We start from the raw sequence: 57671 nt of genomic DNA, 5'->3' as shown, positions 1-57671 counted from the left end.
TTGATATTCATCAGCACAATACCCAGTCCGTGCAGCGCACCCCAGATAATAAACGGCAGACCGACGCCATGCCAGATACCGGAAATGACCATCGCAATAAAGGCGTTAATGTTCATCCGCACCGCACCTTTGCGGTTTCCGCCGAGCGGAATGTAGATATAGTCACGGATAAACACAGACAAGCTCATATGCCAGCGCGCCCAGAACTCTTTCAGGTTGGTGGCAAGATACGGCGCATTAAAGTTCACCGGCACCACAAAGCCGAGCAGCATGGCTATCCCCGTCACCAGATTGGTGTAACCGGAGAAGTTAAAATAGATATTCCACGCGTAGGCGTAAACCGCAACCAGGATCTCACCCGCGCTGTAATTGACCGGCGAGCTGAATACCGGATTGGCAAAATTCTCTGACAAATACGCGCTGAACAGAAACAGTTTTACCATCGACAAGGTGATCAGCAGTAGGGCTTTTTTGTAATTAATCACTTCCCGCGAGGTGGCCTGAATCTGCGGCATAAAGGCTTTGGCACGGTTTATCGGGCCGGCAACAATGCTCGGAAAGAAGCAGAGATACAAAACTACATTCCAGAATGACGCTTTTTCAATCTCTTTGCGACAGACAGACACCACATAGCTGACAGAATGGAAGGCATAAAACGACAGTCCAATCGGTGCAAGGATCGCCAGTGTCGGCAGCTCTGCTTCAATTCCGGCCTGTAACAGAGCACTTTGCAGTGATTCCTGTAAGAATCCGTAGTATTTGAAAACCGTAAAGCAGCCGGTAATTCCTATCCCCAGCAGGATATAAATCCGGCGGGCAGACAAGCGGCTGCTCAGAACATTTGCCAGAAGATAAATAAATAAAGTGTAACCGGCAAGAACATACGCAAAGCTTGGCTGAAACAGGAAAACAAATACATAACTCGCTGCAATTAAAAGCGTATTTTGTAAGCCGGTCTTCTTTTGACAGAGCCAGTAAATCAGAAAAAAAGCAGTAAAGGAGGCAAGAAATTCAAATGAAAAGAAATTCATATCAGACTCTGTGCAAGCGTGTGGGGAATGTCAATTATTTATACCCTTCTTCATTCAAACCGCAGGTTCGTTGGCTACGCTCAGCCCGCCGGGTCACATACTGATGTATGCTCCCCGTCTGTCTTCCCTTGCCGCCTGCCTGCATTCTGAATGACGTTGGGTATATACCTTATTCATGCAAACCGCAGGTTCGTTGGCTACGCTACGTCCGCCTGCATCCTGAATGTATCGGGTATGTATATATAGAGGGGAGTATAATATAAGTTATCAAAGGCTATTCAATAAGAATGATGAAAAGACAGAAAAAAACCCACGGAATAAGCATATTAACCGTGGGTTTTCGGGTTCAGTTCTGAGTGTTGCTCAGAAAACAGAACGATTTATGTGTTTTGGGCACCTTTTTGTGCAGTCGATATCAGTGTTTTATTACTGTCATACATCTGCTGCAGGTAGCGGTTATAGGTATCTCCTTTCTGGGAGTAACCTTCCAGCTGACGGATAAGATCCGGTGTACTCAGTGAGTCATCATCACCGAGGCGCTGTTTTGCCCGTTCTGAACGCAGTGAATTATAAGCACGATGCGTATTCAGATTTTTCATGTAAGCCGTAACACCATCCTCAATGGTGCTGTAAGCGTAGTAGCCCTGGACCTGACCGGCCTTAGCACTACAACCCCGTCCACAACGCATACCAAACAGGTTATTGTTTGATTGGGACAGTTTTGATGTTCCCCAGCCTGACTCGGTTGCCGCCTGAGTGGCAACGAAGTGGGTGGGCAGGATATCGACACGGCTTAACAGCGCTTTCCAGTTGGTGCGCTTAGGTGAGCTGCATGTCATATCATAGCTCTGGCAAAGCGTTCTGAGCTTTGCAATATCACTTGCTGACCAATGGTTATTTTTCTGGCGTTCCAGTAACCAACTGCGGTCATTCATGATTTGGCGATTAACTTTGTCAATCGTCGGGACAATGGCATTTAAAAACGCTTTCTTTCGGGGTGTACCTGAAGGGTATTTTCGCAAATCAGGCAGCGCTTTGTTGAGCTGCCTGCCGTTATGAGAATACTCTAAACTTGTCGTGGTACTGGTTGAAGCAAAGCTAAAACCGGTAAAAAATAGAAAAATCAAGAAAGCGAAGACTGCACTTGTCCTCATCGTATGAGAGGGCATTGCTTTTCCTCGTTTTGATTGTCTGAACAAATTTCGAACGAATACTAGCAAAATAGAAAAACCATAGCCAGACTTATTCTCCATCGTTAAATATTAATGGTGTATGCTTTTACAGTACAATATTCTGTTTCCTGATTTTGTCTATGTCTATTAGTAAGTTAAAACAGGCATTAAATGACAGCCGTTTTTAGCAAAAAAGGCGGAATAATCTGGAAAATTAATGTGTTTTCTTCTGCAACTTATCGCATTTTCATTTTTTTATGCGGTTTTTTATGTTGTTCTGTATCAGCGTTCATTATTAGTAATATTCGAAATTCAGGATAGCGGTGGTATTGATCCGCCCCGCACTGAGCTTTGCCGCATCGTAAACATAGTAATATGCCCAGAGATTCAACCCGTTATTCACTTCAATAAACGTATTTTTCCCCCACTCAAACAGGTAGGAATCTGACCGTGCCTGTCTGCCCGGCGGGTTGATAATAACAGCGCTGTTATTATTCATATCAGCATGACGCCCGATACGGATCCCCACCCCTTTTGCCGCACCCGGGCGCATATCGGTTAATGTTTTCATATCCTGCTGATATACCTGATTGCTGGCCAGGTAAGCTTTCACCGGGCGGCTGGTGCGGCCGTTCAACCGGTCACGGCAGGAGATATCAAGATGAAAGCGGGTCATGCCACCGGTTGTATCACGTTGCAGGCGCGCGCGATCCACCTGTGGCAATTCAACCAATAAGTCTGCGTTATCAAAGGTGCAGGTTGTTTCGCGTGGTTGATAGGTTACATCCAGTGGTTGCAGGAACAGATCTTCATTATGTTCCGGCCAGTGTCCGCTTATCAGATAGCTGATGATATCCAGTCCGAGACGGATAAAAAACTGAATTAAACCAATGCGGGATGTATCTGCCGCGATAACTGCCCCGTCAAACCGGTATTGATTGCCGGAAATAGTCACATCACTGCGGGAGCCTTGCGGCAGTACCCGTGCGCTGAGTGTGAAACGTGCCTGAACGCGGTCAGCCGGGTAGGGTCTTCTGTTGTAATCAAACTTCAGGGTATTGCCGGGCTGAAGATCAATCACTCTGAACTCAACCGGGTAGCGCCCGTTCTGAAAGCCGACAACCAGAGAGCGTTTTTGCAGATAAGAGGCGTTGACCACACTATTACTGTGAGCATTACAACTGAATTCCCCGCTGTAGCGGGTATTGAAATAGAGCGTGGTTTCCGTCTGCCGGTAAAAGGTTTCAGACAGATCCACAGACAGCGGCGGTGCCTGTTTATTACCGGCATTGGAGCATTCCGCCTGCGCATAGCCGGTCAGCAGTATCAGAAGACCGGCAAAAAAGTAACATTTTCTGAGCATCAGGGAATATCGCCTTGTTCAGTACAGAGGAGGGGATCTGTTTGCGGATCCGGTGTAAGGGTGACCCGGCAAAAGCCGCTGTCGTTATCCGTCAGCCGGACATCAATGTGGTCCGGGCGTGTTTCGCTTCTTATATATATGAGGCTGTTCTGCCCGACATAACCAATGCTGTTATTCTGCACGTCAGTCACTTCTGTTCCGAACGGCAGTGGTTTTCCGTTATGACGGACAGCACGCAGATAAAATTCCTGCCGGGCATCTGTTTTGAAATTGATGAGTGTTACCGCGCCTGCGTAAGGAACGATATCCTGCACATTTCCCATCAGTTCAGCGGAGTTCTCCGGTGCCTGAGAGGCATCCAGAATGATGGCATTTTTGCGGTAAGCTGACAGATACGGCACCAGAACCCGGCCCTGAGTGTCGGTGGTGATATTGTTGTCATTATTGACGATGGCGTTTTCTGTACCCGGTACATTGACTATCGCAAAGGTTTCTCCCGGCTGATTTGCCGTGAGTATGCCGCCGGACCAGGCAACCAGACTGCCGGTTGCACCGGCACCAAGCTGGCGGTACTGAGCGGATTCACTGTAGGACGCATTCAGTGTTACCGGCGCGGCGCGGTAAGCTGCACTGGTGCTGACGGTTGTGCCGGTAACGGGCTGATGTGCCAGGTTTATATTATAGTTCAGTGCGTTACTCTTACCTGCCGCGCCGCTCAGCCCGATGTTACTGTTCCGGTAGCGCCCCTGTTCCGTCATGCTGTTGGCGGTCAGATATACTTTGTTGCCGGACAGTGTGAACGGCACAGAGAGTGTCAGATTGACCCTGGTTTCTTCATTATTATTGCGATTATTATCTGAAACACTGTTATTGCTCTGGTTATAGCTGACTCTGGCGGCACTGATGGTGTAATTGATATCCTGCCAGTTATTGGCGTAGCCGGTTTGATACTCACGGGTGCTGCCTTGTCCGCCCCAGTAATCCCGCAGTGTTCCGGCGAGATATACAGAGCCGTAATCCCCCCCGAGACGCTGATTAATATTGACGTTAAATGTACTGCGCTGGCGGAAACTGCGATCGTCTGCCGGTAATTCACCGGTGCTGTCCTGCCGGTTGAGCTGATTCTGATATTGCACCGCATCCGGTAAACTGAAATAACCGCTGGTGGAATAACGATAAGCCGCGAGAGAGAAATTAGTATTGGTCTGATGAATAAACCGGCTGTATGCCACTTTGTAGCTCTGCCCGCGAAAACGCGGAGAAGGGGAAGAGAACCGGGCATCAGAGTGGGTGACATCCACAGACAGCGCCCCCACAGGCAGATTGAATCCGCTGCCGAGCAAAAATGCCTGATAGTTTTCAGCCGCGATCACACCACCGTAACCGGTGAGGGTATTATTGATACCATATTGCAGGTTCAGTTGCGCAAAGCCCGGGTGATAAGGATTATCTGTCAGCTGCACTTCACCGGCATTCAGTTCATATTTGAACAGACCTTCTTTTAACATATTCGGCACAGCAGAAAACGGCACTAAAAAGTGATTGATCTGTCCGTCGGCTTCATTAACTTCCACCTGTAAATCGCCCCCGGAGCCGGTCGGCAGCAGGGTATCGACCACAAAAGGTCCCGGCGGCACACTTTGCTGCCAGATCAACTGGTTATCCTGATAAATTTTGACCAGTGCATTGGTTTGTGCCACGCCACGCACAACCGGAGAGAAACCCTGCCAGGCATCGGGATACATGCGGATATCTGTTTTCAGCCCTGCGCCGCGAAAGCGGACAGATTCAAACAGTTCATTAGAGGTGTAGCTGTCGCCTGCCCGCAGATCAGATTTTATCGCGGGAAATCCCCGTTGCAGATAGCGGGTATTGGTATCCCATTGTGTGCCCCGGTCGCGGGAGTAGGTCAACGAGGATTGATCCCGAAATTGCCAGCCCGCCAGGTTCAGCCCGCTGTTGAGTGTCAGGTAGGCATTATCGTTATCGCTGCCGTCATTTTTTGTCGTCGCATGATAATAATTAGCGTTATAACTGACTATCGCGGCATTAACGCCCTGATCCCATAATGCAGGATCCACATACCCTTTAAGAACGGTATCAAGCATGGCCTGCGGAACATTCAGGGCTAACTGAAACTGACCGATATTCAGCGTATAACTGCCGGGAGGAACCAGGGTATCCAGCGCAACATTGCCGTCTTCATCCGGCTGCGGTGGTATTTCTGTCTCACGCAGCCCCAGTTTGGCGATATCATCCTGCGCAATAAAAACAGACTGTCCGCTTTGGCGCAGTATCAGCGGAAAGCGGCCTTTCCATTCACCGTTGACACTTATCTCAATGGTATATTGCCCGTCAGGAAATGTATCGTCCCGGTCAAACCGCGATAAATCGGCTTTTGCCGAGTCGCCGTAAAGGAAATTAGTATTAAACCCGGCGGTCTGTGCAGGCGTGCTGAACAGCAGAGTCACAAGAGAGATCAGGCATATCTGTGCTGATACTTTCTGAGGGGAAATATCCCGGATGATATGGCGCAGCATCAGCACAGATAATCAGTTTAGTGAGAGCGGATAGGTGTTTATGGCACCAAAATCATCGATCAGCGTCAGTGTATACCGGTTACCGGCCGGCAGATCTGTTGCCACGGAAAGAGTCAGCTGTGAATAAGGTGCTACCATACTGCCTTCTTCCGCGAGTGCGCGGCCACCGGATGTTTCTTTCAGGGCCAGTATATTAATGTAATACGGTGATTCATTTTTCAGGACATACTGCTGCCCGTCACGGAGAAAATTAAGCCGCGTGTGTGCAATGTCCGCATTCGGTGTCAGCCCGGACGGACGGTAAAACAGTTTGATGCGCGAACGAATAGCAATCTGCATCATATTTTTATCCGCGCTATTTTCCGGCAGTGGCGGAATATCCAGTAAATTCAGATAAAAAAGAGATTCCCGGTCGGAGGGTAGCTGAGCCGGTGTCATTTTTACACGCAGTTGCTGACCATTTTTTCCGTCAATTTTTACCACCGGCGGGGTCAGGATAAAGGGCACATTGGCTGTTTCCGGTGTGGAGTCAGCATTACCATCATCAATCCATGCCTGAACCAGCGCCTGTTCTGTACCGGTATTAAATAACTGAACTGATACTTCTTTACTTCCCTGCGGATAAATAACCCGTGTGGAATTAATAATAACGTTTGCACTGCTGACAAATGTCACAGTTAATAATAACAGTGTAAAAATATATTTTTTCATAATGGCTGTTTTCAAAAGTCAGACCCCTTAATTAAGAGGTCTGAAAAGCATCAGAAATAAGAGAGGTTATAAGTCAGCATAGTATTGATTTTACCCGGCTGAGCTGCTTCGCTTCCTACTTTATAATATTGAGCATAAAACTGAATAATACCACTATCTGCTGCGATTTTAGTGTCGTACTGCGTATTTAAATTAACGAGTTGACCGTCTTTTTGTGTAACTAATGCAATTCCCACATTTTTAGGATTACCTTTTTCATCCGTTTCCTGGTTGAGCAGATAATTACCGTTATTCGCAATCATATTGGTTGATGCGAAATTAATATGCAGTGTTTTACTGTCTTTATCACTTGCGTTACAGTCTGATAATTCAATAGAAAATGCCTTTTTACCCTCTTCTATCACACCGGAATTGGTAATTTGACCGACGGTGATAGGGTCTAATAATACTGACATATTTGTATTGCCATTATTAATAGTACAGGTCGCATCCGTGATAAAACCAGTGAAATTGATTGAGCCACCTGATGCTGTGGTTGCGGCAAACGCAGAGCTCGCGGCAAAAATAAAAGAAAGAGACGCGGCGAATGCGAATTTTTTATTCATTATCCTCTCCGGGAATGGAATATATAATAAATCCCTTCAAAATATTATTTTTTTCTGAGGGTTTATTTTTATTAATATACCCAACGTCATTCAAGATGCAGGCAGGCGGCAAGGGAAAACAGACGGGGAGCATACATCAGTATGTGACCCGGCTGGTTGAGCGCGGCCAACGAACCTGCAGTTTTAATGAATAAGGGTATAGCTATGTATGCCGATTTAAAAAATAAATCAGCCGGGTTTATTTAGTTAGCAGAATTAATAAGAAGAAATTCTCCCGGGGAATATTTTATTGCCCGTAAAGGAGAGATGGGTTCTTATACATCAGAATAGAAAACGTAACTAAAGCGGAACGAATTATATAGTCATGAAATGATTAATTGAAGTATTTTTCTGATTTATGGCTTAAAAGGTAATTATTGTCTGTAATATTCATATATTGATGGATTATTTTGGAGTTATATTCCAATGTTTTACGTTAAGGCGGGGCTATACGTTGATTGTTGTTAATATTTTTAAATACTTTCTAACTTAATGTTAAATTTAATAATATTTAATATTATTTTTTCTTTATAGTTATTGATGGTGATAATTAAGAATAATTATCAATACGATTTTAAAACATATGAAATCAACAACTAAGTGATTTACTGTCACTAATTATCGGCACGTTGACAGAAAACTTTACTGTTTTTCAATTTTATTTTAAGCAGGTACTTATCACCATCGGAATAGACCGATAACGAATGATACTATTGAGGAGGGGATTATTTCAGACACTACCGGATAGTCTTACTGACTATCCGGACGGAACACGCGGGGATGGTCAGTCTGTATTTTTCTTATGGAAAGTCAGGCGTTCTTCAAAATAGGCTTTGAGATGGTCTGCCAGTCCGTGAATCTTTTCATCCAGCTGATGCACCAGAAATTCATCACTGTTCATATTATCCATCCGCTGCATCGCGAGATTATCGACATACATTTTTTCTTCGGGCGTAAGATTTGTCATGGTTTTTGTCTCTCTGTATCGAAGGTCCGCCGGCAGGCTGGTTCGCCGGAGTATCAGCAATAATGATATTATAAAGGTATGTTAGCACGATTTTAACGGATAACACGCAGGAGTGATTATGGATGAGAAACAACTTTATCAGTATGCGGTGTGGCTGCTGGGGCGGCGTGAATATGCCGGTACTGAACTGTCGCGGAAACTGAAACGGAAAATTACAGAAAAACAGGAAACATCGCCGACAGATGAAACCGTTCTGCCCCGGGTGATGGCGCGCCTGACCGAATCTCAGTACCTGGATGATTCGCGCAGTATTTCACTTTTCTTTCAGGCGGGAGTCCGTAAATTGCACGGCCCGGTACGCGTTCGTCAGGAATTACGGCAAAGAGGGTTTGCCGGTGAATTGATTGACTCGGTTTTTGCAGCACAGGCAGTAGATTGGTTTGATCAGGCGCAACAGGCAAAAATGAAGAAATTCGGTGACTCCGCTCCGGCTGATTATAAAGAGAAACAAAAACAGATGCGTTATCTGCTATACCGTGGATTTACCTCGGATCAGATTTACGAATTATATTAAATGATGCCGGGTATGTAAGGAAACATAAATCCGGCTGATGTCTGAATTCAATCCGGAAATTGACGGTAAATCCCCCGCTGCTCAGAAAAAAGACATAATCGGTTACGTGTCATTACCTATAATAATGATAAATGGTGTTTTTATATTCACCCCTAATCACGCTATATGCCGGACAGGTAACTTTCCATGAAATCGTCATCATCTGAAAAATCGTTAACATTATTACAGGTCGTTGCATTGGGGATCGGGGCAATGGTCGGTGCGGGGATCTTTGCTCTGCTGGGACAAACCGCGCTTATCATGCAATCTGCCACATGGCTGGCATTTTCCTGCGGGGGTGTTATTGCCTTGTTTGCCGGATATGCTTATGCCAGGCTGGCCGCCCGTTACCCAACGCAGGGCGGAATTATTGATTTCTTTCGTTTGTCATTACCTTCCGCCCTGACTATCGCACTCTCATTATTGTATCTGGTAACGCTTATCCTGACGATCGCAATGGTTGCGCGGGCGTTCGGTGCATATGCGGTTCAACTTTTTCATCAGGGGAGCGGGCATCCTCTGTTACCGGAGATGTATACGGCCTTTGTTATTATTGCTATCGGGCTGCTCAATATTGTCAGTAGTCATGCGGTTGGCAAAATTGAAGTGCTGCTGGTGGGGATTAAGCTGACTATTATTATAGTGCTGATAATCACGGGGCTGTTTACGATGGATGCCGGCAAACTGGAAATACATACTTTTTCCGGTGATGCGCTGTTTTCTGCCGTCGGACTGACTTTTTTTGCCTATGCAGGGTTTGGCATGATGGCGAATGCATCAGACAAAGTGGCGGAGCCTGAACGGGTGATGCCGAAAGCATTTATGATAGCCATCTTATTTACTATTGTGCTCTATATCAGTTTGTCTCTGGTACTGCTCGGTAATTTGTCCCCGGCTGTTTTAGCCCGCTATGCAGATACGGCTGTGGCGCAGGTGGCTTACCCGATTTTCGGGCAGACCGGGTTTACCATTGTGGCCATCGGTGCTTTGCTGGCAACCGCCTCGGCAATTAATGCGACTTGTTTTTCTGCATTTAATATCCTCGACAGTATGAGTCGTTCCGGATTACTTCCCCATACATGGGGGAACGTGGTGTGCGGTCAGGGAACCCGCAGCAATATCCTGATGATTCTGATAACACTGGTATTTGCGCTGATGCTCAATCTCAGTGACCTGGCGAATGTTGCCAGTTTTACCTTTCTTTTATGTTATCTGATGGTTCTGGTGGTTGCATGGCGGCTAAGCCGGATTATCCGTGCCTCAAAAATCATTATTGGCTTAGGTATCATAGTGATCCTGGCAGTATTAGCCGGGTTTGTAGTGACATTGTTTAATCAGGGGATTATTGCTGTCAGTATTATTTCCGGTGCACTGATTGTCTGTCTGGCGATTGGCTATCAGCGGCGGCGGAGCCTGGCGAGTGAATAGCTCAATTATATGCAGCAGAATCTCTTCTGGTAAATATGCATGAAAATTCAACCGACAGTGCATTGGTATGAATACGGTCATTTTTTTGAGTGACAGCAGTTCTTTATCTCATTTTACGCATTAAATACGTATTCCTGTCTGTGCCGTGCCGGTTTACCGAATAGTATCACCATGGTTTATATCCCTTCGTTTTAATTGTAATGCGATATTTTGTGTTGATTAATGCCTGGTATTGCGTAATTGGCATTATAACAACAAGTGTAATGAGTAATTTTACTTAATTGTAACTATTATTTTCTTTAAACATCACACGAAAATGTTATGTAAATGTTTGTTTTTTGATTGTCTTATGATCGGATTTTTGACGTGATTTTTGTCACATTATTAGTTTATGAGTCGGCAGTGTTACGCATCATATGTGTTAAATGAACGAATTGTGCTTTTTCAGGAAATAATTGAAAAAATATTTTATGAATTTAAATTCACTACTTGTGTGTTTTTATTCGATCTCTGTGCGGGTATCTAATCCATGATTTTTATGTTTTAAAATTATTGCTGTCAGCTATTCACCACAAAATGATAATAGATTCAGTTATGTTTTTTTTGTTTCCCATCGTTTAAATCCAAATCACCTGTATTTTTTATTCGTATATTTTATTTTTACGCTATTTATGAGTAGCAAAGGGTGAGGTAGCTCCGCCATTGTTCATATATTGATGTGTGTAATATTTATAATCCCGTGGTTATTTATTTGCTTTTGGTATTTGCGTAGTGAATTTAACTTAGGATTATTCCTAAAACCTCTCTGGACATTCAAAATCTCCTCTCTATAATACGCCGCCGCATTACCCATAAGTTAAATTTTTTTTTATCCTGATAAAGGAAGGTCCGGGTGAACGTTAAATAAATTAATTAAATAACCCATTACGTTTATAGCTGTCAGTTATTCAAATGATGGCCCGTTTTTTTATGACGCATTAAATGACGTCAGGGTTTTTTGCACCTTGAATTTCCTTATTTATTCCCTTCAATATTGAGAAAGATAAAAATGAATAAAATATTTAAAGTCGTAAAAAATCAACGAACAGGGAATGTTGTTGTCGCCTCTGAATTCGCAAAAGGTGCAAAAAAAGGAAGTAAGTTAGCACTGATCCCTCTTGTGGCGCTGATGACAGGCGGGTTTGTGCTGTCTGCTCAGGCCGCAGATCCCGACGTTAATACTAATCAATGGTTAGAAACTGAGTATCTCCCTGCAAAATTTAATTCCGAAACTAAAACGTGGGTAAATAATTCAAATCAGAAAGAACAAGCCCGGGTTATTAATAATGGCGATTCAAAAAATCTCAATCTGAATAATGAAAAAACAACATTCACTAATAATCTTGATTATGATGAAACCTGGTTTTCTTTACAGGAGTTATGGGCTAAGAATACCGAAAAAGATAAAATCATTTCAATTATTCAATATAAAGACGGAAAGCCGGTTGAAGGAAATGTTTCACTGACCTCTGTTGAAGACTGGCGGGTTCCGGATAATCCGTCAGCAATGGAAGAAATCACCTGGAAAACGGAAGACGGGGAAGAGGCTTTTTTGCAGGCGTATAACACAGATAAATTCAAAGTGACGGTTAATCCGGATTTGGGTGTCTATCTGCTGGAAAAACAGCCTGCGTTATCACCGTTTTATCATCTGACCCTGGCGGAGGTGAAGAACGGTACCCTGGATATGACAGCAAAAGATAATGTTGACTGGAATATTGATTACATCAAGGACAGCTCACTGTTTGTAGCGGCGGCAGACAAGGGGAAATCCGCTACCATCAATACCACCAGTAAACTGCACGTCACTTTTGGTGAAGCGTATGGCATGAATGTCTCTTCCGGTACTGCTGACTACAGGTTCCAGCCGCAGAATCAGTTAGTTTCCGAAGTGTCCGCACCGAAAGGACTGGATGATTTTACAGCGTCAAACGGCATTACCTATCATACCGGTGATGCTATTGCTATCGGTGATGCGCAGGGACTGGCCGCATATAATGAATTATTAATCGAAGCCGTAAAAGATAACAAATTAACCGGTCAGGAATATAAAAATCTGATAGAAGCAACGGTTATCCCAAGCCCGCAGAATAAGGATTATTTCGATGTCAGCATCGACCTGAAAAGCCTGGAAGATAAAAATATCAAACTGAATGAGGCAGTTACCGCAGGTATTGGTAAACGCTCTGTCTTTGAGGCTGCCGGAGAAGGCAGTGTACTGAATATTAATGACGGCGCGGATATCCGTGGTGAAACAACATCAGATTCAGGCAGATTCCGTGCCTATCATATCTATGCGCATGATGGCGCGAAAGTGTTCCATGATGCCATAACATCTGTACCGAATTACAAAGGACAGAATGCGTTAATTGATAATGCAGAATTTACCAACAGCGGCACGCTACTGCTGGGTGATGGTACAACCCGTATCTACGGCGACCAGGTGATCGGGGAAAATGCACAGTATATCAACCTCGGTACAATCGCTGTTGAGGCATTTAATCTTGCCAACAATGACCGGGGCGATCCGGATATTATTGCAAATACGGGTGTGACTGCCACCAATGGCGCACTTGTGACTAACTCAAAGGATGCTTCTCTGCTTCTGGGCCAGAAAGGTATTGGTGCCGGTGAGGGGATTGTTACCGGCGTTGAGGTGCGGGGCGCATCGTTTGTGAATGATGGCACTATCCTGATGGGTAAAGATGGTGTGCTGTTGTCAGGTGGTCGTAAGGATGATACCTGGGATATGAGGGTGGTATCGAATGCTGTGGCGGCACTGCTGGATGAAAATATTGTAGCCGGTGGAAAATATACCATTGAAAATAATGGTAAAATTGATATCAATAAAGGTGTCAGTAATGCCGTCGGAATTAATGTGGCATCAACGATAAAGCGCAGCGCAGACACGCAGTTGACGGCCGTCAACAATAGCGAGATTGATGCCGCGGGCAGTTACACTGTCGGCATGCGGGTATCTGGTGAGAAGCGGGAAAATGATGTTATCGAAAACCGCGGAACCATTAATGTGTCCGGAGAAGGTTCTATCGGTTTGTTTGCGCTGGGGAACTCAACGATTACCCATACCGGTAAGATTATTGCAACTAACAGCGGCAAAACTGTCGGTGGTAAAAAACCGGCCCGTACAACAGGTATCCGTGCGGATGATGCCAGAGTTAACATTCAGGGCGGGACGATTGAGCTGAAAGGCGATAACACGGTCGGCGTATTTGCCCGTGCCGGCGGTAAAATTGACCTTAATAAAGGGCTGGTTATCTTTGATAAAGCCGCAGTAAATCAGCTGGGTTACTGGATCGCCGGGCGTAAAGGCAGCGATGAAGCAGACAGTTCTGCAATCAACTTTGGCGGCGGTGATGTGAAGCTGGTGTTGGATAATAACGATTCCACCCTGTTCCGCGTCGACCAAAAAGCACAATTCCTGGCATCCGGTGATGGAAATACGAGCTACCATTTTGATATTAATGGTGAAAAAAGCCGGGGATTTTATATTGCGGATATCGGAACAAAAGTTGAAACCGGCAATATGGAACTGAATGTTAATGGTACTGAAGCAACCGGACTCTATCTGGCAAATGGTGCAGGGGCGGATGGACAGGTTGTTCTGGATAAAAACACAATCATTAATGTGAGTGGCGAAAAGGCCACAATCGCGGTTATTGACGGAAATTATTATGATATTAACGGCAATGGCATTACAAAAGGATCTGACAAAACCAAGCTGACATCTTATGCAAATCTGTTGTCCGGCGGTTCGGATGGCAATATTGCGAAAGATGCTATCGGATACAAATTGATTAATGGCGGCGTGCTCGATCACGTAGGTAATATTGATTTCAGCAGTGCGGATAATGCCACCGGGATCCGCGTCGAAACCGGCACAGTGAATAACAAAACGGATATCAGGGTTAACGGCACCGGGGTTGATATTTACGGGAAAAACTCACTGGTGAATAACACCGGTAAAATCATTGCCAATAACGGAATTGCGGCTGTTCGTCTGAACCGTGATGCCACTATGACGATCGGCGGCAGCGGCAGCATACTGGGTGAAAATTCCGCAGATGCAGTGCGGGTGCACTCCGGCTCCACCGTAAAACTGAATAATGCCAATATTGCAGTTACCGGCAGCGGCAGCGGTCTGCATCTTCTGAATGTGGATGATAATACCGGTGCGTTTAAATTATCCGGCAGCGGAACTATCACTGTCAGTGGTAATAATGCATCCGGCCTGAAACTGGAGGCCGATGATGGTAAAGGCGGTACAGAGATGGCGAAAAGTAATCTCGATACCTCCGATGCAAAAGGCACAACCATTAATGTGCTGAATAAGGGCGGTAACGGGATCGTTACCAATACTTCCGGTGATGTCATCAGCGGGATGAATGTCAATATTCAGTCAGCCGAAGGCGAAGCGGCGCTGATTGTTCTGGGGCAAACAAAAAAAATCGCGCAGAGTGGTAATCTGACCTCAGATTCGGCACACAGTGTGGTTGACCTGACTGCCCTGAATAATGATTTTTCTTTCACTAACAGCGGAAAAATTACAGCAGCATCAGGAAGTGGTGTCGCGGTTGATGCGCATCAGAACGTCAATATTAACTTTACCAACAGTGGTTCGGTTAGTGGTAATTCATTGTTAGGAAACGGTAATAATACAATTTCCCTGAGCGGCACCACCAGCGGATTAATTACCGGCAATGGTAAAAACACGGCTGTTATGAGCGGTAAAGCTCAGACCGGGAAACTGGTTGCAGGCAATGGCGACAACACCATTGAAATGAAAGACACCGCACATACTGATGTTCTGACAGCCGGTAACGGCAACAACACCATCACGCTGAACGGTGGAACCTCGCTGGTAAACGGTACTGTCGGCACCGGTAAAAATAATGTGATTGTGCAGAATGTCACAGAGGCACAAAGCGATTTATTATTCGGTAATCTGACCGCGGGTAGCGGCGGGCAGGATGCACTGACGCTGAAAGGTAAAGCCAGCCACTATGTTTTACAGGATAACAGTAAACTCAGCGGGTTTGAGCTGCTGAATATTGAAGAAGGCCGCTTTGAGCTGCGCAATACGGACATTGTCCTGAATGAGCAGAATGCAGATGACGGCATTATTGTGAAGCAGGGCGGTGAGCTGTTTATCAATCAGAACAACGGCCACACCTTTGCACATCAGTTGCAGGGCAGCGGCCTGGTTACCACGGCAACCAACGGGCAGGCATTTGCGTTTGATAACAACAGTGCAGCTTTTGCCGGGGATAATTTCACCGGGACATTGCGCCTGACGGAAGGGACATTTGATATTGCCGGAGATAACACCCGCGCACTGCAAAAATCGCTGCTGGATATCAGTACCGGGGCTATCGCGACTGTCCGGGAAGGTGTCGGTACACAATCTTTTGATCGTCTGGCAATGAGTGGCGGTACGCTGGCTTTTAAAGACAATATCACCGGCAGCAAAAAGATTGACGATAACATCAGCGTAAACTCTCTGGCGTTGGATAACGCCAAAGGTATCGTTCAGGTGAAAGCAGACGGTTTTGATAATCTGCCGGCACCGTCAGTGAATAACAAAGTACCTCTGTTGGAGCAGGATGAAGGGGATTCTGTGGCTCAGTTGGTGAATGCAGGGAAAGCCTCGGATTACACCGGCGGGCTGTCACTACAACTGACAGATAAAGACGGCAATATCATCGCATCAAATACACGGACAGCGCAGGATCTGCGCCAGGACGGTACTGTGGTGGCTAAAGGCACTTATGATTATGGCTTACAAACCGCGTCGCAGGCGGGCGGTAAAGCCGATGGCCTTTATGTCTCTTACCAACTGACAGAAGTGGATTTGCAGGGTAAAGATAATAATGCGCTGGTGCTGGCTGCCGCAGCCGGTAAAACCGGCTCTGCCGCAAACCTCGGTGCAAAAATTACCGGGCAGGGCGACCTGGCTGTCGATACAGACAGTGAATATGTCACGCTGTCTAATAACAGCAATGATTACACCGGCAGCACGTTTGTCCGTCACGGAAAATTACGGGCAGAAGCAGACAATGTGTTAGGAAACACGCAGTTGCTGGATCTGGCATCGGGTACAGCGGTTGAGCTGACCAGTACCACAGGTGCGGGGACTGAGCAGACAGCCGGTAAAGTGATGTCTGCGGTTAACAGCCTGATTGCACTGGGCAACGGAAAGCTGACGGTGAAAAACGGGGGAGAGATCAACGGACATCTTAGCGGAACACGCGATGGTCACCTGCAGGTAAATAATGACACACTGTCAGTGCAGGGTGCGAATAACACAATGCATGCGGATGTCACTATTGATGCACCGGCGCAGATTACCGTTAATCATATCGCCGGGCTGGGTGACAGCCTGATTGAAGTAGCAGGAACCCTGCGTACCGAAGGCGCACAGGGGCAGTTACTCAATCAACTGACCGGAACCGGTCTTACTGAGATTGCACAGAAATCTGATGTTGGCCTTGTGGCAGATAACAGCGGATTCAGCGGACGCTTTACCACTGATACCGGCAGTACATTACGTGCTGCACACGCTGCAAATCTCGGAACCGCAGCGGTTGAAAATGCCGGAACCCTGGTGCTCACGCATAACAACGGCCAACAGCCGTGGGAGCTGACGAACAGTGTTACCGGAGCCGGAACCCTGGTGAAACAGGGCGCGGGACGTATAACCCTGAATGATAATTCAGCGCAATACACCGGCACCACGGAGATCCAGAACGGCACATTGCAGGCCGGCAGCTATGACTCTGCACTGGTGATGAACAGCAAACAGGTGAATATTGGTTCACAGGGTATGTTTGCCGGTCAGGGAACATTAAAAGGCAGTGTAAATAATGCCGGTCATTTCTATGTCGGTGAGCTTAATAAGAAAGAATCTGACCACGCAACAGCGTATCGCGTTAACGGTAATTTCGTGAATGATGGCGGTCATATCTGGCTTGCCAGTCAGAAGGAGACGGAAAGCCGTCTGAATATCGGCGGGGATTTCACAGCGAACGGCGGTGCGATCACATTGAATACTGTGCTGAATAAAGGTCATGAAGAAACAATGACTGACCAGCTGGTTGTTGACGGCAATGTGAAACGCGGTGCAAACGGTGCAACCACGCTGAACATTAATAACGTCGGTGGTAAAGGCGCAGATACGCTGAAACAGCCGGATGCGATTAAGGTTGTCAGTGTCGGGGGAACATCCGATAAGGATGCCTTTAAACTGGGCGGGCCGGTTGCTATTGGTGTTTATGAATATCAGTTACATAAAGGATATAAAGATGACAGCTGGTATTTAGATTCTTACGATACCAATGTTTATCCGCCGGATGAAAAGGATGACAAACCGGAGCCTAACGTGAACCCGGAAGTCGGGGCGCATATGGCAAACCGCAGCGCAGCACTCGGTATGTTTTCAATGACATTGCATGACCGTCTGGGTGAACCGCATTACGCTGACAGTTTTAAAGGTGATGAGAATGCATCATCTGTCTGGCTGCGTATCGTCGGGGATCGCCAACGGCAGGATGCAGTCAGCCGCTCAATGCGTCTTCAGGGGGATACTTATACCACGCAACTGGGTGGTGATATTATCAACTGGAATAATGATAATCAGGATACCACTGTCCGTGCCGGGGTAATGGGCGGGATTGGTAAGTCCGATTACACCAGCCGTGCAAAACGGACCGGAACGAAATCTGATGCGAAAATTGACCGCGCTTACAGTGTGGGTTTATACGGCACCTGGTATCAGAACCGGGAAGATGAAAACAATGCGTATGTGGATGTCTGGGCGCAGTACGCCTGGTTTGATAACAAAGTATCCATGGCGGGTAACTCATCAGATTATAAGAGTAATTTAGTCAGTGCATCGGTTGAAGCGGGTTACAGTATGGCAATGTATAAACCAAATGCAGAAAAGCAGTGGGTATTAACACCACAGGCGCAGGCTGTCTTTAATTCTTATGATTCAGATGACAGCAGCAGCGGTACGGGTCTGATAATGAAAGGTGAGCGCAGTAACAGTGTGGATACCCGCCTGGGTGCCCGTGTAACTTACGCAAATCAGAAGCAGTCAGATAAATCGGCGCAGCCGTTTGTTGAAGTAAACTGGTTACACAGTAATGCGAAAAATGACATGACCTTTAATCAGCATTACACCTTCAGCGATGATCGTCCGGCAAACCGGTTTGAAATCAAAGCAGGTATCGAAGGTCAGTTATCTCCCGACTGGACTCTCTGGGGCAATGTATCTCATCAGATGGGATCAGATGATTACTCAGGTGATCGCGCCATGATCGGCGTGAAATACCAGTGGAAATAATCTGAACAGCAGTAACCGGATCCCTCTGCGCCAGCGCAGGGGGATTTTTTTATCCCGCAAACAACGCAATAAAAACCCCCGGAACCAGTCCGGGGGTTTGCGTATTTTCCTGATGTCAGCACATAAGTGCTAAAAAAGTACAGAGTGAAATTAGTTTGCCGCAGCAGATTTCTTGTCTGTTTTTTCGTCCGACAGTATTTTCTGGCGGTTACGTTCCAGCTCCAGCGCACCGAAGTGAGAGAGAACACAGAAGATGATACAGCAGACGATCCCGCCCAGCAGAAGGTAGAACCCGCCGTGCCAGCCCATACGATCAACAATGAAACCGAACAGTGTGGTACCCAGGGTAGCACCCAGAATGTAGCTCATGAAACCACGCAGACCAACCGCAGAACCTACCGCAAAGCTTGGTACGATTTCCATTGTCTGAACTGATGCCAGGAACTGAGGAACATAAATCAGGCAACCAACAATGGCAGCGAAGAAGGTGACCATCGCCAGTGACTGGCTCTGCCAGTAACCAATCAGACAGAAGAAGATCAGTGTCATACAGACGATAGCCAGCGGCATTCTGCGGCCTTTGAACAGTTTGTCTGTCAGCCAGCCCGCCAGCAGTGTTGACGGAATTGCTGCCCATTCGAAGAACAGGAACGCGACACCCATCTGATCTTTGGTAAAGTTTTTCTCAGTCAGCAGATAAATCGGCAGCCAGCTGATGATCCCGAAACGAACCATGTAAACGAAGACGTCAACAAAAGAGACATACCAGGCATTTTTGTTTTTCAGTACATAAGTACAGAAAATCTGGAATGCGGTCATGTTTTCCGGAGACTGCTCTTTCTGAGAAGCGGTTAAAATAACTTTCTCTTCCGGCATCATCTCAGCAAGAGACGGCAGACCTTCCTGTGCCGGTGATCCTTTACCCAGGAACAGAACGATAACCGCAAAAACAACTGCGATAACAGCCGGAACCGCATAGCTCGCAGCCTGCCAGTGCTCTGTGCCGAGGACGGCAAAAGCGGCACCTACGATAGGGGCGACAATACCACCGCCGACGTTATGGGAGATATTCCAGAACGCCCCGATGCGACCACGCTCACGACGCGGGAACCAGTTGGCAATAGTAATAAAAGAAGGACCAACACCCATCCCCTGGAATAAACCGTTCAGCGCAACAAAGCCGACAAATAACCAGAAGGCGCTGCTGAAACCCATACCGAGGTTAACAACGGCGCAGAGAATAAGGCCAAAGGCCATAAAGGCTTTCGGGCTGGCTTTATCGGCCAGGGTACTCATAATCCCTTTACTGATGCCGTAAGTGATCAGCATACAGCTGGTTAATAACCCGATCTGTGTTGTGGTCAGATCCAGGTTTTCTTTCAGATACGGTGTGGAGAGCGTAAAGTTATTACGGACAATATAATAAGCTAAATAGCCAAGAAATACGCTGAGCAGTGCCTGAACACGATAACGTTTGTAGGTTTCAGGTACTTTCTCAGGCGCGATTTTATTTTTTGCCATAGCAGGCTTTAAAAATGACAGCATAATTTCACCTGTATAAATGTATTTTTTAAAATAGAATTACTGTGTGTTGTCGTCGTTTTTTTTCTGACAGCGTTATCATGTTCCGCCTGAATAAATATCTCAATACGGTGAAATTGAGTCACTTTTGACGCAATAACAAAAACAAATGACATAAATTGACACAAACAAGTTTGTTTGCATGACGTATGTGTATCATCATGAAATTTAAGAAAAATAATTAATGTATATTGATGGGTTAAAATATATAAATAGCTTTTATATTGAACTGTAAGGCTTTTATACTTATTTTGTCGTCCGGGATATTTATTGCTATTATTACTTCCTGCAATGTTATCGTCTATTTCCGGTGACGCTCTGGTTTTTTACATACATATCCATTCCCTTTTGTTATTTCCCGGAATACCAATGGTGCGGATGCCGGTAAACAAACGGGTAAAATTTGCCCCAAACGGGCTTTTACGACAAACTGAAGAAAATATCATTTTTTTGATGTGAGTCACATCCGGTGAACAATTACAGAAGCCTGCTTATGCCACGAATCCGAATCTGCCGTTTAGCGGCATCTCTTATTACTGTAATCGCTGCGCTGGTACTGAGTCTGCCGGTTGCGGCAAAACAGGATGAACTGGTGATTGCCACCACACTTTCCCCGGAAGCAACTGCCCATATTATCAGCAGTTGGCAGCAGCAGCCGGGGGCGGTTCGTGTCCGGACAATCAACCGCACCAGTGCGGCACTTGAGCGTCTGCTGGATACACCGGCACTGGAAAATGTCGATTTGGTAGTGACCTCGTCGCCGATGCTGTTACAGCACTTACAGGAGCATGATCGCCTGGCGGAGTTGCCGGGACTGCCGGATGTTTCTCTGAGACTGGTGCCGTTGCGTCTGAGAGACAATGTGGCGGCGGTGGCATTTTCCGGTTATGGCGTGCTGGTTAACAAACGGCGGATGGCAGATAACAACCTGCCGCTTCCGCTATCCTGGGATGCGCTGGCAGACAGTCGCTATCAGGGATTACTGCTGATGAGCAGCCCGTCGCGCTCTGATACTTATCATCTGATGGTTGAATCACTGTTACAGCAGCGGGGCTGGGATGAAGGCTGGCGTCTGTTGCTGAATATCTCGGGTAATTTTGCCACTATTTCCTCGCGCAGCTTCGGGGTGGCGGATAAAATCAAAGCCGGATTAGGTGGCGCGGCACCAATCATTGATAACTATGCTTATTTATTGCTGAGCGACCCGGAACTGGCATTTAATTATTTACCGGACTCTGCAACCTCCCCGACCTTCGTGGCTGTTATCAGCCACAGCCTGAATAAAGAGAATGCCCGTGCATTTATCCGTTTCCTGCTCAGTGAACAGGGGCAGCTGGTTCTGGCGGACAGTAATACCGGAAAATACCCGGTCACACCTCTGCCGGCAGGTAATCCCAGGGAGCCGGAGCAGCGCCGTTTGCTCAATTCCCCGCAGCCGATGGATGAAAACCTGGTGCTGAAACGCCAGCGTATGGTGCAGCAACTCTTTGATACCGCGATTACCTTCCGCTTAACGGAATCAAAAGATGCCTGGCGTGCGCTTTATACGGCAGAAGCCCGCGTTAAGCGCCCGCTGCCGCATGTCCGTGCATTACTCACCGCAATGCCGGTTTCCGCACAGGAAAGTGTGGATCCGGTGTATTACACGCGTTTTGAAGACAACCGCAAAGCAGAAGAAGAGTATATCCGCTGGCAGCGTTTTTTTCAGGAGCAGCAGCGTAAAGCCATTGCTGAGCTGGAAAAAGTCCGATGAAACAACGAATTGCTCATTATATCGGCCGTTTCAGTATCAGCGGAATACTGCGCGCCGCCTTTGTTGTCGGGACATTGATGACGCTGATCGTCAGTTGTGTCAGTCTCTACGCCTGGCAGGCACAAAACAGGCAGATCCGTTATGCGCTGGGGGATTACTTTCCGCGTATTCAGGCTTCATTTCTGATTGAAGGTCAGCTGAACGGGATCGTGGATGAACTGAACGAGTTCCTGAAAGCACCGGATACCGTGGCTCGTTTGCAGCTGCGCAACCGGATAACCACACATCTGGCGCAGATTGACACTATTAACCAGAAGCTGACCGGGCAGGATCAGGCGCAGATAACCGCGATTGTGCAGCAAGGTCAGGTATTGTTGCAACGCCTTGATAATTCACTTTATACCTTGTTTTTGGCACGTGAAAATGTCAATACCCTGTCTGCGCGGATAGCCTGGCTGCATGATGACTTCAATACTGAACTGAGTTCGCTCTCACAGGATATCAGCTGGCAACAGGGATCACTGTTGGATCAGATAGAGCAGGATCCGTCGCGGCGCCCGCGTTACAGGGCAGCCTGCGTAAAGTTCAGGGGGAATTACAGCTTATCTACACCCTGGCGCGTCTGGAAGGGCAGATAATGGATGACCTGACCGGGCGGCTGCGTGATGAACAAAACGACAGCAGCAGAAGCAACAGCAATCATGATCCGAGCAGCTATGTCCGTTATCTCAATTATCTGAAGTCCGGCGTACAGGCGAATGAAACGGCGCAGGATATGTACCCGAGTACTGTCACATTGCGCCAGACTATTGATGAATTACTGGATATCGGTTTGTCTGACAGCAAAATGCCTGGCGTTCTGAATAATTACCGGGCGGCACGGGCAGAACTGGCGGCAGCCACGACAGAAAAAGATCGCATCCTTGAACGGTTTCGCACTCAGCTGGATGTCCAGCTTGATAACAGCCACAGTCAGTTGCAGACACTGAATCATCATCTGTCCAATATCATGAGCTACAGCGGAACCATCATCATTATTACGGCTCTGCTGGCATTATTACTGGCGGTGCTGTTTAACCATTATTTTATCCGTTCACGGCTGGTAAAGCGTTTTACCGCACTGAATAAGGCGGTTGCGCGGATCGGACAGGGTGATTTGACGGCAGAGATCCCTGTTGACGGGCGGGATGAAATTGCCCGCGCCGGTACACTGTTACGTCAGACCATCAATCAGATTAACCGGCAAAAAATTCAGCTGGAACAAGAGATCACTGACAGAAAAGCCATTGAGGATAATCTGCGCGCGACACAAAATGAGCTGATTCAGACGGCAAAACTTGCGGTTGTCGGGCAGACAATGACCACACTGGCGCATGAAATCAATCAGCCGCTGAATGCGCTGTCGATGCACCTTTATATGGCAAAACGGGCGCTGGCAGCAGACAACAGTAATACAACGGCCGTCAATGCACTGAGCAAATCCACTCAACTTGTTACCCGGATAGACGGGATAATCCGCTCTCTGCGTCAGTTTGCCCGGCGGAGGGATGACGGCGCTCAGCTTCAGCCGATTGATTTACATCAGAGTATTCAGGACGCCTGGGATATTCTGGCATTACAGAATAAGATGCGCGATGTGACACTGCATCAGCCGGACAAATTGCCGCAGGTGCAGGGGGATGCTATCGGTATCCAGCAGGTTTTGGTGAATCTGCTGGCGAATGCGCTGGATGCTTCACCGGCGGCGGCAGACATCACTATTGATTACACGGAGTCCGGTGACGATATCACCCTCTTTATCAGTGATAACGGTTGCGGCTGGCCTCTGGCGCTGGCTGATTCACTGATGAAACCCTTCACCACCAGTAAAGAAATCGGTCTGGGGATCGGGCTGTCTGTCAGCAGCTCCATCATGCAGCAATTAGGGGGCCGGTTGCACATTGCCTCCACGCTGACCCGCAACGGATGTGTGATTCTGAGTTTTAAAAAGGTAACTGAATATGCTTGATGACCACTACGATGTTTTATTAATTGATGATGACACGGATGTCCTGGAAGCGTATTGCCTGCTGTTGGATCAGGCCGGGTATCGGGTGTATGCCTGCCATGATCCGCTGGTGGCTAAAGATCTGGTTCACCGCGACTGGTGTGGCATCGTACTGAGTGATGTGTGTATGCCGGGCTGCTCGGGAATGGATCTGATGGCACTGTTCCTGGAAAAAGATAAATATCTGCCAGTTCTGCTGATAACCGGTCACGGTGATGTGCCGATGGCAGTTGAAGCTGTGAAGCAGGGCGCCTGGGATTTTTTACAAAAACCGGTGGACCCGGAGCATCTGCTTGATCTGGTGGACAAAGCACTGGCTGCACGTAAACAGCGGGTCATTCAGCGACGCTGGAGCAGTGAACAGCTAACACTGAATTTTGTCGGACAAAGCGAATGGACTGAGCATGTGCGCCGGCAGCTTCAGGGATTATCAGAAACACATGCCGGTGTCTTCCTGCACGGAGAACTGGGCAGCGGGCGTACTTACCTTGCCCGTTACCTGCATCAGATAAGTAATAACAAACGCTCGCCGCTGGTTATCAAAACGCTGTTTAATGATGAAGAGGACATTCCGCTGGCTGCCTGGCTGGATGAAGTGGCGGACGGCACACTGGTGATAAAGAACATTGACCTGATGCCGCTGAACCAGCAGCGCTGGCTGGTGCAGCATATTCGTCAGGAGCAGCGGACATTCCGTCTGGCCGGTATCTCTGATACGCCGCTTATCATGCTGACCAAACAGCAGAAAATTATTGCCGAGCTCTATTATTGTTTCTCAATGACCCAGATTGCCTGCCTGCCGCTGGCACAGCGCAAAGCGGATATCGCACCGCTGTTTCATCACTATCTGGAGCAGGCCTGTCAGCGGCTGAATCTCCCGTTACCGACGCTTGCTGAGCCTCTGATCAAAAAACTGACCCGCCGTCACTGGCCGGGCAATGTCAGCGAACTGGCAAATGCCGCAGAGCTGTACGCTGTCGGAATTATGCCGATGGGTGATACGGCAAATCCGTTGCTGCCGTCCGTTGTCCCGACTGCACTGGATCAGCGCGTGGAAAGCTATGAGCGGCAGATTATTACCGAAGCGCTGAATATTCATCAGGGCCGGATTAATGATGTTTCAGAGTATCTGCAAATTCCGCGTAAAAAGCTCTATTTACGGATGCGAAAATATGGGCTGGATAAGCATCATTACCGCATATAATATAAATAATACTTAATAGTTATTGATGGTTTTTCCGGTTTCTGACAATCTTTATATTATAAGTAAGAAACCGGTTTATTTATTTTATTATGAATTTTTTCATTAAATAATTTGAATGATTTATTCATTAAATTTAAATAAGAGTCTTTATTTTAATTAATTACCTCTATCACTATGTCGATAATGATAATTAGCTATCTGTGCGACATTCCCTGGCTGGTTTTAACTAAAAATGCTGCCGGTATGAAACTACTTATCATGTTTATCATGCAATAAATGCGTTTTTTTAACATATCTTGCTATCAGAGTGGTCCGGGGGCTGTTTAAGTATTGTAATATGCGTTATCAGGGTGAATAATCTAAAAGATTTTATATCAATAAAGTCAGAGAGTAGTGGTTAATATAATAGGAATATAAAATGAAAAAGACATTATTAGCTGTGTTAGTCCCGTTGGTTGCATTAAGTGGCGCTGCAAGCGCAGCAGAAGTTTATAACAAAGACGGCAATAAACTGGACCTGTACGGTAAAGTCGATGTTCGTCATTTATTCAGCGACAATGACAATAACGGTAATGCCGGCAGCCAGGACGGTGATGACTCCCGTTTCCGTATCGGTATCAAAGGTGAAACTCAAATCACTGACCAATTAACCGGTTTTGGTCGTTTCGAAAACGAAATTAAAACCAATGGCACCGAAGGCGAGAACGACAATAAAGTTCGTTTAGCTTACGCAGGTCTGAAATTTGCTGAGTTCGGTTCACTGGACTACGGCCGTAACTACGGTGTTATTTATGACACCAACGCATGGACCGATGTTCTGCCAATCTTTGGTAATGATACCATGACGCAGACTGACGTTTACATGACAGGTCGTGCAGCAAACCTGCTGACTTACCGTAACACTGATTTCTTCGGTTACGTTGATGGTCTGAGCTTCGCATTACAGTATCAGGGTGCGAACGACGATAACTCTATCGCAAACCGTGGTACTAATATTAATGACGTATATAGCTACGACAACACCGCAAACGGCGACGGTTTCGGTTTCTCCACAGCGTATGACATTGGCTGGGGCGTAAGCGTGGGTGGTGCATACTCAAGTTCTGCACGTCCGCAGGGTCAGAAAGATAACCTGGCAAGCGGCGCCCTGGGCGACCGTGCAGAAGCATGGAACGTCGGTGCGAAATTTGATGCTGACAACCTGTACCTGGCAGCAGTTTACGGCGAAACCCGTAACATGACTCACTATGGTAACAACGACAACGACGCAGCAAAAACGGCTAACAAAACTCAGAACATTGAGTTAGTGGCTCAGTATCAGTTCGACTTCGGTCTGCGTCCGTCCATCGCTTACCTGCAATCTAAAGGTAAGAGCCTGAACAACAATGGTTTCGGCGATGACCAGGACCTGGTTAAATATGTTGATTTAGGTGCGTACTACTACTTCAACAAAAATATGTCAGCTCTGATCGACTATAAAATTAACCTGTTAGACGAAAACGACTTCACCCGCAGTGCCGGTATCAATACCGACAACGTGGTTGGTTTAGGTTTAGTTTACCAGTTCTGATTTTATTTCAGACAGTATTCAGACAGTAAAAAAGGAGGCGAAAGCCTCCTTTTTTTATATCTTAAAAACCTGAAATAATGAATACAGAAAATAGATTATTCTACTGGGGTTATGAAGTGTGAAGAGGAGATATATATTTTCTTCAGATGGTAAAAAGGAGGCGGCTGCCTCCTTTTTGGCTTATTGCTTGTAATTTGAATCGACACAGACAAATCACCAATAAGAATTTGTTCGAACACCATTATAATAGTCTATATAGAAATAAAATATTTAACGTTTCATGTGATCTTCCGGTTTTATTTCATTTTTTTGGTGTGTAAAACTATTTTTTGTCAAAATGTAATATGACGAAGATAACTATCTCAATGAATCATCCTGCCTTCTTACACTGACATTATAAATAAAATTTATTAATGAATTATAGGGGGCGGATCAGACAGAGGCCGGAGCCGGGCAGTACGCGCCCCTCTGCTTTTTGCATGACCGTGTCTGTGCATCGGAATCACCTCTTTTGCTTGTCTGTAATTTGTGGCTAAAGAGAGTGCGGTGATTTGGTAATCCCCCCATTTTAAACAGAGGTTTTCAGTAGAATATGGTTAAGCGGGCATGCCGTTATTATAATCGTCCCTCTCATCAGCGGTGTACTGTTCCGGTGTCAGAATACGGGATTGCCATCGGTAGCATCAGGTACAGAGTTGCTTATACCCGGCATCATTCAGAATGCAGCCGGTGAATCTGCTGGTTGACCGAAGACAACACACCTGCAGTTTGAATGAATAAGGTATATGAATTCCGGAAAACTGACGGCTATGTAATACCGTGTGAGCCGGAAAACCCGTGAATTTCCTGAAAATCCGATCTTAAACGGAAATAAAACAGTTACATTTAGGCGTCATGAAATGATTAGTTTGGTTTCTTATTGTACGTGTTCGGAATGTCACTGCAGTACGATAGTGTAAATTTATTAATGACTTTGTGTTTTGTATCATATTGATAATACTGAATATTATTTCATGTTAATAAAATAAGCATAATGGTTGTATTTTTATTAATAAATATAATTGACTTTTATATTGATAATTATCTGATTTAAGGTGGGGTGTTTATCGTTTTATAACAGTCGGTTATATTATTTATTTTAAATTTTCTTGTTTTTTTTACACATCAACACATCTTCAGTTCAGTAATAATAAAATATAACCAATTGATTTTTATTAATTAAATCATACAGCCAACCCATCTGAAATAATAAATTTATTTAATGTATACTTAATTATTTGAAATATAACATATTATTTGTGTTTTTATTATGTTATTTTTTTCCCTGTATAAATCCTATGCATTTTTATGATTTATTTTGTTACATTGCTATGTTTGTGGAGTTATATTTAACAAAATGACTTTTATTCATCATATTAAATCTTAATTTATAGTCAAAATATGTTCTTATTAGTCGATTTAACTGCTATTTGGTATTTTCAGTAAAAGGGGTGTTTGTATAACTAATTGATTTATAAGAATATGGATTTTATCGTTAAGAGAGTAACAATTACAAAAAAAGACATTTACCAAAATCCGGTTAATTGACAGTTAACAGAGTCAAACCGATAATAGTTGCCATCAGGACATGAACGACAAACATTATATTACCGGGTAAACAGAATCTATTATCTTAGATAAAATGTTTCCTGCATAATATTAGAAATAATTTCAAGTTATATATCAAAGTTGTTTATTAATCGTTTAGGTTTGTATTTATATAGAACATATTTATAAAGCATATTAAATTTATTAACTCAATCCGGATGATAGTGTTATGAGACATTATTGTTTACGGAAAACTTTTATCTTAAGGTCTAATTATGAAACTCAAAAATATCTTACTCGCATCATCTGCTGCTGCTGTTATGTCTTTATCTTCATTTGCTAATGCCGGTCCGTTAAGCGACACCGCAAATATTAAATTCAGCGGCTCTTTTCAGGATGAAACCTGCGCTATTACAGTAGATGGAGAAGATGCAGAAAAAGCAACAGCGAATGTCTTATTAGGAAGCCACAAAGGTTCTGATTTAGCGGCTGTTTCTTCTGTAACACCAGCGGTTAAATTTTCTATGAATTTTGCAACATGTGGTGGTATTTCTATTGCACAGGTTAAATTTGTCGGCGGACAAAGTACTGCGGGTATCTTCGATGTAGCAGATAAGAATAAATCTGTTATTGGTATCGGATTAAGTAAAACAGCCGATGGTACCGATTATTTCCAGACCGGCGCTGTTGTTGACCGTGTAGATATTAAAGATGGTTCTGCGATAAAGGATTATTTTGCCCGTTTTGTGAAAATCTCTGATGAAAATATTGAAGATGGTAATACCAGTGCAACTATTCAGGTTGATGTGACCTACGGTTAATACACCACCTAAGATGAGGGGGCTAATCACCGTTAGCCTCATCCTTTTCTCTCATAAGGCGAAGACAATGCGTAAATTATTTCCTGTTTTACTGACGGCGATGTTCTCATTTATTTCAGTGTCATCTCACGCAGGTGTGACACTGAGCGGCACGCGTATGGTGTATGACGGTAAACAAAAAGAATCCTCTGTTACAGTGAATAACCCGGATAAAACGCCGTATCTGATTCAGTCATGGATTACGGATGCCGGTAAAGAGCAGGCAGCTACGGAATTTGTTATCACGCCGCCGTTATTTCGCCTCGATGGTGAGAAAAAAAATGCATTACGGGTTGTGTTGACGAAAGACACATTGGCACAGGATCGCGAAACACTGTATTGGTTAAATGTAAAAGCTATTCCGGCATCGGATCCTAATGCCAAAGATTCATTATTAATTTCAATTAACAGCCGTATTAAACTATTTTACCGTCCTGCGGGATTAAAAGATTCAGATGCAGAAAGCGCCTATAAAGAGGTTACATTTTCTGTTCAGGGTAATCAGTTAACAGCAAAAAACCCGACACCTTTTTATATTAATCTGGCAGAGCTGAAAATTGGAAATAAAGAGATAGAAGATGCCGGTGTTATCGCTCCTTTCAGTACTGAAAACTGGGCATTATCCGGTCATGCAAAATCAGGCACAGTAACCTGGAAAGCGATTAATGATTTTGGCGGAAAAACCGAATCAAAAAATGTAACGCTATAAATACAGTATTATTCTGTACAGATAAAAGTGTTAATCACTCCGGGACGTTATCCATTTATTCAGTCAGATTGAAATAAATAAAATGAAAAAACAATTAATGACATTGACGGAAAATAAAATCAGGATGGGTAATGTGCCGGAGAAAACACGATTTTTATTAAATCCGGTTGCCCGTTTTATTACTGTGACTATTGCAGTGCTGCTTACCACAACGCACTTTGCACAGGCAGATGATTATTTTAATCCGGCGGCATTAAATAATGTCAGTGATGAGAATGTCGCTGATCTTGTCAGCCTGGAGCAATTTTCTCAGTCAGGAACACAATTGCCCGGTGATTATTACGTCACGATTGTGGTAAATAACCAAAATATGGGCAGCGCGACAGTCCGTTTTATTCAGAATGAAAAAACGCAGGAATTAGTGCCGGTCGTGACAAAAGCGATGCTAAAAGAGTGGGGAGTGAAAACAGATGCTCTGCCCGCATTTAAAGAATTATCTGATGATGAAGAAATATCGGATACACATGCCCGCATCCCGCAGTCACAGTCACACTTCTTATTTGAGCAGCAACGCCTGAACCTGAGTATTCCGCAGGCGGCTATGAGTCAGGAAGCCCGCGGCTTTACCGATGAATCGCAGTGGGATCAGGGCTTACCGGCATTTTTGCTCAATTACACAGTTAATGGTGCGAAAACCTGGTATTCCCGTAGTAACAAATCGCAGGAAAACCAGTTTGTCAGTGCGCAAAGTGGCGTCAACCTTGGCGCATGGCGTGTCCGTAACTTCTCGACATACAGCCGTAACGGCGGAGAGAGTAACTGGTCGAATGTGAAAAACTATGTTGAGCGCAATATTCAGTCCCTGCATTCCCGTCTGACCCTGGGTGATACAGCAACGTCCGGCGATGTGTTTGAGTCTGTTCCTTTCCGCGGAATACGGATGTCATCTGATGAGTCTATGTTGCCGGCCGGTCAGCGTGGCTTTGCCCCGGTTGTCCGTGGTATCGCACAGAGCAGCGCGCAGGTCACTATCCGCCAGAATGGCTATGTTATTTATCAGACCTATGTCGCACCCGGCCCGTTTGAAATTGCTGATCTGTATCCGTCGTCATACAGCGGTAATCTGGATGTGACAATTGAAGAAGAAGATGGTCGTGAGCGCACATTTGTGGTGCCGTTCTCTTCATTAGCCATGATGCAGCGTGAGGGGAGCCTGAAATATTCCCTGAACCTCGGTGAGTACCGTACCGGTACGGAAAATACCAAAGAGCCGCTCTTTTTTGAAGGCTCTGCTGCGTACGGTATGCCACTTAATACCACATTGTACGGCGGCACGATTTATTCGTCTGACTATCAGGCGTATTCCCTGGGCGCCGGTCTGAATTTAGGTCGCTTCGGTGCATTATCGGCCGATGTGATTCACGCTGTCACCACACAGACCGCGCTCGATAAAAAAGAAAAAGGGCAGTCATACCGTTTTCAGTACTCTAAAAGCATGATGCAAACCGGCACAACACTGGCGCTGGCGGGATACCGCTACTCAACGCAAGGGTATTACGATTTTGCAGAAGCGAATGAAAATAATGGATCAAGTGCCCGTTATAACAAGCGCACCCGCATTCAGGCCGATGTCAGTCAGTCCCTTGGTGATGCTGCCGGCAGCCTGTATTTCTCGGCATATCAGCAGAATTTCTGGGGGCAGGATGGGGAAGAGCGCACGATTAACACAGGTTACAGCAATTCATTCCGTCAGATGAATTACAGCCTTGCATACACCTATACAGACACACCGGCAACAGATAAAGCTGACCATCAGTTTGCTGTGAATATCAGTATCCCGTTGGGCGGCAGCAATAATTATTCACTTATCAGCAGCATGACAACATCCCGTGATGGCGGAAGCACTGCAATGGCAGGTTTCAGCGGCAGCGCACTTGAAAATAATGCACTGAGCTATTCGGTTCAGCAGGGTTATGACTTCCGCCAGCATAATAACAGCGGAAATGCCGGGGTTTCTTATCGTGGCGAAAAGGGTTTTATGAATGCCGGTTATAACTACGGAGACAACAGTCAGCGGGTTAATTACGGTGTGCAGGGTGGCGTGGTGGTTCATCCGTACGGCGTGACACTCTCTCAGCCACTGGGTGAAACTATTGCACTGGTGCGGGCTCCGGGCGCTGCGGATGTTGCTGTTCAGAATAAAAATGGTGTTAAAACAGACTCCCGTGGCTATGCGGTTATCCCGTCAGTTACTGCCTATACAAAGAATGATATTGCATTAAATATTAACGGAATGGATGAGAACGTTGAACTGCTGAATAACAGTACAACGGTTGTCCCGACACGCGGTGCGGTTGTACTGGCAGATATGCAGACCCGTATCGGCTCACGTCTTCTGCTGAAACTGACCCGTCAGGGAAATACGTTGCCTTTCGGCGCGATAGCCTCAGATTCAGGCAGTGATAACAGCGGCATTGTGGATGAAAACGGTGTTGTTTATCTCAGCGGAATGCCTGACAGCGGCAAGGTCAGTGTGAAGTGGGGCGCGCGTCCCGATGAACAATGTAGTGCAGATTATGTATTGCCTGCCGATCAGGCGGCACAGGTTGTTAAGCAAATTTCGGCGCAGTGCCGGTAATTCTGAAACAGGAAAAACACAGATGAAAGCAATGCGCAATAACAGAATAACAACCCTGCTGCTGGCCACCACCGTTATGATGACAGGCGCGGGAACAGGGGCGTTTGCGGCAGGACAATCCGTGACACTGGATCTCGGAAACTATACATTTGAAGCAGGTGAAGTAGGTGATTTACAGAACCGTTTTCTGACCGATTGGGCAGAAGGCGGGACCGATACCACTATCTGTACGACGGACGGACAGTATCAGAAACCAATTCAGGCCCGATTTAAGCGGGCGGATAACGCGGGAACAATCGCCGATCCGGTAACCGGCAAAACACACACTATTCAGAAAACCAATATTGAAGGTATCGGGCTGATCGCCTTTACCGATGCGGCGTATGGTGCGGGTAACCGCAGCAGCCGGACGAATTCACCGGTAGGCAGCACCTGGACGGATATCGGTCGTGCACAACATGGCGCAGAAGCTAAAGAGGGCTCACTGACCCGCTGGGGTTATCGGCTGGTGACAATTCCGGGAAAAGCAAAACCCGGCACATACAGCCTGAACCGTGATATCAGCGAAGTCAGCGTTGCCTGTAACGGATCTCAGGGAACCGATACCGGTACTGTTCAGTTATCAGGCAAAGTCACTGTTCGTGCACCAACCTGCAAGTTTCCGCATATCCGGGGCGGTACAGATGTGAGAATGAAGGAAGTTAACTGGGAAGAAGTGAATAAAACAGGAGTTAACGGAACGTTTGCTTCCCGGGAGGATGTCTGGATGGTGAATTGTGATTCGGGAGTGCTGCCTAAAGTGATGTTTACGGATCAAAATAAACCGGCTAACCGAAGTAATGTTATTACCCTGACAAAACCAACCGCATCAACAACAGCGCAGGGCATAGGCTATCAGGTTACCGGCTTTGGCGGGTATCAGGCATATAACATGGGGACCTATTTTGATGTCGGAAACAAGCAAACTGAGAGCGGGGATTATGTTATGCCTCTGGTATTCCGGTATATCAAAACATCAAATCAGGTTACCCCCGGTGAAGCTAATGCCATCCTTGATATGACCGTGACTTATCGGTAAAGGGAAAACAGTATGTTAGTGATGATAAAAAAAATAAGTATTTCACTTATCTTATTAGTGACGGCAGTATGTAATATGGCCATCAGTTTTGCTGAAACAGTTGAAGTCCGGATCAACGGACGGATCACCAGTAATACCTGTGAGCTGAAAACACCGGATACTCATGTTCACCTGGGGCATTGGTTTACACACAGTCAGAGCGGGATTGGCAGCGGTATTGATTCTGTTTCGGCGGCAGTACCCTTTGCACTGGAATTCAGCTGTCCGTCCGGCGCAGGTGTGAAAGCAAAACTGGACGGAAACCGCTATTCCTCTGATAGCCAGTACTACATCGGACTGGATAAAGGTGAAAATTCAGCCAAAGGGGTGGTGATTGAAGTGCATCACGAGAAATCATCAGGAAGCTGGCAGTCAGTGCGTTATGATACATCAGTCACGCTGATCAGCAGCAGTTCTTCAGGGAAAAATAACGCTGCAATGAAAGCATTTTATCGCCAGGTTGAGCCTCAGATTACCGGCGGCAGTGGCAACTCCTCAGTCACAATGACACTGGAATACCAGTAAAATACCATCTTAAAAAAATAACATTGGTTGATATTATGATGAATAACACAACACAAAATGAACTCTATACAAATATACTGGCAGGTGAACTGCTCAGACAGTATCGCCGGACGGCTGGTTTAACCGGTTGTGAGCTGGCTGCCCGCTGTGGTATCAGTCAGCAGCAGGTTTCCCGCTATGAGCGGGGTATTACTCAAATTACGATTGAAGCTTTTTTGATGTTTTGTGCAGCACTGAAAATTGAACCGGGTTTATTTTTTCAGACATTGCAGCAACTCAGTACGACAGATAACCAACTGGTCAAATATATGGAAAAATAACAGTTCATTTAACGAACAGTTATGAATAATATTGATCGGTGGTAAAACCATAACTAACCAACATTAATCATTGTCCGGAGTTATGGTTTAGGTGGGATTTATAAAAATAAGTGAATAAATAACCGGATAGCTACTTTGTGCTTATTTATGAATAAGTCATCTTAATTGATACGGAAAATAATAAACTTGTATATTTTATCAGCAGGTCAACCACGAAGCGGATCCCATATTTGCTGAAAACGTTTTGAATTACTGGCGGTATAAATAACGGTATGTGAAATATTGCGGTGTCCTAAATAATCCTGTATTAACCGTGTATCCCGTCCTAAATCAGCTAATGAATACCCGCAGGCATGGCGCAGCATATGCGGATGAGGTTGAACGGATATATGCGCATCTTTTCCATATCTTTTTAATAATGTATGTACCTGCTGCCGGGAAATTGCCCCGCTCTTCTGTGATAAAAATACCCATTCTAAATCCTGGTTACGCCAGGTTTCTCTTTCAGCTAACCAAGCTGTTAATGCATTATATTCAATATCAATAAGTGGTTGTGTGGTCGATAATCCTCCTTTCAGACGCCTGACATAAATAAGCCGGCTATCCAGATCAATATCAGAAAGAGAAAGATTACATAATTCACTGACGCGAAAACCATGCAAATAGCACATTAAAATCATGCAGTAATTTCTTTTGGCGTGGCGGCTTTTTTTTGCTTGTTCCAGGATAGCATTAACTTCAGAACGGGTAAGAAATTTGCGTTTATCCATGATTATTCCTGTTATTGTCCAATAAAATCATAAAAGCCAGAGATATAACTATAGCAAGTAATAAATATGAATAAAGACAACGGACAGGATGATAGTGGTTACATAATGTTTACATATTGACAATATATTCATAAGGATTAATAGGGCTATTTGTCTTCCAAGCCTGATAAACTGGCGGTTTATGGTGATAATGCAGATGTTAACTCCGCCTATTTATAAAAAGACAAAATACACCAAACTGTTTTTAATTATTACTAAAGGTTTCCCCTTAGTCAAATATTGATGTATCCCTCCGGATTCGTGATCATAAGTCATTAATTTTTAAAAGAATGATATTTTATTCTGCTGATTGACCTCTCCGGGTTCGGTGACGGATAATTGTTTTAATGCAATTCAAAAACAGTGACGAGTAAAAATATGTCATTAGTCTGTTTTTAAACTAAAAAAAGAATAATTGAATAATATACGCATAACTTACAGATGTTAATTCCTGATGGAACAATTTGGTGTATTTTGTTCCGTTTTTGATTCATTTCATAACAGCGCAATATTATTCACCAAATAACAATGTCGCGGCTGTGAGTTCATATATACGGCGTACTTCCGCATTATTTTTCAATATCAAAAAATAAATTGTAATTATAGGGAATAACATGACTTTTAATAAATTAGCATTAGTTCTGGGTTTTGGTATGTCAATGGTTGCCGGTTCAGCATTCGCGGCTGATCCTGTTTCGCCGGTAAAAGATCAGGGACACGGTACTGTTAAATTTACCGGTTCAATTATTGATGCGCCTTGTTCAATTACACCTGATACCGAAAACCAGACTGTTCCGTTAGGTCAGATTTCTACTGCGGCATTAAAAGATGGCGGACGCAGTAATTCCCGTGATTTTAAAGTTTCATTAGAAAATTGCACAACTGAAACCTATAAAACAGTACAAACCACATTTGGCGGTTCTGAAGCAGCGGATATTTTAGCCGGTTCCCTGGGTATTGAAGGGATGGCAAAAAATGCAGCGGTTGTTATTACCGATGCAGGCGGTAAGCAAATCAAATTAGGCGCACCAAGTCGTGAGCAGGCACTGCGTGATGGTAACAACGACCTGAATTTTGCAGCTTATCTGCAGGGTTCTTCCGCTGAAGCTGCGGTTCCGGGTGATTTCACCGCTATCGCTACTTTCGCACTGACTTACCAGTAATCAATTCCGGCACAGATTACGGAAGACCTGTGCCGGTTTTTAATTGTGCGCGTTTAGCGGAGACGGAAATGGGTAGCAACATAATGACCCCGGGGCTACTGGTAATTGTTGTGTGTTTTTCTGCTCAGGTACCGGCGGGTGAAACCAAACAAGATGCAAAAACCAGCCTGCGGTTTGGTGCAGTTCAGATGCAGGGCTCAATTCTGGAGCCGGTTTGTACCATCTCCACAGCGAGCCGTGAACAAGTGGTGATGTTATCTGATGTCTCTGTACCGATGCTGCGTGATGAGGGACAAGGGCCTGCGGATCATTTCTGGATCAGGTTGACAGAATGCACGGTTGTACCGGTAAAAGGGCAAAAGACGGAAAGCCCCCGCTTTCTGGTGACATTTGAAGGTGCGGAACAGGACGGCCATTTTCAACTGACCGGTTCAGGTAAAGGTGCGTCTTTGGCTGTTTCCGATCGCAACGGACATGAAGCCGTTCCGGGTCACCCCTTACCACCCGCAGATATTGATCCCGATAATATGGCGCTGCGCTATCAGGCGCGTCTGGTCAAAAACAGTGATGAACTTCAGTCCGGTTATTTCCGGGCAATATTGGGTTTCAAGCTGGAATATTATTAAACCGAGCTGATTGGATCCATTATGGTAATTGCGCTGAGTACCGGCCCGCGCCGGAGACTGACAGTTTTAATTTCATTTATTCTGGCCGGATTTATGCCGGCGGCGTATTCAGATAATCAGGATATCGACTTTAATACCGATATTTTGGATGTAAATGATAAACAGAATATCGATCTTTCTGATTTTGCCCGTGCGGGTTATATCATGCCGGGGACTTATGATTTTTTTATCAGGGTAAATAACAGTGAATTACCGGATATTTATCCGGTGCCTTATATCGTTCCGCCTGACGACCCTAAAGGGAGCATTGCCTGCCTTTCACCTGCGCTGGTTGCTCAAACCGGGCTGAAACCGCAATGGACAGAACGTCTGCGCTGGTGGAATGACAATCAGTGTCTGGATACCACATCACTGCCCGGTATGTCTTTGTCACTGAAACTGAGTGACAGCGTACTTATGCTGACAATACCGCAGGCGTATCTCGAATATACAGCCGCAAACTGGGATCCGCCTTCCCGCTGGGATGAAGGGATTTCCGGTGTGATGTTTGATTACAATCTTAATGCCGGTGTTAATGATCCGGTGCAGGGTAAGCAGACACAGCAGGTTACCGGCAACGGGACACTCGGTGCAAATTTAGGTGTCTGGCGTGCCCGTGCCGACTGGCAGGGAAATTTCCGCCACAGCACCGGAACCGGTGAGCGCTCTGAGCGCAACTGGACATGGAGCCAGACCTATATTTATCGCGCCATTGCACCATTACAGGCGAAACTGACGATGGGAGAAACATTCTCCCGCTCAGATATTTTTGATAATTTCCGCTACATCGGTATCAACCTGATGACCGATGACAATATGTTGCCGCCAAATTTGCGCGGTTATGCACCGGAAGTCACCGGTGTGGCAAAAACGAATGCCAAAATTACTGTCAGTCAGCAGGGGCGGGTTATCTATGAAACCCAGGTCGCCCCGGGGCCGTTTCGTATTCAGGATATCAATGATGCGGTCAGCGGTAAGCTGGATGTCAGGATTGAAGAGCAGGATGGTTCTGTTCAGTCATTTCAGATGGATACAGCCAATATTCCGTATCTGACCCGTCCGGGCCGCGTGCAGTATAAATTGTCTGCCGGACAACCTTCAGAGATCGGGCGCCATGCAAAAGGCCCGGTATTCGGGATGGGCGAGTTTTCCCTCGGGGTCAGTAACGGCTGGTCTCTGTACGGCGGTTCTCTGGTCGCCGGTGATTACAATGCGGCTTCTCTTGGTGTGGGCCGTGATTTGATGGCCTTCGGCGCCATCTCTTTTGATGCGACACAGTCCTTTGCCCGTCTTCCCCGTGAAGATAAACAGTACCGCGGCGGTTCATACCGTCTGAGTTATTCCAAACGCTTTGAAGAGCTGGACAGCCAGGTGACATTCGCCGGTTATCGTTTTTCCGAACGCGACTTTATGAGTATGAATCAGTTCCTCGACAGGCGTTACCACGACAATAATGCGGATAACAATAAAGAGCTTTACACCATCATGCTCAGTAAACAGTTCAGGGATATCGGACTGAGCACTTATCTGAATTACAGCCATCAGACGTATTGGAATCGCCCGGATAACGACAATTACAACCTGTCACTGGCTAAATATATGGATATCGGCAGTTATAAAAACATCAATATCAGTCTGTCGGCGTACCGTAATAAATTTCAGAGCAAAAATGATGATGGTGTATATCTCAATGTCAGTATGCCGTGGGGCGATCGCGCCACCATTAGTTATAACAGTGTCATTAATCGCGGCGGAAATTCCCATAATGTCAGTTATTTCGATCGCCCGGATGATAACAACAGTTACCGCCTCGGCACGGGACTGAGCAGTAACGGCAAAGCATCTGCTGACGGATATTACATGCGCTATGCTGACAGCGCACTGGTAACTGCCAGTGCAAGTCATATTGACGGCGAATATACCTCAGCGTCCCTCTCTCTTCAGGGCGGGGTAACCATGACACCTCAGGGCGGCGCACTCCACCGGATCAATATGCCTGGCAGCGCACGGCTGCTGGTGGATACATCAGGTGTTGCCGGTGTTCCGGTAAGAAGTACCGGTGCACTCAGCTATACCAATCGCTTCGGTAAAGCGGTACTTCCGGATATGAATAATTACTTCCGGAACAGTGCCGGGATTGACATCAATAAACTGCCTGAAAATGCAGAAGCCCGCCGTTCTGTTCAGCAGTTAACTCTGACTGAGGGCGCTATTGGCTACCGTAAGTTTGATGTGCTGTCAGGGCAGAAAGCGATGGCGACTGTTCGTCTGTCGGATGGCAGTACGCCTCCGTTCGGCGCGGTAATTATGTCAGAAGATAACCGGGAACTCGGAATAGTTAATGATGGCGGACAGGTTTATCTCAGCGGTATTAACAGCGGGGATGTACTGACACTGCGCCGCGGCAGTGAACCAGCATGCAACATAACCGTCCCTGAACTTCAGCCCGGACAATCACTGTCCACACTTTTGCTGACCTGCAACATTCAATCTGCCGCCGTCGCTGAGACAGCAGTACCGCTGCCACAACCGGCGTCCCCTGGCACATCCGGCGGGAAATGGCTGAACGCCGCAGAGCAACCTGTTTTATCACCACCCACACGTAACGAAATGAGTGATTCACTATGATGTCAGTTAAACAAATCAGTATTACTGTGCTTGCCGCTGCCATGCTGACGGCAACGATACAGGTACAGGCAGCGATCGCGCTCGATCGCACCCGTATTATTTTTAACGGAGCGGAAAAATCCGTCAGCCTGAATGTCAGTAATCTGAATAAAGAGCTGCCGTATCTGGCACAGGGTTGGATTGAGGATCAGAGCGGTCAGAAAGTATCCGCCCCGCTGGTGGTATTACCGCCGGTGCAACGCATTGAGCCGGGTGATAAGAGCCAGGTAAAAATTCAGGGTATCCCGGACATAGCCGCACTACCACAGGACAGAGAAAGCGTTTTCTATTTCAATCTGCGGGAAATTCCCCCGCGCAGCAACCGGCAGAATGTCCTGCAAATCGCGCTGCAAACCCGCATTAAGCTGTTCTACCGCCCGGAGGCTATCTATGCCACACAAACAGATCTGACAAATCCGTGGCAGGAAAAAATCACACTCACCCGTAAGGGAAATAATTATGAAGTGAATAATCCCACTGCGTATTACGTGACCATCGTCGATGCCCTGACCGGGCTGAACGGCAAAAGTCTGGATGGATTTACGCCCCTGATGGTTGCACCAAAAAGTCAGGGAACACTCAACCTCAGTGCGGCAGCACTGGGAAATGTGCCGGTTTTAACATACATCAACGATTACGGCGGCCGCCCGCAGTTGCAGTTCAGCTGTCAGGGAACACAGTGCAGTGTGGCAAAAACAGCCGCCGGTAACTGAGCGGACAGGAGAGAACCATGGATAAGCGGATGAAAACAGAGCGGATCAGATGGTTTCTCTGTTCCGTATTCAGTGTCTTTCCGCTGATAGCGTCAGCGGGAGCGTTACCACAGGCAGCAGCCGGTTCGCGGGGTGTCCCCGGTATTACCTATATCACCATCCGCGGCAATGTTATTGCGCCACCGCCCTGTGTTATTAACAACGGCAATACTGTTTTAGTGGATTTCGGTGAGGTGATGAGTACGCGCATTGACGGTGTGCGTTACCGGCAGCCGGTTAATTACAGCGCGGAATGTTCAAAGATGCCGACGAATGCCATGACTCTGGCGATAACAGGGAATGCCGCCGGGTTTGATTCGGACGCGCTGCGCACTGAAATCAGCGGATTAGGCGTACGCCTTTTGTATCAGGGGCGTCAGCTTGCTCTCGGGGAAAAAGTGGCATTTACCTATCCCGCGTTCCCGGTACTGGAGGCGGTTCCCGTCCGCGATATCAGCGCAGTGCTTACCGGCGGTGACTTTGCGGCGACGGCAACGTTAGAACTGGACTATCAGTAAGGAGCCTGATGATGGCAATAAATAACCGGCGATTTTTATATCACCTGCTGGGCGGTCTTCTTTGTATCGCGGCAGGCGGTGTCAGTGCGGATACTCCGAATATGAAATTGTTCGGCACACTGCTGGTTCCGCCGCCCTGCACTATCAGTGATAACGACATGATCGACATCTATTTCGGGGACAATGTCGGGATCCACAAAGTGGACGGTATCAATTACAGTCGCCCGGTCAATTACACCCTGGTGTGTGAGGACAATATCAGCGGCTGGGATCTGGGTTTGTCAGTCATAGGACCGGTAAGCGCGTTTGATGACGCAGCATTGCAGACCAATATCACCAATTTGGCAATTCGTCTGACACAGAACGGGCAGCCTTTCACGCTGAACAAGCGCATTGCAGTTTCACCGGATAATCCGCCGGTTATTCAGGCGGTTCCTGTAAAACAACCGGGCAGCACATTGCCGGATGGTGCATTTGATGTGAGCGCAACATTACTGGCGGAATACCAGTAGGAGTCAATAAATGAAAACCGATAATTTGCGACGGGTTTTTATCAGCATCGGTTGTTTGCTGCTGACACTGACAGGTACGAAAGGGATAGCGGCAGGCGATAACCTCCATTTTCACGGCATATTAGTGGATGAACCCTGCACCATACATCCGGGGGATGAAACGGTGGAGCTGCCGTTCGGTAATATCCCCGATAAAAACCTGTATGCGTATCAGCGCACGCCGTCAAAGGCATTCCGGATACGGCTGTCAGAGTGTGATACCTCCATCGGAAAGCGGGTCACTGTGCTGTTTGCCGGTGATGAAAATCCGTTTATCAGCGGGGCACTGGCAATCAGTCCCGGCAGTCAGGCGGCAGGTATTGCGGTCGGGCTGGAAAATGCAGACGGCAGCCCGCTGGCGGTAAATCAGGAATCAGCTCAGATAGCGCTGAATGACGGACTGACCTTGCTGAATTTTCAGGCGTTTGTTCAGGGGGAACCTGACGCGCTGGCGAATAAAACCATTAAACGCGGGCCGTTCAGTGCCATTGCGACATTTCATCTTAATTATGACTGACAGGTCACCGGGGTCGTTATGAATCTGTTTTTGAAAGCATTGGTGGCGGGCACGCTGCTCTGGTCGGCATCATCAGGTGCATCAATCTTCTCTTATATTACGCAGTCTTCAGGAAGCCCGACGAATGCGGTTTATACCTACATTATTGAGCGCTGGGACCCGGAAGACAGTTCAGCTCCGAATCCCTGCTACGGATGGTCAACCTGCTGGATCAATATCAACCATAAACATGATGTGGATGGTTCGCCCGGTTCATCTGCAAAATCCATTGTTCGTGTCGAAAAATTGAGAACGCTGGCGGAGGTGCGTGAGGCTGTTTTGCAAAAAATCTCTCTGCCGTATCAGGGTACGGCAAAACATGTCGGTCCGGCACTGAATTCTAATCAGGAATGTGTGGGGCTGTTTTATGAGTCGAAGAGTGGCGGCTGGTCAAACGGTCGCCTTTTGCCGGGATCATTGTGCGGAATAGCCCCGCCACCGGTGGGTGCCTGTGAGGTGACCAGCGGCTCTGTCATTCTGGATTACGGGGATATCGATGAAGTCAGTCTGCCGGGTGCTGCCCGTAACCAGAGCATTGCCGTGACCTGCAATCTTGATATGAACATCCTGGTGATCGCATCCGGTTCAGACAGCGGGCGCGTTCCGTTACGTACAGACAACAGCCTGTATGCGGATCTCTTCCTTAATAACAATCCGGGTGAAAAAGGTGCACCAATTTTTGTTCCGAAGGATGGTTCAACACAGGTCGATGTGAAATCTGTCTTACAGACAAGAGGGCGGGTCGCCGCCGGGGCGTTTGAAGGTTCCGGCTCGATCATTTTGGTCATGCCGTAGTGCGTCTTTTTATAGTATGACTCTGCCGGAACAGGCAGAGTCATATAGCCTTATTCATTCAGACTGCAGGTTCGTTGACTGCATCTTAAATGACGTTGGGTATACATCATATTAAGGTACAAAAATATGACTACAGAATATATACAATCATCCGTTAATGAATCCATCGGATACCGGATCTTTCGTAAACGTAAAGAGCAGGGATGGTCCGGTCAGCAATTGGCTCAGTGTCTGGGCATCAGTCAGCAGCAGTTCTCGCGCTATGAGCGGGGACGCAGCCAGATTAATGTCAGTCTGCTGATTAAAGCTGCCGAAATATTGCAGACGCCTGTCGGCTGGTTTATGGCTGATTGTTCTGATGGGCTCTCATACCGGGAGGCGGTCAGAGCAAAGGCGGATATGTATACCGCAGAATCACTGCCGGAGTCCGGACTATCAGTCCCGTCCCGGTACAACAGGAGAACAAATGAAGGAAGACAAACGTAAACACCTGATGCAGTCAGAAGTAGAAAAAATGATGATTGCCGCAGAGAATGGCCCGGATCCGGAGCGCAACAGTTGTCTGCTGTGGATGTGTTTTGTCCACGGGTTCCGGGTCAGTGAATTGTGTCAGTTAAGTCTGTCTGACATGGATACTGCGTCTGATAATCTTTATATTAAGCGGCTTAAAAACGGACTCTCCACAACACATCCTCTGAGCGGGACAGAAAAAAAAACTGCTTATCCGCTGGCTGAACTACCGTAGCCGTTATCCTTCCTCAACTGAAAAGCACTGGTTGTTTTTGTCCCACAAAGGCGGGCGTTTGTCCCGTTCCCGTATTTACCGGATATTTAAAATACTGGGTGAGCAGGCGCAGTTATCTGTCGCAGTGCATCCGCATATGCTGCGACATGCTTGTGGATATGCTCTGGCAGATAAAGGGGCGGATACAAGGCTGATTCAGGATTATCTGGGGCACCGCAATATCCAGCATACTGTTTTGTACACAGCAGCGAATTCGGGGCGATTTCGCGGATTATGGGACTAAATTAATGTAACATAATAAACCAAAGTGTAGCTATATTATTCTTCGTTATTTTTTTAATCAATATTTTAATCTGTCAGAGATCAAAATAAGTTCAAAATATCAGCGCGTTGTCGCATAATCTACTTTTTGCTCATTTATTGATCGATAATGGCTCGTTTTTTGCTCTTTGCGGATATTTCTTAACGATTCGTGCTGGTGCTTTTCTGTTAAACATTTCAAACCGAAACCTCTCTTATGTAAAACGTCACTTCTTTATTTTGTTCCCATCCCGCTAAATCAATTTTTCCTGCCTGATTATTTTTTCAATTTCAGTGTGATACGCAAAATGCAACATTTTGGTTTATTTGGTTGCGTCCTGTGTCTGAAAAACAGACTGCCCTGATAGGGATTGAGCGCTGAATAAGCCGGATAACTGAGTAATTAACTTTTTACCGGTGATTCAGGAATACCGATCAGGATGAATCGGTATCTGGAACATAAAGCGTAAAAATATAGCTTACTTAATTGTTATGTAAGTCTTTTTATTTAAAACAAGTGAATTAGGAATGTTTGATATGAGTATGAAAAAAAATTGTTCTCGCACTGGCGGTTTCTTCTGTAGTGGCAATGACTGCGCAGGCTGCCAGTCAGGGTGGCGGTAAAATTAATTTCCACGGTGAAGTTATTGATGCGGCATGTTCTATCGATGCAAACAGCCTGAAGCAGACTGTTGAGCTGGGCAGCGTGGCAAAAGTTGCATTGTATAAAGGCGGGAAATCAACGCCGGTTGATTTTGCAATTCAGCTGCATAACTGCGATATCACAGATAAAACAACAACGACTGTCCAGTTTAAAGGTATCGCCGGCGAATCAGCGGAAGGTCTGGATAAGGCCTTTGCAGTGAGCGGCGCGGCTGCCGGTGCTCTGGGTGTTGTGGTAACGGACGCGGGCGGTAATGTTATTGCTCCGGGGTCTAAGTCATCTGTATTTACCTTAAATGAAGGTGATAACGAACTGAACTTTAAAGCTTATATGCAGGGTGCAGCAAATGCCTCTTCTGCAATTGCGCCGGGTGGATTCACGGCAACGGCTGATTTCCTGATGGATTATCAGTAATCGCTGAATAGTGTTTGCGCCGTACCGGTTTTCCGGTGCGGCGCTCCGGTACGGAGAGCAAAAGTGAAGGTGAACAAACTCAGTATTATTCTGTTTGGATTGTTGGCGGTCTGTCTGACAACATCGGCTGCAGAGAGTAACCGGCAGACAGGGCGGGTGAATTTGCAGGGATTTGTGATGGATTCATCCTGCACTATCAATATGCAGGATCAATATCAACGGATTGAGATACCACAGATTGCAGCAACTGAGCTATATCAGCGTGGATATAGTTCAGCATTTTCTTTTGCTATCCGCCTGGAAAATTGTCTCCTTTCTGAAGATAAAACAGAAATCGGTAACGTTGGCTCTCTGCGCATGACATTTGATGGCGCGGTGGATAGCGATGGCTTATTTGCTGTTACCGGAGAAGCCGAAGGTGTCGGTATTCAGCTTAGTCATGCCGATGGTGCGGTGATAACGCCCGGTAAACCAATGACAGTCAATTCCCCGCAAGTGAAAGATATAACACTTAATTACCGGTTACGGCTGATAGCCGATCGCGCGTCACTGAAAACAGGGGCATACCGAACGACTGTCCATTTTAATCTGGATTATCTGTGATGAAAGCCGATGCACATTTTTTGCGTGGTGGGGTAAAAGCTCCGGCTACGCGGTTAAAACCTCTGACGGTCATTATTTTGGTTTCACTGTTATCTGCCGGTGTTGTACGGGCAGAAGAGGTAACCGAATTCAATACGGAAGTATTGGATCTCAATGAACGCGGGCAGATTGATTTATCACAGTTTTCTCAGGCCGGTTATGTGATGCCCGGTGTTTATACATTAGGTCTGAAGGTAAATAGCAGTACGCTGGCTGAGCGGCAAATCCGCTTTCTGGCACCGGATAATGATCCTGCCGGCAGTATGGCCTGTATTTCACCGGATATGAGCGAAGAGCTGGGATTAACATCGTCAGCCAAAAAACAACTGACCTGGTGGCATAACGGGGAGTGTGTTGATCCCGCATCACTGCCGGGTATGACATTGCGCGGGGATTTCGGGAAAAGTACCCTGCGTGTCAGCCTGCCGCAGGCCTATCTTGAATATACCGCAGATAACTGGGATCCGCCGTCCCGCTGGGATGAAGGGATCGCCGGGTTTATCCTCGATTACAACCTGAATACGCAACTGACAAAACAGCGTGAGGCCGGAAAAAGCAACAGGCAGGATCTGAGCGGAAACGGAACCGCCGGTCTCAACGCCGGTGCCTGGCGCCTGAGAGCTGACTGGCAGGGGCGCTATGCGCGCACCAATAATGAAACGAATCAACAGTGGGACTGGAACCGTTTCTATGCCTACCGCGCGATACCGTCGCTGCGGGCAAAGCTGTCACTGGGGGAGAACTATCTGACCTCCGGTATGTTTGACAGTTTCCGCTACACCGGTCTGTCTCTGGATACGGACGATATGATGCTGCCGCCAAATTTACGTGGCTATGCACCAGAAGTCTCCGGGGTGGCGAAAACCAATGCCAGAGTCACTGTAAAACAGCAGGGACGGGTAATTTATGAAACGACTGTTGCAGCAGGACCCTTTCAGATCCGTGATTTAAGCAATGCGTTGTCCGGAAAACTGGATGTGGAAGTAACAGAGCAGGATGGCTCAGTACAGACTTTTCAGGTGGATGCGGCGAGTGTGCCTTACCTCACCCGTCCGGGCCTGGTGCGTTACAAAGTCGCACTTGGTAAGCCATCAGAATATGACCACCGGGTAAAAGGACCTGAATTTATCAGCAGTGAATTTTCCTGGGGAGTCAGTAACGGCTGGTCAGTGTATGGCGGCGGATTACTTGCCGGAAAATATACCTCACTTTCAGCAGGTATCGGACGTGATTTGCTGATGCTGGGGGCACTATCTGCGGATATAACCCAATCACGGGCAAGCTTACCGCAGGGTGAAACCAAAAAAGGCGGTTCATATCGGCTGAGTTATTCCAAGCGGTTTGATACCACCAACAGCCAGGTGACATTTGCCGGATACCGCTTCTCAGAGCGCGATTTTATGACCATGTCGCAATACCTGAGAGCCCGTTACCACAACACCGCAGCCGCCGGTAACGGTAAAGAGATGTACACCATGACATTCAGTCAGGCGCTTAGCTCACTGAATACCAATGTGTATCTGAATTTTAACCATCAGACCTATTGGGATCGCCCGGCAAGTGATAACTGGAATATTTCCACGTCTCACTATTTTGATATCGGGCAGGTGAAAAATATCAGTCTGAACCTGTCGGCTTACCGCAACCGCCATGAGAATGGCCGCGATGACGGGATGTATGTCGGATTATCTCTGCCATGGGGTGAGAGCGGCAGTATTGGTTACAGCGGGCAGTTCAGTAAAGGACAAAATAGTCACTCGGCGGATTACAGCGACCGGATTAATGATCGGAGCAATTACCGGGTTACCGCGGGTATGAGCAGCGATCACCGAACTATCGGAAACGGCTATCTCAATTACCGCGGGGATAACGCAGAAGTAACGGCTACCGCAGGTTTTGAAGGTGATCGCTACAGTTCAGCCGGTCTTTCTGTCCGTGGTGGTTTCACGGTCACTCCGGAAGGTGCTGCATTGCACCGCAGTGGTGTGATGGGCGGAACCCGGATGCTGGTGGATACCGGTGGTGTGGCAGATATTCCGGTCAGAGGCGGTGGTACAGAAACGACCACAAATTACTTCGGTAAAGCCGTTGTCAGTGATGTCAGTAACTATTATCGCAGCAGTGTAAATGTGGATCTGAATAAGCTGGGTGAAAACGCAGAAGCGACCCGTTCAGTGGTACAGGGTACGTTGACGGAAGGCGCGATAGGTTTCCGCCGGTTCGGTATTGTCTCCGGGCAGAAAGCGATGGCAGTGCTCAGCCTGAATGAAAGTGATGTTCCGCCGTTTGGTGCGGTGGTGCAGAACAAGGATCATGCGCAGACCGGGATGGTCAGTGAAGACGGGATGGTCTGGCTTTCCGGTATTAATCCGGGTGAAAAAATGCAGGTGTTGTGGAGCGGTGAAACACAATGTGAAATTAGTTTCCCGCAAGAGATACCGGCCGGAAATCTGCTGTTACCCTGCGTGCCTGTCGCCGCATCAGCAGAGAAAACACCGGTCAGTTCATCACCTGAAAAAATAGAAAAAACACCGCGCTGGCTGACAACTGCTGACGCAGAGAATACAAGAGAGAGTAATCAATGAATAACAAATCCGGCAATTTCACGTCACGCTATCTTTTTGCGCTGATGCTGACTGGTGTATTAGCGGCACCAATGGGACATGCGGCGATAGCACTGGACAGAACCCGTGTTATTTTAAACGGCAACGAAAGTGCAGAAACTGTTGAAATATCTAACCAGAATAAAGAGTTACCGTATCTTGCGCAGGCATGGATTGAAGATGCACAGGGCAATAAAATTAAAGATCCGCTGGTGGCATTGCCGCCGATCCAAAGGGTGGAAGCCGGTGAAAAAAGCCAGGTAAAAATCCAGCCAACGGCAGGTATGAATCTGCTGACCCAGGACAAAGAGAGCCTGTACTACTTCAATTTACGGGAAATTCCGCCAAAAACGGATAAACCGAACACGTTGCAAATTGCATTACAGACACGGATAAAACTGTTCTATCGTCCGGTTTCTTTAGTTGCTGAGCAGAATGCTAAGCCATGGCAGGAGAACATCACACTGACGCGTCAGAATGATAAATACACAGTGAATAATCCGACTCCTTACTATGTCACTATTTCATCTGCATCTTCTGTGCATAAAGGAAAAGATGTCAGCGGGTTCAGCGCGGTCATGATCGCACCGAAAAGCAGTGAAGCGCTCGGCGGCAGTGCATCTGAGCTGGGAAGTGCGCCGGTACTGGGTTACATCAATGACTACGGTGGTCGCCCGAAATTGGTTTTTGCCTGTCAGGGTAATAGCTGTCAGGTAAAAGAGGTCAAACCGGGCTGATGAAAAACAGCAGATCAGGAGCAAAAAATGAAGATATTGATTAAATATGCGTCTGTGCTGTGTTCCGGTCTGCTGATCTGTTCAGCGGCATACAGTACGGATGTTGAAATCAAAGGACAGTTGGTATTTGAGCCATGCACACTGTCTGCGCAGAGTGAAAATATCTCCCTGTCGTTCGGCACAATAGTAAAAAATTACTTTTATACGGCAGACAGAACACCGTCTGAGCCGTTCAGTATTGAGCTGGAAAATTGCGATACCACAATCGGTAAAGAGGCATTTGTCACCTTTCGCGGCACTGAAAGTATCGGGTTACCAGGGTTGTTAGTACCGGATAATGGCTCATTACCGGGCCTTGCTATCGGTGTTGAAACACCGGAAGGAAAGTTGCTGCCGCTGAATAAAACCAGTCCTGCCTATGCATTGAGTGATGGTTCGACCACACTGAATTTTCAGGGATATGTACAGGCAGAGCCGGATGCAATTAAAGATAAAACCCTTGTAACAGGTGATTTGTCGGCAACAGCCACATTTGAAATCACCTATCCGTAATCCGTTCTGGCGGACAGCAGACAGGATATCGTAATGAATTTAATGTATTTTTTAAACCGGTACAGTGCTCGTCAGTCTCTGTACACCTTATTGCTTGCCGGGGTGTTATGCGGCGCAGTCATTCCGGACGCATTTTCCGTTCCGCGTAAAGCCGGTGATGAAAGTCGGTTGAAAATCAATATTTCCGGCACAGTGGTTGCCAACGGCAGGTGTGTGTTCAAAAATCATGGTTCACCGGATATTGATTTTGGGGATATTCGGTTTTCCTCGGTATCCGGCGTGAATAATATTTCCGGTACTTATATAAGACCTCTTGATACTGATATGGAGTGTATCGGTGATACCGCAGGTGGCACTCGTTTTCGTTTTGATTCAAAACAGGGTGCAGAGATTAGTGACGGCAGCCATAAATTATTACCTGTGAGTGTTGGCGGGGTAGCCTCAATGAATCCGAACCTGGGAATACGCTTATTAGTCAACGGAAAACCGCAGGATATTAATACGGATTTTAATGTGGATCTTGTCAATGTTCAGAATTCACCAAAACTGGAAGTAGAGTTAGTTCAGTTACATCCTGATGATAATACGTGGGTAAACGGACAATCAATTTCTTCTAATGCGGTATTAACCATGAGTTTTGATTAGCAGGAGAAACAGTGAACAGGAAAAATATAATACGGTCTGTATTACCTGCCTTTATTTTATTAACTGCATTGTCATCACAGGCAGGGCAGGGGCAATTGGGTGATAACAAATCATTCAGCTTTACCGGAACATTAAAAGCCATGACCATTTGTACGGTAAATAATAATCAAACTATTACCGCAGATTTTAAAAATGTCGGTATTAATAAACTGGAGACAGAGGTCTACAGTCTGCCACTCAATTACACATTAGATTGTCCCGGTATTAATTCTGCCAGCACCTTACGGATGATGTTTATGACATCCCGCCCTGTGCCAACAGATACATCAGGTATTGAAAGTGATGTTGCCGGATTACAGGTCAGAGTTCTTAAAGACGGGCAACCACTTGAGTTAAATAAATTCTTTAAAATTGATAATGCCGCACAACCACCAAAACTGGAAGCGCTACTGGTAAAAGTACCGGGCACGGATTTTACCCAGTCCTCGTTCCGGGCAACCGGCACACTGGTGGCGGAATATCTGTAGGAGTATGAAATGAAATTTATAATTACGCGTGGTCTGGCGCTGTTTTTTTTTGCTGATGGTATCGCAAAGTGTCCGGGCTAAAGGATGGGCGGGGGCTGAAATGCCTTGTGCCGGAGGAGGTCAGGGATTATTTGCGGCGGGTCGCATCTGCGACTGGACAAATTTTGTCGGTGCTTATTATGGTAAAGAGCAGATCATTGCTATGAGGACAAATACCGATAATCAGGGGGATGATAAAGCTTATGTGCCGGTTTCGGGTAACTTTGAATTAAAAACTTACTGGTGTTCTCTTCCGGTCAATATGGATACCTGTAGTAAATCAAGCGGAACATTACTGTTTTCTGGTGGTATAGTCAGGTTAGAGTCAAGTATTTCATTGAGAAATCAATTGATTATTACGGGAGATAAATCAGTGAAAGCACCATCACAGGGTGGTTACTGCATCACTCTCAGTGATGTAAATACAGGCTATGAATATAAAGGGAATATGGGATATGGCCCTGACGGGCGTGGTAAATTTTGTGCTGATGCTCATGCGTTACCTGTTAACCCCCCTTTATGCACCTTTAACGGCGGCAATATTCTGGATATTCAACTGGGACAACTGGAACGCGGTGATATCGCGGTAAAATCCGGTACAACAACCCCCGCAACCAAAGATATCACCATTAATTGCACCGGAAATATAGTCTATAACGCCAATATGAAACTGGATTACACCCCGATTTCTGTCAGTAATGACAATGTCGTCAGCACCTCAACTAAAGGTTTGGGTGTGGCTGTTTTGTATAAAGGCAAAGTGATTCAGCCCGGTGATTCATTCCCGCTGAGTTATCAGCCCGGCATCAGTACCCTGACACTCGGTTTTGAAGCAGTGCGCGATCCTGCTATGGCAGTGAGCGACCTGAAAACCGGTGATTTTACAGCGAATGCTGTTTTGGTATTCACGGAACAGTAACGGATGATTTTTTCATTCCGAATGCAGGCAACGAACCTGCATCCTGAATGGATAAGGTATATACCCGATATCATTTATGACACCCCGCCCTGTACCGGCAGATATATCAGCCACTGAGAGTGATATCTCCGGATAGCAGGTAAGAATTTTCAAAGACGGGTAACCGCTTGAATTAAATAAATTGTTTGACTTGTTTGAATTGGATAATGCCGCACAACCCCCGAAACAGGGGGGTATTACTGATAAAAGTGCAGGATACGGATCTCTCTAAATTTCCGTTCCGGATAACCGGGACATTGGTAGCGGAATATTTATAGGGGCAAGAAATGACAATAATAATACTACGTGTATGGGTAATGTTTATGCTGTTGGCTGTTTTTCAGACGGGTTATGCAAAAGGCTGGGTCGGAGCCAGATTACCTTGTGCCAAAGGGGGATGGCAGGTAAGTCCGGGTGCTGATTGTGAGTGGAAAGTTGCTACAGGGGCTTATTATGGTGAGGGGCAGCGTGTTGAGATGAGACAGAATACAGTTACAGAGGGAGATGATCAGGCTTATGTGCCACTTTCCGGTCTGTTTGAATTAAAAATGTATTGGTGTCCTGTTCCGGAAAATATGGATACCTGCAGTAAAGCAAGCGGGACATTACTTATATCTGGTGGTGTTGTTAAATTAGACTCTGGCATTCCATTGAGAAAACAGTCAATTGTAGCGAACGGCGCCTATAGTAGATCACCATCAGCGGGCGGCTACTGTATTACGCTCAGTCATGTAGATACCGGTTATGAGTATAGAGGCAACCTGGGATATGGCCCTGACGGGCGAGGCATATTTTGTAGCGATGTTCACAAGCTACCTGTTGACCCTCCGAAATGCTCCTTTAACAGCGATTCTAATCTGGATATTCAATTAGGGAGACTGGATCGCAGTGATATTGCGGTAAAATCCGGTACGACAACAGCTGTCTCCAGGGATCTCACTATTAATTGTGTCGGAAATACCACCTACAACGCCAATATGAGACTGGAATACACCCCGATTTCTGTTAGTAATGACAATATCGTCAGCACCTCAACCAAAGGTTTGGGTGTGGCGGTTCTGTATAAAGGCAAAGTGATTCAGCCCGGTGATTCATTCCCGCTGAGCTATCAGTCCGGTATCAATACCCTGGCACTCGGTTTTGAAGCGGTGCGGGATCCTGCTATGGCATTGAGTGACCTGGAAACCGGTAACTTTACGGCGAATGCAGTGCTGATATTTACTGAGCAATAACGGATGACCTACTCACGCGGCTTAGTTTTTTTTTTTTTTGTTTTGGTTAACCGGCTCATTATTTTTTATTCCGAATTCCGGCGGATACGGACTGAGCCTGCCGCAGAATTGTTTTTCATGGGCAATGATGGGGGGACTGATGTTTGCAGTCAGTCTCTCTCAAATCCGAAAAAAACAGCCATGGATAATCACTCCGGCGCTGCGCTGGTTTGCCACGGGTATTGTGATACTGGCGCTGCCATTACTCTACACCCGCCCGGAATGGTTGTTCAACGGCGGATTGTATTGGGCGGGGGCCGCAGTCGGGTTGCTGTTTTATCTGAGTTGTGTGCAGTTGAAATTAAGCCGGAACGGGGTTTACGCACTCATTTTTTTATGGCTGCTGGCGTGCATGGCACACGCGTTACTTATTCTGTTACAACTGACACCGGCGGGAGAATGGATTGCCTGGCCGGTGCAGAATAACCGTCCGTATGGAGTGTTCCAGCAGGTCAATTTGCTGGCGACCTTCCTGGCGTGTGGTATCGGGCTGGCACTGTTTCTCTTTCTTGTACCGGAAAACCTGAAAAACAAACGTAAACGATTTTTTGCGGCGTTTGCCCTGTTTGTTCTTCCGTGTGTTCTGGTTATTATTCAGTCACGGATTGGTTGGGTGAGTGCAATTATCACCACAGTGATTATGCTGATTTTGATGGGCTCAGTGAGAGGGAAATGTCACTCCGTCATACTTTTATTGCTTGGTACAGCCGCCGGCTGGTGGTGTAAAAACTACACATTGATCGGTGAAGTTAATCATTCGTCATCTAATAATGCCCGTCTTGAAGCGATTAAAAGTTCATGGGAAATGATACAGCAACGCCCATGGACGGGTTGGGGTGCGGGCGGGTTTGAGTATGCATTTCAGCATTTTCGCCTTATACAGGGTAAATCTACGGAAGGTATAGGTGTCTTTACTCATCCGCACAATGAATTTTTGTTTTGGGGAGTTGAAGGCGGCGCTGTTGCCTTGGGTGGATTACTGCTGATTATTATTGGCGGAATAAAAATTGTTATTCCGGCGTGGCATCGTTATCGCCATGAGCATAATTCGCTGCCATTGGCACTGTGTATTATTATACTTCCGATATTATTACATACGCAAACAGAATATCCGTTTGGTCTTTCGGCATTACATTTCGCGCTGTGTTTGTTATTACTGGCTCAGGCCGATAAATTAAGTGGTATATCTTCCGTAAATATATCGGTATCACGTCCTGTTAGTAACGTACTATCCGGTATAATGATGGTAATCCCGGCTATCGTAATAGTATGGATGTGCAGCGCTTTCCGGCTGGGCCTTATCCTTACGGATACTGAACGCCGGGGGATGCAGGATATTAAGGTACTGGCATCCGTGCCGGACATTATATTAATAACACAATATGAACGGGTTGAATTCGACCTGAGTCTGAACAAATTGATGCATTATAATCAGACCCGTGACCCGCAGTTATTAGATTGTTACCGGTTGTGGGCGGAAAAATATCTGAAAATACATACAGATAAAAATGTATATATCTCACTTATTATGATTATGAATTATCAGGGAAGAACGATAGAAAGAAATTATTATTTATCACAAGCACAAAAATTATTTCCACAAGAAAATGAATTTGTCCGGTGAATATAAATTACAGTTTTATACTGCGAAAACGGGCAACATTACTGGCGGTATAAAGCACGGTATGCTGAATATTACGGTGCCCGAGATAATCCTGAATTAAGCGGGTATCCGTTCCCCGGTCTGCGAGCGCGTAACCACAGGCATGGCGCAACATATGAGGGTGTGCAGCAATATTAAGGCGCGCAGATAATCCGCTGTCTCTGATAATGCGGAATATCTGCTGACGTGATAACCGTCCGCCTTTACGGGAGAGAAAAACCCAGGGAGAAATATGACTACATAATTCTTTCCGTTGTTTCAGCCATTTTTTCAATAAACGATATTCAAGATCCTGTAATGGCTGATTAGTGCTTAATCCATTTTTTAATCGGGTAATGTGAATGGTTTTTTCATCCATATTGATATCACTAAGAACCAAACTTGTCAGTTCACTGGCACGCAGTCCATGGCTGAAACAAACCGCTATCATACATTGATTACGCAGGTGGTTAATTGAATCAGGTAATGATGATATAAGGGAATGAACCTCCTGTTCACTCAGGTGCTTTCTTTCTTGCATAAGTAACCCCGGGGTTAACTGTTATTTAAATATAATAAATATCGTGTTTTTACCTTATCACAAAAAAATAGAGTTACTCATTTTTGTTGTAATATTAACGGGCGTTATTGTTTTTATCTGTTGTCATTTTATATTGGTGTTTTTTATATTTAATATGTTTTTATGTTGTTGTTTTTAATTTTTTACGTTTGTTTTTTGTTTTTTATTGTTTATTTGTTTTATTTTGTTTGTACAAAATAACTGAATGTGTTTTTCGCCCTCTATATTTATTAACATATTTTTTTTACTGAGTTATTCATATGATGGATATCATAATAATTATTCATTTGTATCAATAATATTTTATTCAATAGTGTATTTAAATGGTAAGAGTAATGACAGGTATAATTGAAAATCCGACTAATGTTTCTATTAATGAATCCATAGGATACCGGGTCTCCCGGAAACGAAAAGAACAGGGCTATTCCGGTCAGCAGGTAGCCGATCGTCTGGGGATCAGCCAGCAACAGTTATCCCGTTATGAGCGCGGACGCAGTCAGATTAGTGTTGGTTTGCTGGTGAGGATAGCTGAGCTTTTGCAAACACCTGTAGGTTGGTTTTTTGCAGATTATTCAGGGGTGTTTGCATGCGCCGATAACCTCAGTATGAAGTCAGATATGCTCACAGCGGAGTGTATGACCGATGGCAGGAAATATAAATTCTGAACGGATATTACGGCTCCGCCGGGTGGCGGAGCCCCGGATTGCTGGCAACATCCGGGAAGAAACAGGCCGGGATTTTGTCAGCAATCTTTTCAGAGAGAAGAATCAGTTCTTTTTCACAAACTCGGATTTCAGTTTCATCTGACCAAAGCCATCGATTTTACAATCGATATTATGGTCACCTTCCACTAAACGGATCCCTTTCACTTTTGTGCCGATTTTCAGCATGGAAGAGCTGCCTTTGACTTTCAGGTCTTTAATAACCGTCACGCTGTCACCGTCAGCCAGTAAATTACCGTTGGCATCTTTGACAATCAGTTCATCGCTTTCAGCAGTGGGTTCTGCATCATTCCATTCGTGGGCGCATTCAGGGCACACATACATTGCGCCATCTTCATAGGTGTATTCAGAACTGCATTTCGGACATGAAGGTAATGACATAATGAGACTCCCGGTTTTTATCATGGGGGCAGCAAATTATCACGTTATGATGTGATATTTGCCTGTAATTATCCGTACGGTCTTCAGTACGGCCGCCAGTATAGCGGGATCGGCACTATTTTGCAGCTTTTACCGGATAAAGGGTGTGGTTATCCGGTTTTATCTGAACAATTGCACCGGGCTGCTGAGGGGTTTTAATCATTACCCCAGCGGTTTAGAAATTCAGCAATATCATCAATTCGTTGTTTATTGATACCAGCCTCAGCTGCCATCTTTTTCTGTGCTTCCTCACTGATTTCTTCATTGTTTATCAGGCAGGTTATCAGCAACTGAAAATAGTGTGCCAGTGCATCGAATTCCGACTCTTCCACCGGTACTTCCGATTCCAGTGCATACTCATCTGCCATGTCATAATATTTATCAGCGACTATATTTTCCATAAATCCCTCCCGGGGTTAACGCTGTAGTTAGCAGCTGTTTGCATTGCAGGCCCGGATAGCAGGGCATGTATTACGCTATTGTATCTGATCCGGTTGCTTTTTCGCACCTTACTCCCGGCGCCATTGTTAAATAAAGTGATTTTTTCGCGACAAGCCTGAGTTGCTCACAAAACATCCGGTAATCAGGCACCCCGGTGCACAGATACCGACTGAAGCACAGATGTAGTGATGTGCGAAAATTGAACCGTGTCGCCGGGGCAGGGTGGATTATGGGAAGGTTTTCTGCGGGCGTTTTCAGTACGGATAAACGGGTTAACCTGAACAGCAGGCTTATTTCATCCTGTTTATCCGGAAGAACGTCCCGGATAATCGTCGGGGGGAATATAAGGCATAAAGAGAACAGCCGTAAAAGGAATTATTACCTATTGAAATATAACAGTTAAATTTTTATCAGATAAATATGCTGCAGCGGCTGCAACACGATATTCTGTGTTTACGCCTTTTGGATTTATTTCACAGAGCTTAAAATCTGATGATTCAGTTTTATTTATT

Annotated in this window: 44 protein-coding genes and 2 pseudogenes (1 of these 46 running past the window's edge); 34 read left to right on the top strand and 12 right to left on the bottom strand. The window is 46.1% G+C overall.

Going from position 1 to position 57671, the window contains the following annotated elements:
* The 7 genes from AYY17_RS05350 to AYY17_RS05320 form a co-directional block, all read right to left on the bottom strand.
* Positions 1 to 1031 carry the 5' portion of an MBOAT family O-acyltransferase gene (locus AYY17_RS05350; RefSeq protein ID WP_067421984.1) on the bottom strand. 388 nt of this gene lie to the left of the window's left edge, so 1031 of the gene's 1419 nt are visible here — the first part of the coding sequence; it begins with the start codon at positions 1029 to 1031; its stop codon lies off the left edge, out of view.
* A gap of 380 nt (positions 1032 to 1411) precedes the next feature.
* Positions 1412 to 2200, bottom strand: coding sequence for a protein bax (locus tag AYY17_RS05345; protein WP_067421982.1), 789 nt, complete (start codon positions 2198 to 2200; stop codon positions 1412 to 1414).
* 298 nt (positions 2201 to 2498) lie between these two features.
* Positions 2499 to 3566, bottom strand: a complete 1068-nt coding sequence (locus AYY17_RS05340) for a fimbrial protein (RefSeq protein ID WP_067421980.1) — start codon at positions 3564 to 3566, stop codon at positions 2499 to 2501.
* Positions 3566 to 6106: a fimbria/pilus outer membrane usher protein gene (locus AYY17_RS05335; protein ID WP_067422110.1), complete on the bottom strand. Its 2541-nt coding sequence runs from the start codon at positions 6104 to 6106 to the stop codon at positions 3566 to 3568. Before AYY17_RS05335 ends, AYY17_RS05340 begins: the two co-directional genes overlap by 1 nt.
* Before the next feature lie 12 nt (positions 6107 to 6118).
* Entirely contained in the window at positions 6119 to 6832 is a 714-nt protein-coding gene (locus AYY17_RS05330; RefSeq protein WP_235845285.1) for a fimbrial biogenesis chaperone, read from the bottom strand.
* A 35-nt stretch (positions 6833 to 6867) separates the two neighbouring features.
* Positions 6868 to 7422 carry a fimbrial protein gene (locus AYY17_RS05325; RefSeq protein ID WP_067421978.1) on the bottom strand — a complete coding sequence of 185 codons (555 nt, stop codon included), beginning with the start codon at positions 7420 to 7422 and terminating at the stop codon, positions 6868 to 6870.
* A gap of 823 nt (positions 7423 to 8245) precedes the next feature.
* Positions 8246 to 8428, bottom strand: coding sequence for a hypothetical protein (locus AYY17_RS05320; RefSeq protein WP_067401087.1), 183 nt, complete (start codon positions 8426 to 8428; stop codon positions 8246 to 8248).
* Positions 8429 to 8546: 118 nt separating this feature from the next.
* Here AYY17_RS05320 and AYY17_RS05315 point away from each other — a divergent pair, with 118 nt between their 5' ends.
* The 3 genes from AYY17_RS05315 to AYY17_RS05305 all read left to right on the top strand — a co-directional run bounded on the left by AYY17_RS05315 (position 8547) and on the right by AYY17_RS05305 (position 18870).
* Complete coding sequence (locus AYY17_RS05315; RefSeq protein WP_067421976.1) at positions 8547 to 9002, top strand: regulatory protein RecX; 456 nt, start codon at positions 8547 to 8549, stop codon at positions 9000 to 9002.
* 186 nt (positions 9003 to 9188) lie between these two features.
* Positions 9189 to 10469, top strand: coding sequence for an APC family permease (locus AYY17_RS05310; protein ID WP_067421974.1), 1281 nt, complete (start codon positions 9189 to 9191; stop codon positions 10467 to 10469).
* 1048 nt (positions 10470 to 11517) lie between these two features.
* Positions 11518 to 18870, top strand: coding sequence for an autotransporter outer membrane beta-barrel domain-containing protein (locus AYY17_RS05305; protein WP_067421972.1), 7353 nt, complete (start codon positions 11518 to 11520; stop codon positions 18868 to 18870).
* Between the two features lie 150 nt (positions 18871 to 19020).
* On the opposite strand, the gene pgtP is transcribed toward AYY17_RS05305, so the two are convergent.
* Positions 19021 to 20415: a phosphoglycerate transporter PgtP gene (gene pgtP, locus AYY17_RS05300; RefSeq protein ID WP_067421969.1), complete on the bottom strand. Its 1395-nt coding sequence runs from the start codon at positions 20413 to 20415 to the stop codon at positions 19021 to 19023.
* Positions 20416 to 20944: 529 nt separating this feature from the next.
* Between pgtP and AYY17_RS05295 the strand changes: the two genes are divergently transcribed.
* From AYY17_RS05295 to AYY17_RS05250, 10 genes and pseudogenes are all read left to right on the top strand, one after another.
* Positions 20945 to 22204 (top strand): ABC transporter substrate-binding protein, encoded by a 1260-nt coding sequence (locus AYY17_RS05295; RefSeq protein ID WP_067421967.1) that lies wholly within the window; start codon positions 20945 to 20947, stop codon positions 22202 to 22204.
* Positions 22201 to 24212, top strand: a pseudogene (gene pgtB / locus AYY17_RS05290) (two-component system sensor histidine kinase PgtB). The gene AYY17_RS05295 and the pseudogene pgtB overlap by 4 nt, the downstream one beginning before the upstream one ends.
* Positions 24205 to 25455, top strand: a complete 1251-nt coding sequence (gene pgtA / locus AYY17_RS05285; protein WP_067421965.1) for a two-component system response regulator PgtA — start codon at positions 24205 to 24207, stop codon at positions 25453 to 25455. Before pgtB ends, pgtA begins: the two are co-directional and overlap by 8 nt.
* Positions 25456 to 25873: 418 nt before the next feature.
* A complete protein-coding gene (locus tag AYY17_RS05280) occupies positions 25874 to 27025 on the top strand; it encodes a porin (RefSeq protein ID WP_067421963.1) in 1152 nt (383 codons plus the stop codon).
* A gap of 1862 nt (positions 27026 to 28887) precedes the next feature.
* Complete coding sequence (locus tag AYY17_RS05275) at positions 28888 to 29433, top strand: fimbrial protein (RefSeq protein WP_067421961.1); 546 nt, start codon at positions 28888 to 28890, stop codon at positions 29431 to 29433.
* A 67-nt stretch (positions 29434 to 29500) separates the two neighbouring features.
* Positions 29501 to 30181: a fimbrial biogenesis chaperone gene (locus tag AYY17_RS05270; protein WP_067421959.1), complete on the top strand. Its 681-nt coding sequence runs from the start codon at positions 29501 to 29503 to the stop codon at positions 30179 to 30181.
* An 82-nt stretch (positions 30182 to 30263) separates the two neighbouring features.
* Entirely contained in the window at positions 30264 to 32819 is a 2556-nt protein-coding gene (locus AYY17_RS05265; protein ID WP_082981296.1) for a fimbria/pilus outer membrane usher protein, read from the top strand.
* Entirely contained in the window at positions 32788 to 33897 is a 1110-nt protein-coding gene (locus AYY17_RS05260; RefSeq protein WP_067421956.1) for a fimbrial protein, read from the top strand. The genes AYY17_RS05265 and AYY17_RS05260 overlap by 32 nt, the downstream gene beginning before the upstream one ends.
* Before the next feature lie 12 nt (positions 33898 to 33909).
* Positions 33910 to 34461 carry a fimbrial protein gene (locus tag AYY17_RS05255; protein ID WP_067421954.1) on the top strand — a complete coding sequence of 184 codons (552 nt, stop codon included), beginning with the start codon at positions 33910 to 33912 and terminating at the stop codon, positions 34459 to 34461.
* A gap of 35 nt (positions 34462 to 34496) precedes the next feature.
* Positions 34497 to 34781, top strand: coding sequence for a helix-turn-helix domain-containing protein (locus AYY17_RS05250; protein WP_156656652.1), 285 nt, complete (start codon positions 34497 to 34499; stop codon positions 34779 to 34781).
* Positions 34782 to 34987: 206 nt separating this feature from the next.
* Here AYY17_RS05250 and AYY17_RS05245 read toward each other — a convergent pair whose 3' ends face one another.
* Complete coding sequence (locus tag AYY17_RS05245; RefSeq protein WP_067421950.1) at positions 34988 to 35551, bottom strand: tyrosine-type DNA invertase; 564 nt, start codon at positions 35549 to 35551, stop codon at positions 34988 to 34990.
* A gap of 653 nt (positions 35552 to 36204) precedes the next feature.
* On the opposite strand from AYY17_RS05245, the gene AYY17_RS05240 reads away from it, so the two are divergent.
* The 20 genes and pseudogenes from AYY17_RS05240 (at position 36205) to AYY17_RS05145 (ending at position 54978) form a co-directional block, all read left to right on the top strand.
* Positions 36205 to 36753 carry a fimbrial protein gene (locus AYY17_RS05240; RefSeq protein ID WP_067421947.1) on the top strand — a complete coding sequence of 183 codons (549 nt, stop codon included), beginning with the start codon at positions 36205 to 36207 and terminating at the stop codon, positions 36751 to 36753.
* 68 nt (positions 36754 to 36821) lie between these two features.
* Positions 36822 to 37379 carry a fimbrial protein gene (locus tag AYY17_RS05235; RefSeq protein ID WP_156656651.1) on the top strand — a complete coding sequence of 186 codons (558 nt, stop codon included), beginning with the start codon at positions 36822 to 36824 and terminating at the stop codon, positions 37377 to 37379.
* 21 nt (positions 37380 to 37400) lie between these two features.
* Positions 37401 to 40046, top strand: a complete 2646-nt coding sequence (locus tag AYY17_RS05230) for an outer membrane usher protein (protein WP_067421945.1) — start codon at positions 37401 to 37403, stop codon at positions 40044 to 40046.
* On the top strand, positions 40046 to 40798 hold the full coding sequence (locus AYY17_RS05225; protein WP_412779008.1) for a fimbria/pilus periplasmic chaperone: 753 nt from the start codon (positions 40046 to 40048) through the stop codon (positions 40796 to 40798). The genes AYY17_RS05230 and AYY17_RS05225 overlap by 1 nt, the downstream gene beginning before the upstream one ends.
* Positions 40799 to 40815: 17 nt before the next feature.
* The gene (locus AYY17_RS05220) at positions 40816 to 41355 is read left to right on the top strand and encodes a fimbrial protein (protein ID WP_067421942.1); all 540 of its coding nucleotides are present in this window, start codon (positions 40816 to 40818) and stop codon (positions 41353 to 41355) included.
* A gap of 11 nt (positions 41356 to 41366) precedes the next feature.
* A complete protein-coding gene (locus AYY17_RS05215; protein WP_082981294.1) occupies positions 41367 to 41867 on the top strand; it encodes a fimbrial protein in 501 nt (166 codons plus the stop codon).
* 10 nt (positions 41868 to 41877) lie between these two features.
* Positions 41878 to 42423, top strand: a complete 546-nt coding sequence (locus AYY17_RS05210) for a fimbrial protein (protein ID WP_067421940.1) — start codon at positions 41878 to 41880, stop codon at positions 42421 to 42423.
* A gap of 18 nt (positions 42424 to 42441) precedes the next feature.
* On the top strand, positions 42442 to 43257 hold the full coding sequence (locus tag AYY17_RS05205) for an MrpH family fimbial adhesin (protein WP_067421938.1): 816 nt from the start codon (positions 42442 to 42444) through the stop codon (positions 43255 to 43257).
* Between the two features lie 126 nt (positions 43258 to 43383).
* Positions 43384 to 43743 (top strand): helix-turn-helix domain-containing protein, encoded by a 360-nt coding sequence (locus tag AYY17_RS05200; protein ID WP_067421936.1) that lies wholly within the window; start codon positions 43384 to 43386, stop codon positions 43741 to 43743.
* Positions 43724 to 44285, top strand: a pseudogene (locus tag AYY17_RS05195) (tyrosine-type DNA invertase). Before AYY17_RS05200 ends, AYY17_RS05195 begins: the two are co-directional and overlap by 20 nt.
* 606 nt (positions 44286 to 44891) lie before the next feature.
* Positions 44892 to 45380 carry a fimbrial protein gene (locus tag AYY17_RS05190; RefSeq protein ID WP_067422102.1) on the top strand — a complete coding sequence of 163 codons (489 nt, stop codon included), beginning with the start codon at positions 44892 to 44894 and terminating at the stop codon, positions 45378 to 45380.
* 63 nt (positions 45381 to 45443) lie between these two features.
* Positions 45444 to 45983: a fimbrial protein gene (locus AYY17_RS05185; protein WP_235845283.1), complete on the top strand. Its 540-nt coding sequence runs from the start codon at positions 45444 to 45446 to the stop codon at positions 45981 to 45983.
* Positions 45983 to 48607: an outer membrane usher protein gene (locus tag AYY17_RS05180; protein ID WP_067421934.1), complete on the top strand. Its 2625-nt coding sequence runs from the start codon at positions 45983 to 45985 to the stop codon at positions 48605 to 48607. The genes AYY17_RS05185 and AYY17_RS05180 overlap by 1 nt, the downstream gene beginning before the upstream one ends.
* Positions 48604 to 49362 carry a fimbria/pilus periplasmic chaperone gene (locus AYY17_RS05175; protein ID WP_067421932.1) on the top strand — a complete coding sequence of 253 codons (759 nt, stop codon included), beginning with the start codon at positions 48604 to 48606 and terminating at the stop codon, positions 49360 to 49362. The genes AYY17_RS05180 and AYY17_RS05175 overlap by 4 nt, the downstream gene beginning before the upstream one ends.
* A 27-nt stretch (positions 49363 to 49389) precedes the next feature.
* Positions 49390 to 49914 carry a fimbrial protein gene (locus AYY17_RS05170; RefSeq protein WP_067421930.1) on the top strand — a complete coding sequence of 175 codons (525 nt, stop codon included), beginning with the start codon at positions 49390 to 49392 and terminating at the stop codon, positions 49912 to 49914.
* A gap of 33 nt (positions 49915 to 49947) precedes the next feature.
* The gene (locus tag AYY17_RS05165) at positions 49948 to 50559 is read left to right on the top strand and encodes a fimbrial protein (protein ID WP_235845282.1); all 612 of its coding nucleotides are present in this window, start codon (positions 49948 to 49950) and stop codon (positions 50557 to 50559) included.
* Between the two features lie 11 nt (positions 50560 to 50570).
* Positions 50571 to 51086, top strand: a complete 516-nt coding sequence (locus AYY17_RS05160; RefSeq protein WP_156656650.1) for a fimbrial protein — start codon at positions 50571 to 50573, stop codon at positions 51084 to 51086.
* Between the two features lie 55 nt (positions 51087 to 51141).
* On the top strand, positions 51142 to 52044 hold the full coding sequence (locus tag AYY17_RS05155; protein ID WP_156656653.1) for a fimbrial protein: 903 nt from the start codon (positions 51142 to 51144) through the stop codon (positions 52042 to 52044).
* 326 nt (positions 52045 to 52370) lie between these two features.
* Positions 52371 to 53315, top strand: coding sequence for a fimbrial protein (locus AYY17_RS05150; protein WP_067421926.1), 945 nt, complete (start codon positions 52371 to 52373; stop codon positions 53313 to 53315).
* 139 nt (positions 53316 to 53454) lie between these two features.
* Positions 53455 to 54978, top strand: a complete 1524-nt coding sequence (locus tag AYY17_RS05145; RefSeq protein ID WP_162271099.1) for an O-antigen ligase family protein — start codon at positions 53455 to 53457, stop codon at positions 54976 to 54978.
* Between the two features lie 7 nt (positions 54979 to 54985).
* On the opposite strand, the gene AYY17_RS05140 is transcribed toward AYY17_RS05145, so the two are convergent.
* Positions 54986 to 55537: a tyrosine-type recombinase/integrase gene (locus AYY17_RS05140; protein WP_067401144.1), complete on the bottom strand. Its 552-nt coding sequence runs from the start codon at positions 55535 to 55537 to the stop codon at positions 54986 to 54988.
* 374 nt (positions 55538 to 55911) lie between these two features.
* Between AYY17_RS05140 and AYY17_RS05135 the strand changes: the two genes are divergently transcribed.
* On the top strand, positions 55912 to 56241 hold the full coding sequence (locus tag AYY17_RS05135) for a helix-turn-helix domain-containing protein (protein ID WP_067421923.1): 330 nt from the start codon (positions 55912 to 55914) through the stop codon (positions 56239 to 56241).
* Positions 56242 to 56343: 102 nt separating this feature from the next.
* Here the strand turns inward: AYY17_RS05135 and AYY17_RS05130 are convergent, their stop codons facing one another.
* Positions 56344 to 56679 (bottom strand): zinc ribbon domain-containing protein YjdM, encoded by a 336-nt coding sequence (locus tag AYY17_RS05130; RefSeq protein WP_067421921.1) that lies wholly within the window; start codon positions 56677 to 56679, stop codon positions 56344 to 56346.
* 194 nt (positions 56680 to 56873) lie between these two features.
* On the bottom strand, positions 56874 to 57119 hold the full coding sequence (locus AYY17_RS05125; protein ID WP_067421919.1) for a DUF2543 family protein: 246 nt from the start codon (positions 57117 to 57119) through the stop codon (positions 56874 to 56876).
* Between the last annotated feature and the right edge of the window lie 552 nt (positions 57120 to 57671).

This window comes from Morganella psychrotolerans, assembly GCF_001676055.1.
GTDB lineage: Bacteria > Pseudomonadota > Gammaproteobacteria > Enterobacterales > Enterobacteriaceae > Morganella > Morganella psychrotolerans_B.
The sequence above is the reverse complement of the archived record's forward strand: the minus strand, read 5'-3'. Positions and strand labels throughout refer to the sequence as shown.

What these genes read in the sequence shown, in the direction of transcription:
- AYY17_RS05345 (WP_067421982.1), bottom strand. Translation starts at nt 2,200, where the DNA reads ATGCCCTCTCATACGATGAGGACAAGTGCAGTCTTCGCTTTCTTGATT.
- AYY17_RS05340 (WP_067421980.1), bottom strand. Translation starts at nt 3,566, where the DNA reads ATGCTCAGAAAATGTTACTTTTTTGCCGGTCTTCTGATACTGCTGACC.
- AYY17_RS05335 (WP_067422110.1), bottom strand. Translation starts at nt 6,106, where the DNA reads ATGCTGCGCCATATCATCCGGGATATTTCCCCTCAGAAAGTATCAGCA.
- AYY17_RS05325 (WP_067421978.1), bottom strand. Translation starts at nt 7,422, where the DNA reads ATGAATAAAAAATTCGCATTCGCCGCGTCTCTTTCTTTTATTTTTGCC.
- AYY17_RS05320 (WP_067401087.1), bottom strand. Translation starts at nt 8,428, where the DNA reads ATGACAAATCTTACGCCCGAAGAAAAAATGTATGTCGATAATCTCGCG.
- AYY17_RS05315 (WP_067421976.1), top strand. Translation starts at nt 8,547, where the DNA reads ATGGATGAGAAACAACTTTATCAGTATGCGGTGTGGCTGCTGGGGCGG.
- AYY17_RS05310 (WP_067421974.1), top strand. Translation starts at nt 9,189, where the DNA reads ATGAAATCGTCATCATCTGAAAAATCGTTAACATTATTACAGGTCGTT.
- AYY17_RS05305 (WP_067421972.1), top strand. Translation starts at nt 11,518, where the DNA reads ATGAATAAAATATTTAAAGTCGTAAAAAATCAACGAACAGGGAATGTT.
- pgtP (WP_067421969.1), bottom strand. Translation starts at nt 20,415, where the DNA reads ATGCTGTCATTTTTAAAGCCTGCTATGGCAAAAAATAAAATCGCGCCT.
- AYY17_RS05295 (WP_067421967.1), top strand. Translation starts at nt 20,945, where the DNA reads ATGCCACGAATCCGAATCTGCCGTTTAGCGGCATCTCTTATTACTGTA.
- pgtA (WP_067421965.1), top strand. Translation starts at nt 24,205, where the DNA reads ATGCTTGATGACCACTACGATGTTTTATTAATTGATGATGACACGGAT.
- AYY17_RS05280 (WP_067421963.1), top strand. Translation starts at nt 25,874, where the DNA reads ATGAAAAAGACATTATTAGCTGTGTTAGTCCCGTTGGTTGCATTAAGT.
- AYY17_RS05275 (WP_067421961.1), top strand. Translation starts at nt 28,888, where the DNA reads ATGAAACTCAAAAATATCTTACTCGCATCATCTGCTGCTGCTGTTATG.
- AYY17_RS05270 (WP_067421959.1), top strand. Translation starts at nt 29,501, where the DNA reads ATGCGTAAATTATTTCCTGTTTTACTGACGGCGATGTTCTCATTTATT.
- AYY17_RS05265 (WP_082981296.1), top strand. Translation starts at nt 30,264, where the DNA reads ATGAAAAAACAATTAATGACATTGACGGAAAATAAAATCAGGATGGGT.
- AYY17_RS05255 (WP_067421954.1), top strand. Translation starts at nt 33,910, where the DNA reads ATGTTAGTGATGATAAAAAAAATAAGTATTTCACTTATCTTATTAGTG.
- AYY17_RS05250 (WP_156656652.1), top strand. Translation starts at nt 34,497, where the DNA reads ATGATGAATAACACAACACAAAATGAACTCTATACAAATATACTGGCA.
- AYY17_RS05245 (WP_067421950.1), bottom strand. Translation starts at nt 35,551, where the DNA reads ATGGATAAACGCAAATTTCTTACCCGTTCTGAAGTTAATGCTATCCTG.
- AYY17_RS05240 (WP_067421947.1), top strand. Translation starts at nt 36,205, where the DNA reads ATGACTTTTAATAAATTAGCATTAGTTCTGGGTTTTGGTATGTCAATG.
- AYY17_RS05235 (WP_156656651.1), top strand. Translation starts at nt 36,822, where the DNA reads ATGGGTAGCAACATAATGACCCCGGGGCTACTGGTAATTGTTGTGTGT.
- AYY17_RS05230 (WP_067421945.1), top strand. Translation starts at nt 37,401, where the DNA reads ATGGTAATTGCGCTGAGTACCGGCCCGCGCCGGAGACTGACAGTTTTA.
- AYY17_RS05225 (WP_412779008.1), top strand. Translation starts at nt 40,046, where the DNA reads ATGTCAGTTAAACAAATCAGTATTACTGTGCTTGCCGCTGCCATGCTG.
- AYY17_RS05220 (WP_067421942.1), top strand. Translation starts at nt 40,816, where the DNA reads ATGGATAAGCGGATGAAAACAGAGCGGATCAGATGGTTTCTCTGTTCC.
- AYY17_RS05215 (WP_082981294.1), top strand. Translation starts at nt 41,367, where the DNA reads ATGGCAATAAATAACCGGCGATTTTTATATCACCTGCTGGGCGGTCTT.
- AYY17_RS05210 (WP_067421940.1), top strand. Translation starts at nt 41,878, where the DNA reads ATGAAAACCGATAATTTGCGACGGGTTTTTATCAGCATCGGTTGTTTG.
- AYY17_RS05205 (WP_067421938.1), top strand. Translation starts at nt 42,442, where the DNA reads ATGAATCTGTTTTTGAAAGCATTGGTGGCGGGCACGCTGCTCTGGTCG.
- AYY17_RS05200 (WP_067421936.1), top strand. Translation starts at nt 43,384, where the DNA reads ATGACTACAGAATATATACAATCATCCGTTAATGAATCCATCGGATAC.
- AYY17_RS05190 (WP_067422102.1), top strand. Translation starts at nt 44,892, where the DNA reads ATGACTGCGCAGGCTGCCAGTCAGGGTGGCGGTAAAATTAATTTCCAC.
- AYY17_RS05180 (WP_067421934.1), top strand. Translation starts at nt 45,983, where the DNA reads ATGAAAGCCGATGCACATTTTTTGCGTGGTGGGGTAAAAGCTCCGGCT.
- AYY17_RS05175 (WP_067421932.1), top strand. Translation starts at nt 48,604, where the DNA reads ATGAATAACAAATCCGGCAATTTCACGTCACGCTATCTTTTTGCGCTG.
- AYY17_RS05170 (WP_067421930.1), top strand. Translation starts at nt 49,390, where the DNA reads ATGAAGATATTGATTAAATATGCGTCTGTGCTGTGTTCCGGTCTGCTG.
- AYY17_RS05165 (WP_235845282.1), top strand. Translation starts at nt 49,948, where the DNA reads ATGAATTTAATGTATTTTTTAAACCGGTACAGTGCTCGTCAGTCTCTG.
- AYY17_RS05155 (WP_156656653.1), top strand. Translation starts at nt 51,142, where the DNA reads ATGGTATCGCAAAGTGTCCGGGCTAAAGGATGGGCGGGGGCTGAAATG.
- AYY17_RS05150 (WP_067421926.1), top strand. Translation starts at nt 52,371, where the DNA reads ATGACAATAATAATACTACGTGTATGGGTAATGTTTATGCTGTTGGCT.
- AYY17_RS05145 (WP_162271099.1), top strand. Translation starts at nt 53,455, where the DNA reads ATGTTTGCAGTCAGTCTCTCTCAAATCCGAAAAAAACAGCCATGGATA.
- AYY17_RS05140 (WP_067401144.1), bottom strand. Translation starts at nt 55,537, where the DNA reads ATGCAAGAAAGAAAGCACCTGAGTGAACAGGAGGTTCATTCCCTTATA.
- AYY17_RS05135 (WP_067421923.1), top strand. Translation starts at nt 55,912, where the DNA reads ATGACAGGTATAATTGAAAATCCGACTAATGTTTCTATTAATGAATCC.
- AYY17_RS05130 (WP_067421921.1), bottom strand. Translation starts at nt 56,679, where the DNA reads ATGTCATTACCTTCATGTCCGAAATGCAGTTCTGAATACACCTATGAA.
- AYY17_RS05125 (WP_067421919.1), bottom strand. Translation starts at nt 57,119, where the DNA reads ATGGAAAATATAGTCGCTGATAAATATTATGACATGGCAGATGAGTAT.